Source organism: Bacteroides sp. An322 (genome assembly GCF_002161765.1).
Lineage (GTDB): Bacteria > Bacteroidota > Bacteroidia > Bacteroidales > Bacteroidaceae > Phocaeicola > Phocaeicola merdavium.
Map to the genome: position 1 here is coordinate 57,672 of NZ_NFIN01000001.1, position 57,671 is coordinate 115,342.

Sequence of the window (57,671 nt, forward strand, 5' to 3'; positions counted from 1 at the left end):
TGATATATTTTTTGAAGGGGTAGGTTGCCCTCCAAGTGCTGAAATGCCAAAATATTTAGCATTCTTATAATGATTATTAATAGTCGTAACAAAATTATTTTCTTCCCACATAGACAATGCACCTTGAATAGAAGCGCTTATACTATTAAAATCCGAAAGCAGAATAGGCGATCCGTCTAAATAATTACTGTTATTGGAAATTGACATTCCAGCAATTGAAGTATCTTCAAATTTATCTTCATTCGTTAATATCGCATCTATTTTGCTAAAAACCAAAGCCATTGGTTTCTGAAAATGAGCATCTCGAATGGTCGGATCTCCCTCTTTAAAATAAGTAAGCAAATTATCTATAATCAGATTATAACGTATTTTTATATCTTCTTTTATTCCTAATTTATCATGCACATAAGGAACTGCGAATGTATCCAATAAAAATATTATCGCATCCGACTCCTTCAAAAATTTCACATTCTCTGCTATATATTTAATATCAACAAAATTTTCTCCAGCTGTATCATAAAAAACCAAATATGCTGATTTCTTTTGAGGATTTGACAATTCATAAATTAATGGAATACGACTCTTACGATCCGTAATTCCTGTTTGACCCGGACACTTTTTCTTACGATAAAGCTCATCAAAAAAATCACGTTCATAACGCTGTTGGGTATTATTCTTAGGATCATCTGTAACATTTGCAGCTGTGATGCCCATATCACCTAAATTACATCCGTGACGCATCAATTCATTGATTAACGTAGTTATATAAATGGTCTTACCACTACCACGCGCTCCGATAATAGAAATAATAAATCCCTTTTTTTTCACCATTTCTTTAGGAATACGATTGTGACAATGGGGACAAATGGTTAAATATGATTTTTCTCCACATTTAGGGCAGATTGCAAAATCGGGACATTGCCCCATTATAGAACGAAAAAAAGAACGTTTCGGAAGAATAGGGATACCAACAGGCTTAGGATCATCTCCTCCCCAAAAACGCTCCAACACTTGATCTTTTTCAAGTGTACAACGACCAACATTCCCGCAACGGAACTCAACTTCACTACGTTCAAATTGTTCAAAGCAAAATGGACATACAACTTTACTCATTTTTCTATTTTATTTGTTGGATTTCAGAACTTATTGTCATTAAATTTGCCATCGTTCGATCAGCTGCTATCAAACGGAAAAAAAGAGGAGCCGAATTATTACGTCTTGCATAATTAAATCGAATCTTATTTTCTTTACCGACCTTTATACTGCCATTCTTAATTATAGCAACCGGAGAATAATTAACCAAATTCATAGGCGGAGTCGATTCACTCGCTAAGACGTGTAAATCGCAAGGCAATAATGAATCTGATATAAAAGTTATTTCATATTCATTTGAAGACAAAAATAACAACCGCCTCAAATTAGTCACACTAACAAATTGCACTTTAGAAGGCTTTAAATTCAAAACTTTAGTTATGGGAGGACCTAAAAGTACTTTTGAGGAAGTTTTTACCAATGACATAGCCGATAAGGATATGGACCGACTTCCTTCCGGAACTTTAATCTCATAGGTTGCACTATTTATTGCATCCCTTTCCAAATCAACTTCCTTCTTGGCTTGAGAATCGATTGAATAAGAAATACGAATTGCCGCACAATTATCCCACTTCCATTTTGCTTGCACGGTCTTGTCTATAAGACAAACGGATAAATCGGAAACAAGCTGCAGGGATACAATGCTAACCATTGTTCCTGCTACTCCAATTGTATCTTGAATCGTTACCGGCATAAAAAAACGTTCGCCGCTAAAATCCTTATTCACAGTGCAACTTGTTCCTGTTACATTTAATCGTGCAGCTTTAAGTGTATCAATGGAAAGCAAATCATTCTTGTTATATTTAAATGGCTCATCTGCATAAAATATCGCCAACCTTCCTACTTTGGGATTATCCCAACTTATCATGGCCTTATCTTCCGTCTCTTTTATGACAATATCAACAGGCTGCGGTTTGGGCATTGGAGTAAACTGCATAGAAGTTTCCTCCGAACGATGAATATTACCCGCTGAGTCCGTATAAATTGCTACAAAAATATAAGTATATGCCTGTCCGGTAACAAGCCCTTTATCAACAAATGCCCCTCCTGTAATAACATGAGTTTCACCCTTTAAACGGGTTATTTCTATCGATGAACGCTTTGATGGAGTGAAAGAGAACTCCAATTGCGTTTCACTTGGATTCACTTTAATATGCTGTGGCTCGATATTTAATGTTTTCAAAACAGGCTGGCTAATTGTTGCCCCCACGGCTGATACCCTATCACCAAACTTACTATAAACAGTATAATAATAACTTCTTTCAGGCAAGGCTGATACATCATCATAATAATTTTCCTGCGTTGTATTCAACTGTACTCCATCATTAAAAGAAGAAGATTTTGCGTTTTCTTTCCGTACCACTAAATAGGATAAAAATGAGGATTTACAACGTGTCCAAGACAATGCTACTACATTACCTTTCACCAAAGCTGTCAAACCTGTAGGTACGGGTAACGGCATCACATTCAATTTGACTAAAGCTGCCTGATAATCCGCGCAAAGGCTCAATGCTTTCAAATAATTTTCAAATTTAACATTGTCATCCGTCGCACCTTCTGCTTGTTTTACTAACTGTTCCGCATCTGCAATGGCTTTCTCTGCTTCTATGCGGAGTCTGTCATTTACAGCCAACTTAGCCCCTTCTTTCATTGCTGTACAGTATTTTCTTTCTGCACACAATTTCGTCACTGCCTGTCTGATATGCTGTTGTGTATTACTATATTCCTTAATTTTAGTACCTATCGCATTCAGATCCGGACATGTTGGCCAAAATTTTACAGCTGCATCAAATTCACGACATGCCCCTTCCACATCACCCATTTCAAGAGCCGCCTCTGCTATCTTCAGATGAAGCGGTGCCTCTTGCATATCAATTAATGAAAAGCCACATTCGCTGCAACGATAGTCATCATATTCTGCAGGATGCCCACATTTAGGACAAACAATATTTACAGGCATGCCACACGTACCGCAAGTTTTCGCTGTTTTATCATTCAATCCCCCACAATAACGACATACTGTCATTGTTGATACATTTCCCTCTTCAATCTCTAACCCTGCTTTTTTGGCCGTATCATATATCAAATATTCTGCAATGTCAAAAGGAACACCATTTTTTGTACAGATGCCAAGCATTTGCTTATATTGTTGAGGACTAATGATTTTAACCCCGGCTTTCATTTGATTGATGACAGTACGTACTGTCTCAAAACCGGCATTGCCACATGCCTTATCATAACTTTTACGAGCTTCTTCATTTGCAAATATAGCTGTACACTCTTTAGCCAATTTATCTGTTGCATTCAACTTAGGGTCTGTTTTATTACTATCATCATCTACGTCTTTTTTCACTTTGGCTAAGCGAACTTGCAAATCGGCTAATTTAGCAGAAGATGAAGTTCCAAGAAATTCGTATAGATTCTTCTTGCCTAATATAGACAAAAGCTCATTCAAAGTTTTCATCTTTTTAGAATCCAATTCTTTTACGCCATCATCTTTATATTTAAAGGTTTTAGGCTTTTTCACTTTTGCGTTCAACAAACGTAAAATCTCATCTTCTGACATTTTCAAATCTGTCACAAGCTGCCGCAAATTAGCCTCTGCAATCAAGCCGTTCACTACATAAAGACTACCTTCTTCTTGCAATCTTTTACGTACTTCTATCTCCCGCTTCTTTGCTATCTCAGCATACGCCATCGCATGCTGTTGAATAACAACAGGCGATTCGTTTATCTGTTTTTTAAGTGCTGTAAGCTGTTTTTTCTTTGCTACTCCAATAACACTATATTTAGGATTGTTGACACGCTGATTATACCACTTTATCTTATCATCAATGGCTTTTAACACCATTGAAGAGTCGGTTATTGTTACATCAAGAGCTAATTCTTCATATAAATTAAAATCATCCATAAATTCTGCTTGTTTTTAGTATTTATATACCTTTACCTTTTCCAGCTTAAATGTTTCGTTCCTCCTGAACGGCTTATCTCTTGAGCTATATTTCCAAAAGACTCCACAAGATGATCAAGGTCAGTCAACAATGCATTCTCACTGGAAGTAGATATACGCCTTAAAAACTTTTCATCGGCACCTCCGAACCCCACTGCTATAATATCCATACTTTCTTCCCGATAACGATCGGACCATTTAACGGCTCGTTGCGAATTAGACCATACCCCATCCGTAAGTACGACAAGGATTTTTTTCTTATCTGATTTATTATTAAAAACATCATTAAACTTCCGATATGCATCCTCAAGCGGGTTATTATCATTTCCACCTCCTACATTAGGATAACTTTTAGTCCAACCTGCATCTATTTTTTTTATTGTCTTGAGCAATTCTTTTACATTATTTGAATTCCGACATACCATTTCAGCCTTATCCGCAAATCCCATAAGACCGATTTCTATATTTTCAAGATTTGGATTTCCAGCAGACAACTGCATCACAAACTCTCGCGCTGCATCACGAGCTTTAGCTACAGGTGAACCAATCATACTACCAGATAAATCAATTGCAATAATAATCGACAAAGGTTTGTGCTTTCCTCGTGGTTTCTCATACAACCAATCCAAATTCTCATCCAAATCAACTTTGCCTACATGCAAACTTATTCCGGTTTCTTGTTGTATGCCTTCTACTACAACCATACCATTCAAATCATAACTGTAACGTATCTCTATCTTTGTTCCATTGGGTTGATGTTTAATGCCGCTAAGAACATATTTACCTACTACTATACAGTTTTTAATATCTGAACTTTCACCTTGTGTCAGATACACATCCAATGTATTATCACCATTCGGATTTGTATGATGAAGAAACTCCTTTCGCTCTGTTATGGGTATAGGTTTATTTTTAGAGATGATTATCGAATTTATATATTTTTGCCCATCCTCACTTACAGCTATTGTACCTAATGAATGACTCATCACATCAACAATATCCATTGATGAAGCCAATTGATATTGTTGCTTGTTCATTCCACCTAAACTATATAATTGGCGTGAAACTTCTATTCCTGCCTGTATCGCAGCACCAAGAGCCACAGCTTCGTCTACATTCACTCCACGTAATGGTTCTTTACCCGACATCTCGCGCACCCAGTTCTCTACCATAGGCATTCGTGTACTTCCTCCTACAAGCAATACCCCGTCTATATCTTTCCATTTCAATCCAGCCTCTTCAAGTACAAATTCTGCCATAAACTTAGTACTACGCAATAAATGTTCGGTAAGTTGCTCAAATAATGCACGGCTGACACTGTATTTTCCTCGTACACCTTCATATCTTACAGTAATGAAACTACTTTCCTTAGCGGATAATTGCTTTTTCAGTTTCTCGCAATTGAATGCAAGGTCATTATAAGCTTCTATGGAATCACTCAAATCAAACCCATGCTCAAGTCTAAATTGCTCACTGACATAATTGACAAGTTGGTCATCCCAGTCTTTCCCTCCAAGCTCATGATCCCCACCTGTAGACAATACATTTATACTTTTCAATGTCATTTCAAGTACGGTAACATCAAATGTGCCGCCACCTAAATCGTAAACTAACACACGTTGTCCCGGTTGAAATTTGACCCCATACGTAATGGCAGCTGCTGTAGGTTCATTAATAATACGTAACACTTGGAAGCCGGCGTTCCTGCCGGCTTTCATTGTTTCATTACGCTGAATGTCATTAAAATAAGCAGGAACGGTTATCACAGCTTTCGTCACCGGACTACCAAGACTCGCTTCTGCCTCCGCTTTTATCTTCCGCAACAAAACAGTAGATAAATCTGTAGGAGTATATGGCTTGCCTGCATAATGAAACACCATGTCTTTATTCCCCATATAGCGTTTAAAAAACACGGCCACATCTTCCACTCCTGCCTGCATCATCTCCTTTGCTTCGGTACCTGCCGTTTCATTACCGGAAGAATCAACATAAACCGCAGAAGGGATAAGTGATTCTCCATCCGTTGTTTTTACAATTACCGGCTGACCATATTCATCGATAGTAGCTATCGATGAATACGTCGTTCCGAGATCTATTCCGATAAATCGTTCCATGCTCTCTTTATCAATTATTGCATTTTCAATGCATTGACTTTCTTTATTTCTTCTTCTATTTCTTCCTGGCTCAGCATATTACCTAACTTGATATCCATGTGGCGTTTTGCATTGCTTGGCTTATGCTCTACATCAATGCTTAACAATCCATTTTGATCAATATTAAAAACGATATCAATCGGTTCATTGGCTGGAAGTCCTTGCGGAAGAGGGCCAAGTTCGCCTTCAACCAGAGGCTTGCATTTACTTTCATCTACATATTCTTCATCACTGCCATTTTCGAAAATCTCAACTAAAACGGAAGTCTGATTTGCTGCATTTGTACCTGCATGCAATTCATAACGAAGAGGGATTGCAGTATTCTTATAAATCTGATTTACGATACGTGAAACATTATCCGCACAAATAAGTCTTACCGCTATACTCTGACTTATAACATTCACAATTTTAATCGGACCTTTTTGATCACCATTCCCACCCAAGGTGAATATAGGATTCTTTTGAAGTTCAGCTTGCTCTTTCTTTGTAAGCGGTGATGTTTCTTCCCCTGTTTCCTCTGCTTGCGGAAAAGCAGCTATATTCATACCATAAATAGCTGCCCCCTTTGCTACACTTTGGTCTGGGTCACAGAATTCAATAGGTAAATTTGGAAATTCTTCATGCAATCGTGCTTCAACCTGAGGCATTCTCGTTGAACCTCCTACCATCAGAATCTTATCAATGACAGTACAACCTTTTTTTTCTGCTTTGCCAAGAGTTAAACGTGTCATATCAATGGTGCTGTCCAATAAAATCTTTGTCTGTTGTTCAAAAGCATCCCGACTAATTTCTATTTTCTTTCCATTGAGTTTAATTACAGCTTTTTCCTTGGTCGTCAATGTTTTCTTTGCCGTTTCACATCTCAATTCAAGGTCTCCCATTATTTCCAAATCATCATAAAGCTCATCACTCGACTGTCCTGTTTCCTTACAATATTCAGAAATAACATATTCACGTATGGTGTTATCCCAATCTTTTCCACCTAATTGATGATCACCTCCAGTCGCTACCACTTCAATGGCTCCATTGGCAACCTTTAAAATAGTAACATCAAATGTACCTCCACCCAAATCATATACCATTACTGTTTGAGGCGTATTTACCTGTAAGCCATAAGAAATCGCAGCGGCTGTAGGTTCATTAAGTACACCCAATACATTCAAACCTGCAATAACACCTGCTTGCTCTGTAGCCTTGCGCTCATCAAGCCCAAAATATGCAGGACAAGTTATCACTACATTTTTTACCTCTTCACCAATAATCTCGCTTGCATCATTTGCCAATTTTTTAAGGATAAATGACGAAACGGCCTCTGGAGTATACGACTTATCAAAAGCATCAAATGAGTAATCGCGTCTTCCCATTTGGCGTTTAACAACAGAACATACATGTTCCGGTTCCGTACTCAATGTATTTTTAGCAGAATCACCAACAGAATAATTACCACCTTCCTCAAACGCCACTACAGAAGGAGTCACAGGCGAACTCTCTTGATTATTAACAACTTCAGGTTTGCCATAATCATTCACATAAGCTATACAACTATAGGTCGTACCTAAATCTATACCAAAAATTTTTGCCATAAACTATAAATTAATTATTAAACTATTATCATTCTGATATGGATGTATATTTATAAACTTTTACCCCTTCGGGTCTAATGATTTTACCCTGCCACCAATATCCTTTACGCACACGCTCTGCAATGGTATTGTCTTGCGCTGTTTCTTCTGTCTTTACGACTCCTAAAGCACGTTGGGTTTTAGGATTGAAATGTTCACTTTCATCATTAAAACACTCTACGCCATTGTTTTCAAGAAGCTCTTCCAAATCATTTGGCACATTTTTGAGATAATCCAAGATTTTACTTGAAGGCGTATTTTCATCTATCCGAGAAAGGACACGTTTATAATCTTCTATAAGCAGAACGGTCTCGTTTATGAAAGGCAAAAGCAATTTTGCATAAATGTCTTTTTTATAAACAGATAATTCTGCATACATTTTATCAAACAACTCATTCTTATGAGCGTCAACAGCTATTTTTTGCTCAAATTTATCATTCAAAGCTACAAGCATCTGTTCCACATTAAGCAAATCTAACGCTTTTTGTTCTGGCTCTGCCACACTTTCTTCACCATTTTCCTCCACTTCAGATTCAACAACTGGCGGTACTGCTTGAGGTTCTATCATCGGGTCGGAATCAGTTTCAGAATCAACCCCTGAAGTCTCCGCTTCTTCCAATTTAGATTCAACCTTTGTCTCAGATTGACAGTTGTCGTCTTTCATTTCTCCAATAGGACCTTCAATTATCAAATCCTCTTGCTGGATTTCAGTTCGTTCTTTTTCTTCCATATTGTCTACATTTTTAATATCCTACTTCTTGGTCATAATCCTCCAATTCTTTTTGCGCTTCTTCCATACGCTGTTTGGCCATTTCTTTTTCATATAAAGCATCGCGCATCTCAGCTTCCTTGTCTCTGTATTTATCACGAAGTTCTGCCCTCTTTTCTTCGGTATTGCTTGGAGCGGATTGTCCCCATGCGCCAGAAGCTTCTTGCGTATGAAAATCATATTCATTTTTCGCTTCATTACAAGCAGAAGTTGCTTTTTCCGCTTTCCATGAAGTTTCATCATATTCATTACGATATTCTTCGTATTGAGCCCTTAACTTATCTCTTACATGATCTTTCATATTGATGATTAAAAATATCAGAATCAACCAAACATATAATTTTCTACATTATAGCACCCTCTCTATCTTTTCAACGCCTGGCAAACCATATTTCTCTAAATCACAACGCCATAAAGCAACATTCGGATTCTGTAAAACAGCTACTGAAGCAATAAAGAGTTCCACTAATCTTGTAAGAAAATCCGGACTTAAATCTGTTCGAAAATATTTATATCCGCCTTGCATTTCATAATACCAAAGCCCGACTGAACTTGTACGATATTTTATTTTTATATTTCGGTGAATATTTTTAATAGGGTCATCAATGAATGATTCAAGTTCATCTATCTCGCCTTCGCTCATCTTTTTTAGAATATCATTTCTTTCAAGAATAGAATTTACATCATTAAAATCCTTTGTCATGTCCATCCATAATGCTGTTTGCTTAGGAGATTGTTGATTGTCAATAATTATGCCATTGAGAATCACAAGTGCATTAAGCCACCATTCTTGATATGCATCTGGATTACCTCTGAAAATGGAGATAATATAGCGATTATCAATCGTGGCTACCGTTTCAGCAACCTGACGACCTAATTGTGAAGTTTTACCGCTTAAAGTTCTGTTCCCTTTAAGAAGCAAATTAGAAAAAAGCGCATTTAGTCCTTCACGAAGTGAGTCCCCATATTGTTTTTCCAATTCTTTAATTTTCTCAAAAGCCTTAACTTCTGGATTTTTATTGGATGTTTCTTGAAGTTGTTGGTCTGAAAATGGAATAATCTGACCTAAAGAGGCATTCGCTGCCACATATCCACCTTCACTTTTTTTATTTTTGCGCCTTTTATAAAAGTAATAAACAGCAACAATAACAATGCAAATAATTAAAATATTCATAATACCTTACCTTTAAATTAAATAAAATGTTTATTCAATCAAAATTCATTTTTGCAAATTAAAACATTTTTCAAATACCAATTTATCACCCAAAACAGTGATTTTTCAAGAAAAATGAATTTTATTTCTTTTCGGAATCTGTAAGGGAAAGCCGAAACATTTGGTGGAAATCGGGGAAAATGGTGAAAAAAATTTGGTGGAAATCCGGTATTTTGACTAAAAAAATTTGGTGGGAATCGAAAATGGGGAAATCCTTCTCTCAACAAACTCAGCTTCATCGACCTACGAAGCAGGATGCATTGGCGAACACATACGGCTTCGTCGGGCGATGAAGCCGTATGCATTTTTGGCAGAAGTCCTCTGACGTTCTGGCAGGGTTCTTATCCGGTTTTATACAAAAATGAAAGAAAAAAGCGGGCAGGTAGAACAAAATCGCAAATTTGTTATTATTTTTGCATTCAGTTAACCATAATAGACCGTTATGTACGCATATTATCGACATCTCCTCGCTCTGATTTTCGCTTTCGCGGTATTCGTGTCCGAAAGCAGGGCGGAGAATATACCTACCGACACGATTTTGTCACGCCTCTACGACCAGGCGGCTTCGCTCATGGAGGAAGGCGAATACGACTCGGCACAACTCTGTTTCGACCGGGCTTTTGCCACGGAAGGGGTCACCGAATCACCCGTTTACCCGATTCTGCTCAACGAACAGGCTACGTTGTTCTTTTATGTAGGCGAACTGAAACGCTCGCTGGAGATGAAGAAAAGCGTGCTTCCTTACCTGCCTGAAGTGGAGGATTTGGAAAAGCATGTCAGTGTGTACAACGACTTGGGGGTGCTTTATCACCGCTTCAACCAGCAAGATTCTTCCCTGTATTTTTACAACAAGGCACTGGATGCAGCCCAAGCATACGGAGACAAAAGTTGGATAGGAAACCTCAACCTGAATATGGCGGTGTTCTACTTCAACCTGCAACGGTATGAAGACGCGGAAAAGCACATCGAAAATGCCTTGCAAAATGTATTGCAGACCGATGATGTACTTACGACATTCGCAACGTGGCAAGTAAGGTCGGTCATCCAGGCGCAAATGGAGAAAATGGAGGAGTCGGGCACATCAATTAAAGAAGCGTGGCGGTTAGCTTGCGGTCCGGACGGAAACGCGGAATGGAAGGTGCGCTGCATCCCCGGCATGTACCGCTATTTCCAGCGCAAAGGGCAGACCGACTCCATTAATTATTATATAGGTATAGGGAACAAGCTATTGAAAGAGCTTCCGCCTCACAACGTATCTGCCGTGGGATTCATCCAGACACGGGGCTTGGCGAACTACGAGCAGAAACGGTATGCCGAAGCCCTGAAAGACTTTATCTACCTCTACACCAACCCCACGGGAAGCGAACGCAAATCGCTTTTCGAGAAAATGGCGGTCTGCTACCACCATTTGGGAAATCCGCAAAAAGCCTTTGCCTACATGGATAGCGCACGGATGTGGGCAGACTCGCTTGCCAAGCGGGAAGTCACTTCGCAAATGGCAGAGGTGAAAGTGAAATACGAAACACAGGAAAAGGAACTGGAAATCATCCGGCTCCGCGAAAAGGTGCTGGAGCAAGAAGCCGGATTGCTGAAAATAACCATAGCCATCATCGTAGGGCTGGCTGTACTCTGCGTACTCTTGTTCACCCAACACCAAAGGCGGAAAACAGCCGAACGGAAACTGCTCCTGATGAAGCGGGAAAAAGAATTGGAAGCGGTGAAAAGCTACATCGAAGGGCTGGAAGAAGAATGCCGGCACTTCGCCAAAGAACTCCACGACGGCATTGCCAATGACCTCCTTGCCCTGGAAATGAAAGCACGGCTGGAAAAGGATGAGGTGCTGACCGAATCTATCAAACAAGTGCGGGAAAACGTGCGGGCAATTTCGCACGAACTGATGCCGCCCGAATTTGAACGGCTCAGCCTGAACGAAATCCTGCAACATTACACCCAAAAACTAAGCGAACATACGGGCGTCCGCATTGATTATAACGACCTAGCGTCGAACCCAGCCCAACCTCAAACATTGTCCGACCGGATAGCCCGCGAAGTATATCGTATCGCACAAGAGGTTACAATGAATATCGTGAAGCATACCCATGCCTCGCACATCACGCTCTGTCTGGAAAAAGACGCCAACGGAAATTGCATTTTACAGATTACCGATAACGGGCAACCCCGACCGAAAGCATCTTCACCAACGGAAGAAAAAGGCATCGGACTCCGCACCATAAACGACCGTGCCAAAGCAATCCGGGCTACGATTGAAACGCAAAGCGATGAAACAGGAAACCGATTTATCCTTACTTTTAAACTTGACCCCCATGAGCAATAACCGTTACTCTATACTCATCATTGATGACCACCCTATCGTGAGCAACTACTTAAAAGAACTTATCCATGCCCACGAAGATGTATCGTGCACCATAGCCAATACATTAAAAGAACTGAACAGCATCCTTGCAGAAATGAAATTCGACCTGTGTATCACCGATTTAGAGATTCCAGGGATTTCCGCCCTCGACCTTATCCGAACGATACACAAATCCCTGCCCCAATGCCGCATCTTAATATACACCATGCACGAAGAGCCTTGGATAGCCATTAAGCTATGCGATGCGGATATACATCCGTTTATATTCGGCGCCTTATCCAAACAAGCCGATACGGACAACGTTTATTCAGCGATCAATGCTATCCGAAACGGGGAAAAGTATTTCAGCCAGATATTCAGCATCTTAGCCCAAAAAAGAGACGGAGAAATCCCCAAACACTCATACGAATTGTCTGAAACTGAAAAAAGAACACTCACCCTTATCAATCAAGGACTAAACACCAACCAAATAGCCGAGCGTTTGCATATCAGCCAAAATACAGTACAGACACACCGTAAAAAGCTTCTTGAGAAAATGGATGCCAAGAATGTGGCAGAACTCGTTTACAAGTGCAAGGGGCTTTTCAATGAAGAACTAAATGCATGAACAGGTAAAATATATACAAGATTTTACTAAAAAATAGTCATATATATGCATATTGTTTCAATAATATACGTATCTTTGCACCCGATTGAAGAATAAATATGCACGATGAAAAGTAAGAATAACAGACTCGACTCCATTAAGATGATTATTTCCAGCAAGGAAATCGGGAATCAGGGAGAACTTTTAGCAGAGTTGGAAAAAGAAGGTTTCCAGCTGACTCAAGCCACGCTTTCACGCGACCTGAAGCAACTAAAAGTAGCCAAAGCCGCCAGCATGAACGGCAACTATGTGTATGTCTTGCCCAACAACACGATGTACAAACGCATGACCGAGCCTCAAAAAGCATCGGAAATGCTTCGTCACAACGGCTTCGTATCCATTGAATTTTCGGGAAACATCGCCGTCATCAAGACGCGGCCCGGATATGCCAGCAGTCTGGCTTACGACATCGACAACAATCATTTCCACGAAATTATCGGAACCATTGCCGGAGATGACACCATTATGCTGGTATTGCGCGAGGGAAGCACCCGCACCAGCGTAAAGCAGGCACTGGCTCACATTATAGTAAATATCAACCAATAATAGAATATAAAACTAACCAAAAAATGGACTCGAAACAAATAGACGTAATGGTGGCAGACGCTTCGCATGAGGCATACGTAGATACAATCTTGGATACCATACGCGAAGCAGCCAAAGTGCGTGGCACGGGAATTGCCGAACGCACTCACGAATATGTCGCAACAAAGATGAAGGAAGGGAAAGCAATCATCGCCTTGTGCGGAGATGAGTTTGCAGGCTTCACTTACATCGAATCATGGGGAAATAAAGAATATGTAGCCACTTCGGGATTGATAGTCCACCCCAAATACCGTGGATGCGGACTTGCCAAACGAATCAAACACGCTTCGTTCACCCTTGCCCGCCTCCGTTGGCCCAAAGCCAAGATATTCAGCCTTACTTCGGGAGCAGCCGTCATGAAAATGAATACCGAACTGGGATATGTACCGGTGACTTTCAACGAGCTGACCGATGACGATGCCTTCTGGAAAGGATGCGAAGGATGCATCAACCACGAAATACTAATGGCAAAGAACCGGAAGTTCTGCATCTGTACCGCCATGCTCTATGACCCGGCATTGCATACGGACGATAAGGAAACGAATTTCTGACTGTGCTCATTATCGAACGCAGAGACGCAAAGACGCAAAGAAACTATTTTAGAGAGAGCAAAGGACACAAAGCCAAATGTTTCTCTCCGTGCGCTTTGCTTTCTCTAAAAATAAAAACTTTGCGCTTTTGCGTCTCTGCGTTTGACTATATACAATGAATTAAACCACATAAACATATAAGCCTTATGGAAGAAAAGAAAAAAGTAGTCGTTGCTTTCAGCGGCGGACTGGATACCTCGTTCACGGTGATGTATCTGGCAAAAGAAAAAGGATATGAAGTATATGCCGCTTGTGCCAACACAGGCGGATTCAGTGCCGAACAACTGAAAAAGAATGAAGAAAACGCTTACAAGCTGGGGGCAGTAAAATACGTCACCCTCGATGTAACACAAGAATACTATGCCAAAAGCTTGAAATACATGATATTCGGAAACGTATTGCGTAACGGAACTTATCCTATCTCGGTAAGCTCGGAACGTATTTTCCAGGCACTTGCCATTGCACGCTATGCCAATGAAATCGGAGCGCATGCCATTGCACACGGCTCTACCGGCGCGGGAAACGACCAAGTGCGTTTCGACATGACTTTCTTGGTAATGGCACCGGGCGTGGAAATCATCACCTTGACCCGTGATATGGCATTGAGCCGTGACTATGAAATCAATTACTTGAAAGAGCACGGATTCGAAGCCGACTTCACCAAACTGAAATATTCGTATAACGTAGGTATTTGGGGAACTTCTATCTGTGGAGGCGAAATCTTGGATTCCGCACAAGGCTTGCCCGAAAGCGCATACCTGAAACAAGTAACCAAAGAAGGAAGCGAACTACTGAAGTTAGAGTTCAAAAAAGGCGAACTGTATGCCGTAAACGGAGAAGTGTTCGACGATAAAATCAAAGCCATTCAGAAGGTGGAAGAAATCGGAGCACCCTACGGAATCGGCCGGGACATGCACGTAGGCGATACCATCATCGGCATCAAGGGACGTGTAGGATTTGAAGCCGCGGCTCCGATGTTGATTATCGGCGCACACCGTTTCTTGGAAAAATATACGCTGAGCAAATGGCAACAATATTGGAAAGACCAGGTAGCCAACTGGTACGGCATGTTCTTGCACGAAAGCCAATACTTGGAACCGGTGATGCGCGACATCGAAGCCATGCTGACCGAATCACAACGTAACGTAAACGGTACGGCTATCCTCGAACTCCGCCCCTATTGCTTCTCTACCGTAGGCGTAGAATCGCAAGACGACTTGGTAAAGAACAAGTTCGGCGAATACGGCGAAATGCAGAAAGGCTGGACAGCAGAAGACGCCAAAGGTTTCATCAAGGTATTGTCCACACCGCTCAGAGCGTATTATGCAAACCATAAAGACGAAATGATGTAATTGGAATAATGTATGTATTGTCATCCTGAACGTAGTGAAGGATCTCGTACACACCCACGTAGATGCATCCGAGATGCTTCACTACGTTCAGCATGACAAATGATTTTTCGTATTTCATTTCTAATCAATTATAAAATTATATGAATATCCCCATTTTACCCAATTAACTGTAGGGGCGTATCGCATACGCCCGAAAACATCCACATGGATAAGTTGGTGTATGCAGGGCGTATGCAATACGCCCCTACATTGGCAATTTGCGGAGATTCATAAATATAACAAAAAAAACAACACGACTATGGAAGGAAAAAGACTAACCCGCCCGCAAAACAACAAAATGCTGGCTGGCGTATGCGCCGGAATCGCTAATTATTTCGGACTTGACCCGACACTGATTCGGGTTGCGTATGCCTTACTTACGGTATTCACCGCCTTTGCCGGAGTAATCGTATATTTATTATTATGGATAATCATCCCCGAAGAGAAATAACACACGCCCATGATTAAAGTAGGAATAATAGGAGGAGCCGGTTATACGGCAGGCGAACTGATTCGTCTGTTGATTAACCACCCCGATGTAGAAATCCGGTTTATCAACAGTTCGAGTAATGCCGGAAATAAAATAACTGATGTCCACGAAGGATTGTATGGCGAAACCGACCTTGTGTTCACCGATGAACTTCCGCTGGACGAAATAGATGTGCTTTTCTTCTGTACGGCACACGGCGACACACGCAAATTCATGGAAAGCCATAACCTGCCCGAAGAGTTAAAGATTATCGACCTCTCCATGGACTATCGCATCGCCAGTGAAGACCACGACTTCGTATATGGCTTGCCCGAACTGAACCGGCGCACGATTTGCCATAGCAAGCATATAGCCAATCCGGGCTGCTTTGCGACCTGCATCCAGCTTGCCTTGCTCCCATTAGCCAAACACTTGATGCTGAAGGGAGACATCACGGTGAATGCTATTACGGGAAGTACAGGAGCCGGAGTAAAACCGGGAGCAACAACCCATTTCAGTTGGCGCAATAACAACCTGAGCATTTACAAACCGTTCACGCACCAACATCTGCCGGAAATACGCCAATCACTAAAACAATTGCAAAACAGTTTCGATGCGGATATTACGTTCATCCCCTACCGAGGCGATTTCGCCCGAGGCATCTTTGCTACGACCATTGTAAAGACCAAGGTGGAACTGCCCGAAATCGTAAAAATGTATGAAGAATATTATGCCGAAGACTCGTTTGTGCATATTGTAGAAAAGAGCATCGACCTGAAACAAGTAGTCAACACCAACAAGTGCCTGATTCACTTAGAGAAACACGAAGATAAATTGCTCATCGTTTCTTGCATCGACAACTTGTTGAAGGGTGCCAGCGGCCAGGCGGTCCACAACATGAACCTGATGTTCAACTTAGAAGAAACGGTAGGGCTGAGATTAAAGCCGAGTGCTTTTTAAATGAAGAATGTTTTTTATTGAACACAGAGACACAAAGACACAGAGATTTAATTTTGAACAAAGAACTCCGTGTCTCTGTGACTCTGTGTTCCAAACTTTATTATAAAAGAATTATGAAACTATTCGATGTATATCCCTTATTCGACATCAACATTGTCAAGGGAAAAGGATGCCACGTGTGGGACGATAAAGGCGAGGAATACTTAGACCTTTACGGAGGACACGCCGTTATCTCCATCGGCCATGCACACCCGCACTATGTAGAAACCATCAGCAAGCAAGTAGCTACATTGGGATTCTACTCAAACTCGGTTATCAACAAACTGCAACAGGAAGTGGCTGACCGCTTGGGAGCAATGTGCGGCTATGACGATTACCAGCTGTTCTTAATCAATTCGGGAGCCGAAGCGAATGAAAACGCTCTGAAATTAGCTTCGTTCTACAACGGACGCACCCGCGTCATTTCGTTCTGCAAAGCCTTTCACGGACGTACCTCGTTAGCAGTGGAAGTGACCGATAACCCGAAAATCATCGCGCCTATCAATGCCAACCAGCACGTCACTTACCTCCCGCTGAACGATACGGAAGCGATGAAAGCCGAATTGGCTAAGGGAGATGTATGTGCCGTGATTATCGAAGGCATTCAAGGAGTGGGCGGCATTCAAGTGCCAGACACCGCATTTATGCAAGCCTTGCGCCAAGCCTGCGATGAAACCAATACCGTACTGATATTGGACGAAATCCAATCGGGCTATGGACGGAGCGGAAAATTCTTTGCCCACCAATACAGCGGCATCCGTCCCGACATGATTACCGTAGCCAAAGGCATCGGCAACGGATTCCCGATGGGAGGTGTATTAATCAGCCCGAAATTCAAGCCCGTTTACGGACAACTCGGCACAACCTTTGGCGGCAACCACTTAGCTTGTGCAGCAGCCATTGCCGTATTGGACGTAATGAAAGAAGAGCATTTGGTAGAAAATGCAGCCAAGGTCGGCGCACATCTATTAGAAGAGCTGAAGAAATTCAAAGGCATCAAGGAAGTGCGCGGATGCGGCTTGATGATTGGTATGGAATTTGAAGAACCGATAAAGGAACTGCGCCGCAAATTGCTGTTCGAACAAAAGGTATTCACCGGTGTAAGTGGCACGAACGTTATCCGTTTGCTTCCGCCTCTCTGCCTCAGCATGGCAGAAGCCGATGAGTTCCTGACTCGCTTACAAAATGTTTTAAAGTAGCACAGCGAAAAAATATGTTCTCTTAGAGAATTACCGAACAGATTCCAAACAAATTTGAAACAGTTCCGAACGTGTGTTCCTTTTCCTGTCTTCTGGCTTATCTTTGCATTGTCAATCAAAGACAAGCACTCTATGACATATTGTAACACCATTTATCGGACTGTGCAAAATCGGCTATTTGCAGAGATACATAAAAAACGAAGAGGTTGTCTCAAAATGAAAGCCTATTTCTATTTTAAGACAGCCTCTTCTTTATTATTATAGCAAGTAGAATCTTACGAGCAACGCAATACCTGACCGATACGCAACGTAGTGGTACGCTTGATGCCATTCATCTTACACAAGCGGTCAATAGAGACGTGATAGATGCGTGAGATACGTCCCAATGTATCGCCCTTGCGTATCTTGTGGTAACGGATAGCACCGCCTTCGGAAGCCGATGCATTCGAATCCGTAGCCTTTTTCCCGCTCTTCAGGTTTGCCAAGGCACGTGTACGCTGGTACGGATAACGGTTAGCGTTGCGGATAAACAAGTAACTATCTGCCACAATATCCTGTTTCGGGAAATCGAACATAAATTCAGGATTAATCACTTCACCCAAGAAACGGGTCTCGAAATGCAGGTGCGAACCGGTAGAGCGTCCGGTGTTGCCTCCCAAGCCTATCACATCACCTGCCTTCACATATTCGTTTTCTTTCACCAATTGCTTAGAAAGATGACCGTAAATGGTCTCCAAACCGTTGTCGTGACGAATCACCACATATTTTCCATAACCACGGCGTTCATACTTCACCATACGTACTTTTCCGTCGAAAGCAGCCCGAATGGTATCACCGATATATACCTTAATATCCAACCCATTATGCATACGACGCCAGCGCGGACCGCACTTTGATGTAATCTTCGTATGCGTAGTGGGCATACAGAAACCGGTAAGATCAATTCGGAAAGTATCTGGGATTTGTACCGTATTGCCGTATGCATGCACACGGGTGTTTTGCCAATTCGGATACAGACTATAGGCAGGATAAACGGCTTGCTCAGCCTTGATTTGGCGAATCAACGCCAACGAGTCTACAGCTTTCAGCTTTCTGTCGATAGGAGCCTGACGTGCCAGCAAATCCTGCCCTGATACGTTTACGCTGACCAATGCCAATGCCGCTACCGCTACTGTTCTAATACATTTTAAAATCATTATACGCCTTTCTTAATGCTATTTTATGCACGCATTCAAACGAATGCTTACGATTTTTCAAAAAACTGTTCCAAATATAGCTTTTTTTCTTGAACCGGAAACAGGCGATTAACTATTTTTCATGTATTTTTATACCAAAAAGAAAGAAAACAGGCGAATACCTGCTTTAAAACATATATAAGCTATTCATTATTGTCTATCGGTTGAAATTTCCCGTTGTTCCATTCATAGACAAGCGGTTTTCCAAACAAATAAGGCTTCAGTTTTTCTGCCGTCTCTTTATCTACGTAATCAGGCGTCGTATAAGTAACGGTCAAGCTCCGGTCTTTATCCGACAGACGCACTTCTTTCAGATACATATCGGCATACAGACGCAAGTTGCGCAACGAATCTGCTGCCGTTTCTGCCAAAGGCTGTTTATAGAACCGGTCTTCTTGAGGCAAAACCACAAAACGGTCTGCCGGAAGTTCGTTCCAGCCGGTATCGTAAAAAGAGACCTTGCTATCGGCAACAGACCCTAAATAAGTGCGCACCACGCACACAACCTTTACCGAATCATTCAATGGCAAGAGTTTCATCTCTTCCCTACTCGATTCACTGATGCGTACCGATAAATAATCATCCGTCAGCTTCAGCATCTCCGAAACGTTGCCAAAACGGTTCTTCACTTCCGCCTTCATGTTGCTGGCAAGGAAATCACAGAAATCCGCACGGTTCACCTTCGTCAACAAAGGCGAAAGCGAATCGGGCAAAGCGATATACAATGATTTTATATCTTGTGCCTGCAAGCCCAAGCCGCAGAGCATACATACAAGTCCTATTATCCACTTCATCTTAACTGTCGTTTTTTATTTGCCGCCAAAGATAGAGATTTCTTCCGATTGAACAAAACTAAGAATACGATTCTTCATACTTCATTCATCATTTACTCCCTTCTTTCCGTTTCAGGAAATCGGTAGGGCTTTCGCCGAAGTAGTCTTTGTAGCACTTGGCGAAATACGAAGGCGCACTGAAGCCTACCTCGTAGGTGATTTCGGCAATCGTTTTATCGGTAGAAGCCAACAGGGATGCCGCACGCTTGAGCCGCGCGATGCGGAGCAACTCATTCGGCGAATAGCCCGTCAATGCCTTTGCCTTGCGGTAAAGCTGCACGCGGCTCAGCCCGAGGTTCTCGCCCAAATCGTCTACACGGAGGTCTGAATCGCCCAAATGTTTTTCTATCAACGCACGAAGTTTTTCGACAAAGCCTTTGTCCACTTCACTGACCGATTCTTTCTTTATCGTGGCATGGTCGGCAAAGAAACTCTGCAAACGGTGGCGGTTGTCTATCAGGTTGCGCAAACGGGCACGCAGCAATTGCGCACTGAACGGCTTCAAGATATACGAGTCGGCACCGCATTCGTAGCCTTTTATCTTCTGCTCATCCATCGTGTAAGCGGTCAGCATCATCACCGGAATATGCGAGGTCTGCATTTCCGACTTCAACCGCCGGCAGCACTCCATACCGTCCATCACCGGCATCATCACGTCGCAGATAATGGCGTCGGGCACGTATTTCATCGCCTGCTGCAAGCCTTCCTGCCCGTTTGAGGCTTCGATGACGGTATATTGCGAAGCGAGCAGCATCTTCACATAGTCGCGCACGTCCTGATTGTCGTCTATCACCAGAATCGTCTCCTTATCCTTATCATCCGCCACTTCCGATACTGTTTGCACCGTTTCCTGGTCGGCAGAAAGCACCGCCCCTTCTTTCAGGTTCGCCATAATGGCATTCTTCTCCACCCCTTCGGCAAGCGTACCCGCCTGTTTCATCGGCATCTCGATAGTGAAAATCGTCCCTTTGCCCTTGGCGGTATCCACGGAGACGGTGCCTTTATGCATTTCGGCAAAGGCTTTCACCAACGCCAGCCCGATGCCCGAACCGGCATAGTGCACGTCTATCTGATAGAAGCTTTCGAAGATATGTTTGACGTGTTCGGCAGAAATGCCCACACCCGTATCCGAGACCTGATAACGCAGCCACTGCGCTCCGTCCCGCTCGAATTGCGAAAGGGCAAGGTCTACCCGACCGTTTTCGGGCGTAAACTTAAAGGCGTTCGAAAGCAGGTTGTACGTGATGCGCTCCAGCTTTTCGGCATCGGCTATCATCGTATATGCCTTGTCCGACGGAGCTACAGAGACATTGAAATGCACGTGTTTCTTATATGACAAGGTGCGGAACGCTTCGGTCCACTCATTGATTTCCTTCGCGATGTCGAACTCCGAGAGATACATCTTCAGCTTCCCGCTCTCGAACTTGCGGAAGTCGAGTATCTGATTGACCAGACGAAGCAATACCGTCACGTTCTTATGGATGATGCGGAGCAGGAAACGTTCGTGCTCGTCCAGGTTCTTGGATGTTTCCAATTGCTCCACCGGGTCGGCTATCAGCGTAAGCGGCGTGCGGAAGTCGTGCGACACGTTGGTAAAGAAAGCCAGTTTCGCATGGGTCGCCTCCTCCAGTTGCTTCGAGAGGTCTATCAGCTGGTCGCGCTGTTCCTCCAATTGCCGCTTCTGTTCCGAAAGCTCCACATTCAGGCGGTTCTTCGCCCAAAATGCCCGCACCGCCACAAACAAGGCGATGCCAAACAATGCCAATATCACGATGCAGGTGTACAGCAACGTGCGTTGCGAAGCATATTGCGTCAGATAGCGGTTAATCTGCCGGTCGAGGCGGTCTATCTTGTTATCCAACTGATGTATCTGCTCGTTCTGCAACATCATCACGCGGGCATTGTTGTGATTGACCAAAGCCGACGAAAGGAACGTTTCGCGCTCGAAAGGCTTTCCCGTCAGAATCGCCATTGCCGTCTGCATCACCCGGTCGCCTCCCGTGGGATAAATAAACGTAGCGTCCAGTTGCCCGCTCGCCACTTGCGCGATGCCATAGCCTTCGCCAGCCAGCGCATCAATGCCCACAAACAGCATCTCTTTCTCGCGCCCGTATTTCACCGCCGCCTCGTAGGCACCCGCCGCCATACGGTCGTTCTGGCAATACACCATATCAATGTCCGGATGAACGGCAAGAATCGAGTCGAAACGCTCGCGAGCCTCCTTGCGCAGCCAGCCCGCGTCTACCGAAGCCACAACCTCGATACCGGGACATTTCTCCAGCACCTCCATCATCCCCCGATGCCGTTCCGCCGCCGGAGTCGAGCCGCGAAGCCCCATTACCTCTACCACCTTGCCTTCCCCTTGCAGGCGCGCAGCGATATATTCGCCCACGCTGTGCCCGATGGCATAATTGTCGGCACCGATGTAAGCCGTATAGTTGTCCGAATGAATCTTGCGGTCGGTCAGAATCACCGGGATGCCCCGCCCGTATGCCTTCTCGATAACGGGTGCCAACACCTCCGCCTCGTTGGGCGAAACCACCAGCAAGTCCACCCGGTTGCGTATCATCAGTTCGATGTCGTGTATCTGCTGCTCGTTGTTGTCCTTCGCCGTGCGGAACACCACCTCCGCTTCGGGATAAAACAACGCCTCGCGGCTGATTTCCTTGTTCATCTGCGCCCGCCACTCGTCGTCGCTGCACTGCGACACGCCGATGACGAACCGCCGTTGCTGCCCGGCGCATCCCGCCAGCAAGAGCAAGAAGAGCGATATAATCAGAAAAGAAATAGCGTTGTGTTTCATCGTAGCGTCATTTAAGCTTTTATCGGGGCGAAGATAATCATTTCTCCGCATTTTCCACCACAGATTACACAGATTTAAATCATTTGATTGATTATCTGAGACTCTCTATGGCAGATAAAAATAAATCGCTATCTTTGCGAGTGAACCAACCCAAAAAGAGAAACAGATGAACCAAAATGTCACATTAAGAATTAACAGCAGCGTCTTGGAGCAAGCCTCCGACTACGCACGCTCCAAAGGGACCGACCTGTCGGAACTGGTGGAAAACCTACTGAAACAGGTGATGAAGAAAAATCCGAAGAGCAAAATCCGCCCCGTCTCCGAGTTGGACCCAAGAGTGCAACGCTTGGTCGGCGTTGTCCGGCTGGATGAAAAAGAAGTAGGACTGGACGGCGAAATCAGCCGGATGGCATTTTGAGAAAGATGTTTTTTCTGATTCCAATAGAGCCTTGAAAAGGCTCAATTATACGTAACCACGCACCCCTGCATCGCGCCCGCCAAGCCCTCCGGAATGCTGCCGTAGCGGTACGCCGCGCCAACCGAAGCCTCCGGAATGCCGCCGTAGCGGTGCATCACGCCTCCAGAGCCCTCGGAAATGATGCCGCACCGGTACGCCACGCCTCCAAAGCCCTCGGAAGCGACGCCGCACCGGTACGCCGCATCCGGCAAACGCTTTTTCGGGAAAAACAAGGGGTACGGGAAAAACATAAAGCCGTAGGGGCGTATCGCATACGCCCCTACAACGAATCAAAATTCTTAATCTGTGTTTCGAAAAATCAGATAAAGACCGGGGAAAAGTCTATCCGCAACGCCTGGGCTATCCGCAGGAAACTGGAAAGCTGCATATCCGTTTCACCCCGCTCCACGCGGGCGATATAGCTTCTTGCAGTGCCCACCTTGTCGGCAAGCTCGCTTTGGGTCATCTTCAACTCCTTGCGCCTGTCGCGCAGAATGACACCGTAATAATACGCACGGGCCTTTGCCTCGAACTCGCTCCGGCTCTCGGTGCCTGGTGCGCCATACTTGTCGGTCAATACCGTTTCGGCATCGACCAGTTTGCTTGTATCAATCTTCCTCATAGCTGATTCTGTTTAATATGTTTTCCGCTAAACTGATTTGTTTCTTATAGTCTTTGGACGACTTCTTCATAAATGCGTTCAGCAGGGTTATCTCTGTTGCCAGTATGACATTGTCATTGTCCATCGTAAACATTACCGTCCGATATTCGTTTCCGCCTACGGAAACGCGCATTTCATATAGGTCCGTATTTTCCAGACGTTTCACGAATTTTGTTGATATGACACGTTCTGTTTTAACTATCTCAAGCACATAATCGAATTTTATCTTGACTTTATCCGACAGCCCGTTATAGAATTGCGCAAATTCTGCCGTCCAATAGACATTTCTTATACATATCCTGTTCCCTTCCATGCCGCAAAAGTAACTAATCAGATACATATTCACAAATTTTTCCCGCTTTTTCTTTACGGCTTCCAATTAAACAGTCCGAAGTAATTCACCAAATTAACTGTAGGGGCGTATCGCATACGCCCGAATGCACCCGCTTATCCGCGTGGATGTTTTCGGGCGTATGCAATACGCCCCTACAACGAATCAAATTATTTTAATCTGTGGTGTTCCTTCCCGTCAGCCGGGCGGGCAATACGGGCATTGCGCCGTTCTGCGTGCAGACGAAAGCCGAGGTAGCTACGGCTATCTTGTGGGCTTCGGGGACAGGCTTGCCTTTCAGGATAGAAGCTACGAAGGCGGCGGTGAACGAATCGCCCGCGCCTACCGTGTCCGCCACCTCTACCTTCGGGGTCTCTACAAACGAGATTTCGCCCGGAGTGAAGACGTAGCTGCCGTTTACGCCGCAAGTGAGGATGAGCATCCGCAGGTTGTACTTCGCCAGCAGAATCCAGCACTTGTCTTGCAGGTCGATGCCCGGATAGCCGAACATCCGGCTCACGGTGACCAGCTCTTCATCGTTTATCTTCAGGATGTTGCACTTGCGCATCGAGTTGCAGAGAATCTCCTTCGTATAGAATCCTTGGCGCAAGTTTATATCGAATATTTTGTATTGTCCTTCGCCGTCGGGCATCGCATCGAGGAAGCGGTTAATGGTCTCGCGCGAAACCACGCTGCGCTGTGCCAGCGAGCCGAAGCATACGGCGCGGGTCTGGCGTGCCAATCCTTCCAAGGCGGGTGTGAAGGGAATGTTGTCCCACGCCACGCCCTCGCGGATGTCGTAACAGGGCACGCCGTTGATGTCCAGTTCCACCTGTACCGTCCCGGTCGGGTAAGGCACGGTCTCTATCATGCAGTTGAGCTTCTTCTCGCGGAAGTTCTTCAGAATCTCCGCCCCCAACTCGTCTTCGCCTACGGCACTGACTACGCGGCTGTCCAGTCCGAACTGCGACACGTGATAAGCAAAGTTTGCCGGCGCACCGCCTATTTTCTTTCCTTCGGGAAGCATGTCCCACAATGCTTCGCCCATTCCTACTACGATTGTATTGTTCATGGCTTCTTATTTTTTCAGTTTAAACATATATAATATAAGGTATATCACTCCCACCGTCATCACGGCTACGGCACCGCTCTGCCCCACGGCATCGCTGGCGAATCCCATCAGCAGCGGGAAGACCGTGCCGCCGAAAAGACCCATAATCATCAAGCCGGAAATCTCGTTCTTCTTGTCGGGCACAGCCAAAAGGGCTTGCGAGAAGACAATGGAGAACACGTTCGAATTGCCGAAGCCGATAAGGGCAATGGCAATGTAAATCACCGTCAAGTCAGTCGATACGAACAGCAGTACCATAGCCACCAACATACACGCCACGCTGATACCCAAGAAAGGTTTCGAAGCCACCTTCTGCAAGATAACTGCCCCCGACAAGCATCCCAAGGTACGGAAGATGAAGTAGAGGCTGGTGGCAAAGCCGGCATCGTCGAGCGGCATTCCCAAGCGTTCCATCAGAATCTTTGGAGCGGTGGTGTTGGTGCCCACATCAATGCCCACATGGCACATAATGCCTAAGAAGCAAAGCAAGATGAACGGACGCCCTAACAGCCGGAGGCAACTGACGAAACCCGAAGCCTTGTCGGGAGCCTCTTCCTCAATCGGAGTAGCAGAGAGCCACAGGACGGCAATGACCGCCACCGCCATATAGACGGGGAACAGCACCCGCCAGCCCATGCCGAACTCCGGTATTGCCTGCGTGGCTCCCCACATGGCGATATAAGGAGCCAGAAACGAAGCGATTGCCTTGACAAACTGCCCGAACGTGAGCGAGCTTGCCAATTTGTCGCCTGTGATGATGTTGCTCAGCAGCGGATTGAGCGAAGTCTGCATCAGCGCGTTGCCGATGCCTAACAAAGAGAACGAGCAAAGCATAATGCCATAGCTGTCGCCGAATATCGGGAGCAGCAGCGACACAAAGGTCACAGCCAAGCTAAGCACCACGGTATTCTTCCGCCCGATGCGGTTCATCAGCACACCCGTCGGCACGGAGAATATCAGGAACCAGAAGAACACCAGCGAAGGGAAGATGTTGGCTTCGGCATCGCTCAGCCCCAAGTCCGCCTTCACATAATTGGAAGCGATTCCCACCAAATCGACGAAGCCCATTGCGAAGAAGCAGAGCATCACGGGAACCAGCTTGCCATATTTGATTTGTTTATCGATAGTCATGTTTTCAAGTTTATAGTTAAGAGTTAATAGTTAATAACGCTTTTGATGTAGAAACGTCACATCACTATTCATTATTCATTATTAATTATTCACTAATTAAGCCGATATACCGTCATCGACTTCACGCTGAAGCTGCCGCGTCCCGACACGAACGACATCTTGTTGTAAGGTTCGGAAGGGAAGACCTGATTGGTCATCACAAACTTGCCGCCCTCTCCAAACGCTTCGATGCTGGTACGGTCGACAAACAAGCGCAGGTTAATCTCATCGGTATCTGGAACAGGCGCTACCGTCAAGGCTGGAAATTCGGGACTGAAATCCGTCTTCCCGCTCTCGGTGCGGTCCATTACGAACTGCTTGCGGGGCACATCGTAATACATCGCCACCTTTTCGCCCTTCGTGTTCTCCAAAGTGAAGCTGATGCGCGAAGCACCGGCATTTTTGATAGTCATATTGATTTCGTATGCCCCTTCGTTGTCCGCCAACAGAATCGGGATTTCATACGAATCTTTTACCTTGAACGGAGGAATAATCGTGTTTTCCTTCCGTGCTTTCTCTATTTCGGGCGAGGGAGCACAGCGCAACAACAGTTCGCCGTCTTGGCGATACAGGGTCAAGTCGCGGGCAATGGTATTCGAACCACGGTATTGCAGCGTAGGTAACACGCCTTGATACTGCCAGTTGCTCATCCAGCCCAAAGCGATGCAACGCCCGTCTGGCGCATTGTTGAAAGTCACTGTGGCGTAGTGGTCTTTCCCCCAATCCATCCATTTGGTCTGTGTAGGAGCTTCGTTGACGAACTTCTTCCCGTCGAACGTTCCTACAAAATACTGGGCAGCATTACCTCCGAACGGTCCGCCCGGATTGATGTTGCATATCAGCACCCAACGCTTTTCCTTCGTGCCTTCCACCGGAAGTTCTACCAAGTCGGGACATTCCCAAACTCCTCCGTGCGCGCCTTGCTTGGCTCCGAAGCTGCTTTCATACTTCCAGTCTTTCAGGTTCTTCGAAGAATAGATATCCATCTCCTGACCTCCCGCCAGTATCATCACCCAATGCTTGCCAGGCGCATACCAGAATACTTTCGGGTCGCGGAAGTCGCGCTTCTCGGATGTAACAATCGGATTGTTTTCGTATTTCGTAAACGTCTTCCCGTTGTCGGTGCTGTATGCCATACTCTGCATCTGCACATCGCCCCACGGGCTGGGCTTCGCCGAAGTGTAGAAAGCAATGACAGCCCCTTCGCCGAAACCTGCCGTATTCTCATAATCGACTACCGATGAGCCACTGAATATCGAGCCCCAGGCATCGGGAGTAATGGCATCCCCTTCAAACTTCCAGTTCACCAAATCGGTCGTTGTGGAATGTCCCCACGTCATGTTTCCCCAAGTGGAACCATACGGATTGTGCTGGAAATACAAGTGATACACACCGTCTTTGTAGAACATCCCGTTCGGGTCGTTCATCCAGCCGTATGCCGGCGTATGGTGATAAAGCGGACGGAACTTCTCGCGGTTCGTCGTATCAAACGTGTCCGACAGCTTCATCTTCTTCCAACAGATAGCCGATTCGGGCATCCCCTGCACGTCGAGCGACAAATCCTTACCTACGTATGCCGACAAGTCGAGCGGCACATAGTAATCCACCTTCTCGCGGGCAAGGCGGATGTTGATGACGCTGCCCACCGTCTGGTTATTAATCACAAAATAAATCTTTCCTTCGGGCGCATTGTCCTGCACCGGAAGCAGCAGATACTTCTTCGCTTCCTTAATCTGAAGGATATTCTGTTCACTCACCAAATGGCGCACGTCGATAGACGATTCCGCCATACAAGTTATTGAAGCAAGCCCCATAAACGTTCCTAAACACAACGTTTTCACGGTATCGGCAATGCCTTGTTTCTTTAAGGTAATCATTGTTTTTAAGGTTTTAAATATGAACAACTAAAACTAAACTATCTCGGTTTGTATGTCACAAAGTTACGCTACCATTCGCTTTCAGCCTGTAAAAATCGTTTCAAATGCCAGCAAATTTGTTACGTTTGCATGAAATGAAACATTTATCTTATCATACCTATTGAGTTTTTTCTGCCACAGGAACGAATCTTTTTAACGGTGCGGACAGAAATCACTTCCTGCCCGCACCCCAACTAACCTTTCTTTATGCGAACCATTAATCAAAAACAGTCATTATTCGTACCCCTTGTTTTGTGTATACAAACCGGGGATGTAGAACATTTGATTATAAGGAATCGGGAAGAACTCATTCTTTCCGGGCGTATAGTGCGCATCCTTATAATAAGCTCCGTATGTTTGCTCTACCGTTTCGCCGGATTCATTCGTATAAGTATATACCGACTTCTGTTCACTTGCGAAATAAGCATTCAAGATTTGTGAAGCAATGCCCCAACGGCGCAAATCGAAATAACGTCCGTTCTCCATTGCCATTTCCAAACGACGTTCCCAACGCAGACACTTACGGGCAACTTCTTTATTAGCAAAGTATCCAGCCGGATAAAGAGCGATTTCACACTGGTCGGCAGCGTATGCGATATGCTTGTCGATTGAATTTGCTGCACGCTGGCGGATGGCATTAATGATGTCTTCCGCTTCACTCAAGCGGTTCAGTTCAATCAAAGCCTCAGCACGCATCAGCATCACATCCGTATAACGGAATACATAATCGTTCATCGCAAAAGCTTGCCAAGAGCCATTAAAAGTTTCACCTTGAGAACGTTGCGGAACTTCCTTCAATGATGTATAAAAACCATATTCATTCGGCGTGCGCGAATTGGCAGTAGTCATCGTATATTCCTCTTCATATTTGTAAGGGAATGAAGGCATTCCGACGGTATGGAACAAACGCGGATCCCATTTCTGAGCGGTAGGCTGACCATTAATCGGATAATCAATCTCATCGTTATAGTCATCGAACATCGGCAGACCGTCTTTCGTCTTGAACGCATTCACCAAGTTTTGAGAAGGCTTGTGGAAGTCCCATCCGCACGACCACATTTGCCAACAACCATTTAACGTATTCGACCAATTGGCACGTCCGTAAGTTGTATGGTCATCCTCATAATCGGAAGTCTGTACGGCAAATACCGACTCTTTGCTATTCTTATACTCCGGAAGGAAAATGTCACCGAAATCTTCCATATAACCGTATTGCGAGTTCATCACATCATCGGTATAGTCCACCACTTTCTGCATATACTCATTATTGATATGGTCTACTCCCGTAGTAGCTTCATAGCCGTCTCCCCAAGCCAAATTCAGATAACACTTAGCCAAATAAGCAGCAGCCGCAATCTTGTTCGCACGTCCGTCTTCACCCGGCTTTTTCACTGGCAACACATCGTATGCAGCCTGAAAGTCATCTATCACGTTTTGGAAGAGCTGTTCGTATGTCAAAGCGTCATTCCGTGTCTCTTCATACGTATTGTTCTTGTAAACCTCTTCATCAATCCAAGGCACTTGACGGAAAACGGTAAGCAACTTATAATAGAAATGACCACGCAAGAACCGTACTTCTGCCACCCGTTGACGAGTCGTTTCTTCACCCAATACGGAAACGCCATTTTGTTCCAAAGCAACCAACGCACGGTTACAACGCGACACGGCACAGAACAAACGGTACCACAATTCATCCATTTCGCCCGGAGTAGTCGGGGTCAATGTAGTCCAAATATCGAAAGCGTGATAGCCCGTATCATTCGGTCCGGAACCACCTTTCAAGCAATCGTCCGAAGTAATGTCGCCATACGGGAACAAATTAAACGGATAAGTGTACCAGCAATCGCCCAACATAGCGTATGCCGCATTGACCATCGCTTCCGGCTCAGAGAAAGCCTTGTCTTCATCCACCACAGCGGTAGGATTGTAATCCAAGAAATCGTCACAGCCTGTGAATCCCATTCCTAACGTACAGGCCAAGAATAATGTATATATCTTTTTCATAATTGTGTTGTCTTTATATGATTAGAAACCTATTTGTACACCAAATGAAACTGAGGTAGCCAGCGGATAGTTCCAATCCGGGTTTTCCGGGTCGGGACACGTAAGGCTCTTGCTCTTAATAGTCAGCAGGTTTTGTCCCGAAACATAGATACGTGCATTTGTCATCTTGAATTTCGACAAGAACGAAGACGGAACATTATAACCTAACTGCAAAGTACGTAATTTCAAATACGAACCGTTTTCTACAAAATAACTGGAAGCACGACCTTCGTCCGCTGTATTCGACGTGGTCAGCATCGGAATGGTTGAACCGGTATTGTTAGTGTTCCAAGCTCCTAACAAACGATTACCTTTGTTAGAACCAGCATCCGTCACGCTCCAAAAATCGGTCTGGAACTTCTGATTGTTGTAAACATCCTTATCGCATACGCCTTGCCAGAACATCGAAAGGTCAAAATTCTTGTAATTCAAAGCAATGTTCAATCCATACGAGAACTTCGGTACCGGATTGTAAATCCAATCTTGGTCATCCGCATTGATTACACCATTCCCGTCCAAATCTGCGTATTTAAGTCCTCCTACACGTGCATTGGGCTGTCCTGAAGCATCCACTTCCGCCTGATTCTGATAAAGTCCGGTCACTACATATCCTACGATTGAACCGTATGGCATACCGGATTCAACCAAGTTCTCCGTAGAAGTGTGAGCGTATGAACCTGTCGTTGTCGAAGGTAGATAAGTCACCTTATTGCGGAAGAAGTCGGCATTGGCATTGATGTCTAATCCTAACCCGCAAGCAAGGTTTTTACGATAACCCAAAGAGAACTCCATACCCCAGTTGCGTAAAGAAGGACCGTTCAACCAAGAGGCTCCCCCCTCTCCCAATGCTCCAAGATAAGCCGGATTAATCAACATATCATCCACATCCTTGATATATCCGTCAATCGTTCCGTACAGACTGCCATTGAAGAAAGTGAAATCTGTACCTATATTATATTGGGTAGCCGACTCCCATTTCAAATCAGGGTTGGCAAGCTGAGTGGCACGATAACCAGAAGGGAATGTACCCGAACCTTGCAAGAACAAATCGTAAGCAGTAGAAGTTACACGATCCAAGCCATAATCTACAGTGTACAAACCAAATTGCGCATTATTATCGATGGCTTGGTTACCGGTCTCACCCCAAGAAAGGCGAATCTTCCAGTCATCCATCCAATCTTTTTCCAATAATTTAGAAATACGGAAACCCAACGTTGCTGCCGGGAAAGTACCCCAGCGGTTATCTTTACCAAAACGAGAAGAACCATCACGACGGATTGTAAATGAAGCCAAAATCAAATCGTCATAATTGTAATCCACCTTTCCGAAGAAAGAAGCCAAACGGTAACCAAACTTAGCACCATTGTTTCTCATCGAACCGGTAGCGGCATTCGGCCACATATAATCGGGATCTTCCAAAGCATAGCCTTCTGAATAAGCCGTAAAATCAACCGTGCTTTCTTTCGACATTTCAGCACCGAGCAAGACTGTGATATCGTGTTTGTCTGCTACCTTGAAATTATAGTTTGCCGTATTCGACCACGTCCAGTTCACCTGATTCCGATGCGACAGGTTGGTCTTAGCAATATCATTGTTCACAATATCCGAATGGAACGTAGGAGTCATCGAGTTGATGAACGACAAATACGTGTCCAAGCCAAAATTAGAACGCAAAGTCAATCCTTTTATCGGTTTGATTTCAACGTAAGCATTACCAAACAGACGCCAGTAATCCAAATGGTTGTTGCGGTTATCGTATTGTTCACGCACCGGGTTCTGACGGTCGCTCATACCTCCCACCGGTCCGGCAAACGTAACTCCATCTTCCTCATAAACCGGTACAGTAGGAGCCATCTTCAGCGCGTTTTCCATCGGAGCACAATCCACTTGCTTCGAATAAGTCAGCGTAAAGTTCTCGCCGACAGAAATATACTTATTAATATTGTATGAAGAGTTCATACGTGCAGATATATTTTCAAAGCTGGTGTAATTCAAAATACCGTTATTCTTCTTATAGCCCAAAGAAAACATCGTAGAGTGCTTATCCGTTGCGTGTGACAAAGACAAATCGTATGTTTGCGCAAATCCGGTACGTGAAATTTCATCGAGCCAATCGGTATCCGAATACCTCATCGTTTTCTTACTATTGATATAACCATCATACAAGCCATTGACCGTATAGTTCACATAGCTGCTTGTCGCAGGATTCCAAACCGTAATCGGAGTACCCGAAGCCGCATTCAGATTTAATCCGTAATTGCTTGCGTAAGTCACAGGGTCAAGTCCGTCGTTCAATGCAGCCTGTGCCATAGCCGTGGCATATTCGGCTGAATTCGATAATTTCATCAACGATTGGGAAGTGTAGAACTGAGCTGTCAGATTTGCGGAGAAGTCCACCTTAATCTTATCTCCCTTCTTCCCTTTCTTGGTAGTAATGATGATGACACCGTTCGAAGCGCGCGAACCATAAATAGAAGCGGAAGCCGCATCTTTCAGAACCTGCATACTTTCAATATCATTCGCGTTCAAGGAATTCAAAGCCTGATTCGTAGGCACACCGTCAATCACATACAACGGGTCTTGCGATGAATTAAAAGAACCGATACCACGAATGCGCACCGTACCTGTACCGATAGGCGAACCTGTTGTAGTGATAGTCATACCCGGAACTTTACCTTGCAAAGCCCGCATCGGGTCCATATCCGAATTGGTTTTCAATTCATCTGTAGAAACGACCGCAACCGAACCGGTCAAGTCCGCCTTACGTTGGCTTTGATAACCAGTTACAACGACCTCATCCAGTAACTCGGAATCTTCTTCCAACGTAACACTCATTACACTCTGCGCTTTCAAGGTCTGAGTCTTACACCCTACATAAGAGATGGAAATTTCCGCCCCTTCTTTCACCGTTAGAGAAAACTTACCATCCAAATCTGTAATGGTACCGTTCCGGTCGTTGCCAACCTCAATTACCGATGCTCCGATAACGGGAAATCCGTCTGCCTTGGAGACCACCGTTCCGCTCACTTGCAGGTTTTGTGCCTGCACCGCTGCACTGAATCCGACAAGAAAGAGTGCAAATAGGAATAATTTTTTCATGCCTTCCATAATGCATTAAATTTAATTGTTGAACAAATATATGAATTTACTCGTTAAATCTCAAAAGCCTCTTGCTCCTGAGAACACTGCAAAAGTAGAGGGAAGCAGAAAAAGCATCGGAAAAAAATGTTTCAACCTCAATCAATTATGTTTCATGTAACATTTTTGATAGAAGTTGAAACATTTTTAGTAACGGACGAATCCATATCTTCATCAGACTTCCCCAAGAAAGGCATCTGCATCTCCAGTACTGGGCTTCTCAGTCCTCTATAAATCCTACTAGGGTAGGACTGCAGTCCTACCCTATATAAAACTGCAGTACTGACTCGGAAAAACAGCAGTCCTACCCTAATAGGATTGGAAACGCAATAAATTGACTTGTCTGATTCATCCATTTCCGATACGCACATCAACGTGATGCATCGGACACGGAAGGCTCATAGTTGAAAAAATCGAAGTAAGCCTGTGCATCACCTTCGGCAAAAAGCCCCAAGTAAATACCCGTAAATCCGCCATTGGTTTCCGAACTAAGGAAACGGGTGTTCATCCGTCCGGCTTCTTTATAATGCGTACCGTCAATGGAATAAAAGAACGTATAAAATTCGGCATTCCCTTTTACCCGTACATAAACAAAGTCATCGGGCACTTTTCCAACCGTACTCTCATGACAAAGTTCACCCAACCGATAACGGAGCTTCAGTTGATTATCCGAAATAAACAAATCGTAATGAGCAAAAGGACACATGTAGACGGTAAGCCCCGCATTGCCTTTCCCTTGTGCATGAAAAGCTGTCGTTACTTGGAAATCAATGTCCTGCTGGCGTCTTCCGACAAACGAAGGCGAACCGGAATCGTCCAGTTGCTTCTCACTTCCTTTGATGCGCAAGAAACCTTTCCGCTCGGTCAACGAATAATTTTCCCATACAGGCACGCCCTGCCAATTCCATTCCACTCCTAATTTCGAGTTATTAAAATCCTCATCGGACGTATTCGAAAGAGGGACTTGAGGAAGTGTCTTTACTTGGCTCATATCCAAATCTATGGTTCCGTCATTGTTTACCACAGGCCAGCCTGCGGCATTCCATTCAACTGGAGCCAAAAAGGTTTCGCGCCCCAACAAATGATGTTGGCCTCCTTGTGTCCGGAAACCAAGGCAAACCAACCACCACGAACCGTCGTGCGCCTGAACCATATCGGCATGGCCTACCCCTTGTATCGGATTGTCTTGCGCATTCATATTGATATGAGTCAGAATCGGATTGGCAGGGTTACTCTCGTAAGGACCTGCAATGTCCCGGCTCCGGGCAATAGTCACCTTGTGGCCGTATTCCGTACCTCCTTCGCTTATCAGCAAGTAATACCAGCCTTCGCGTTTATAGATATGAGGACCTTCGGGATAACGTCCTCCCGTACCCGCCCAAATACAGCGTGACTCCGTAAGCTGCTTTCCGCTTTTCGGGTCTATCTCACATAGCCAGATAGCATTATCCGGATTGCTCACCATATAGCAATGCCCGTCTTCGAAATAGAGCGAAGGGTCTATTCCTTTCTGGCTTAACCATACAGGCTCCGACCATTCCCCGCGCGGGTCATCGGTATATACCAGGAAATTGCCACGGTCGGAATTGTTGGTCGTAATCATGTAATAAATTCCGTCATTGTACCGGATAGTAGGGGCATAAATTCCTCCCCACATATTTCCGCCTACCAACTTGAGTTGCGATTCACGGTCGAGCACATGCCCAATCTGTTCCCAATGCACCAAATCGCGGCTATGGAAGAGAGGCACACCCGGAAAATATTCGAATGAACTGTTCACCAGATAATAATCCTCGCCTACGCAGCAAACACTCGGATCGGGATGAAACCCCTGAATAACGGGGTTCTGATAGCCTTGCGCAAAAAGGCTTACTGCGCAAAAGCACGAAACGATGAAACTAATAAAGGTCTTTTTCATAAAATACAAACGTGTTTTAAATGGTTGAATAGATAACGCTAAATGCAACAACAAATGTACGCAATTAAGCAAAACATGCAAGACTCAAATGTTACCGCATAAGGTATGAAATGTTATCTGCCCTCCCATTAAAGGCACGGCACCACCTCCAGCCGGGTATCGGGATACTCCTTCCGCAACAAATGCCGGATATATTCCTCGGTGTCCTGCCGGATTAAGGCATCATCTTCTTCGGGGAAGAGATTATAAACCAATGTATGCAGGCGGATGCCTCGCCGCCCGATTGCCTCTAAGCTCAGCAACAGATGATTGATGCTGCCCAACCTGCCCGAAGTGACGAATACCAACGGATAGCGGTGAAGGGCAACGTAATCAATGGTCAGCAAATCGCGGGTCAAGGGCACCATCAGTCCCCCAGCCCCTTCTAACAAAACGGCATCATAGCGTTCGCTGAGCGTTTCCGTCGCCCGCTCTATCTTGCCGAAATCAATCGGACGGCGGTCTATCTCGGCTGCCAAGTGCGGCGAACAGGGATAGCTGAATATTTCGGGCATGGTCAGTTTCTCCCAGTCTTCGGGAAGCCAGCCCGTCCCCATCAGGCGGCGATGCAGTTCGATGTCTTCCGAAACATCCTCATTGCCCGTCTGCACGAGCTTCTGCGTAATGGTGCGGATGCCCGCCTCGTTCCATTTCCGCGCCAGATAACCCGTGGCATAGCTTTTGCCGATATTGGTGTCGATGCCACTCACAAAATATACATTGTCTTTCATTTCTTTTCTATTTTTTATTGAAACGCAGATTGCCGCAGATTAACGCGGATAAAAAATATCAATAATAAGATTTGCGAAAATCTGCGTTAATCTGCGTTTTCGACTAATACTTTCTACAAATCACATACATCGGATGATACGTCAGCGGAACCGTTCCGTCGGGTGCCGCGTAACGCTCTGTATAGCTACGGCAGAAAGAAGCCAGCTGAGCCTTGGTCCACGTACAACTGCGGATGCCCGTCACGCCCGTGGCTTTCAGGTGGCGCAAGACTTCCAACGGAGACGGAAACGAAAGCCTCACCTCTTCCTCGGAAGCATAGACCACCCGATACGTATCCGAAAGCGCACCCGCCAGCTCCTCCAGCGAACGGTAGGGAAGCGCATCCGATGTCAACGCCCGTATCTCTTGCGCGTTCTGCCTGCCGAAGGTGCTGAAAGCCAAATAGCCGCCTTCCTCCAACAAGCCTTTGCATCCGCACAAGAAACGTTCGGGCGCATCGAACCATTGCAATGCCGAGCACGACACTATCAGATTCTGACCGCCGGGGAACTCCAGCCGCTCGGCATCGCTTGCCGAAAAAGAAATCTCCGGGCGCAACACATCGCGCAAGAAAGGCTCCATTTCGGGGCAAAGGTCGTTCAGCAACATCCGTTCGGGATGCCAGCGGTGCAGGTAGGCACGGGTGAACAAACCCGTCCCGCACCCGATTTCGAGCACCCGCCGATGCGACTCCGCCGGCACATACAGCCCAATCAAGTCCGCCATCCGAAGGGCAATGCCGCGCTGCACCGTTGCCTGACCCAAGTAACTGCCCGAAGCCTTGGCGAAGCGGCTGCGGATTAAGGCTTTGTCCATACCGCCTCCTCTCCCGAAAGCAGACGGTCGAACAGCCCGCCGTCGTAATGCTCCACGTCCCGTTCGATGACCTCCACATCCCGCCACGCCTCGCGCTGATTGGCAGGCGGGAATATCTTGTCGCGCGTCCCGATGATAGCCTTGTCCCAGACAAAAGAAGCGGACGGACGGCACGCACAGGCTGCTAACGCCTGCAATTCTTCGCGCAACTCTTCCACGGGGCGATAAGGGCGGTGCGAGAGGAATTCCTTCACCTGCTCCGCCGTCCCGCAAATGCGCCGGCGGAAGCGCGCCAAAGCCGCATCGGAGAAATGCGCCAACGTGCCCCGGAAAACCGCTTCGGGAATCCCCCGCCTGTCGTCTATCGGAAACGGCGTACCTCCCACGGCAAGCCTCATCTGCCACGGATAGTCACGCCCTGCCAACGTCTGCCCCGCCGCCCATACGCCCATCGACCAAGCCAACAGCCGAATCTCGCGATAACCGTCCAGCAAAGCGTAATCGAAATCCGGCGAGCGGTAATCAAAACACAATAAACAGTCGTACCCGTCCGCCACCGGACGGTCGAACAACCGTTCGTCACTGCCCCAGCCCGCAAAGAAAAGCAGCAGGCGAGGGTTATTTTCTTTCTTGATAAATCGTTGTTTCATATAAAAAATCAGTTTATTTCATCAGCCGAGCACTCGAAAATGCTGCCAACGATCGTTGGCACACCAACCGAGCACTCGGAAACCGTGCCAACGATCGTTGGGAACATTCCCAAGCCCTCGGAAACTGTGCCGACGATCGTCGGGAGCATTCCTGAGCCCTCGGAAACCGTGCCGACGATTGTCGGGAGCATTCCTGAGCCCTCGGAAACTGTGCCGATGATTGTCGGGAGCATTCCCAAGCCCTCGGAAACCGTGCCGACGATTGTCGGGAGCATTCCCAAGCTCTACGGAGGCGTGAAGAAACGCTTCGGCACATAAACCGAGCCCTCCGGAGGCGCGAAGAAACGTTTCTTCATTATATGAATGTCCGCATTTCACCCAATTAATTGTAGGGGCGTATTGCGGACAGTCACTATTCATTCCTCACTATCAACTCCCCCATCCGCACGACTTCCGCTTCGGGCAAAGACGCCGTGAGCGAGAGGCGCAGGCGCGACGTGCCTTCGGGCACCGTGGGCGGACGGACGGGAAGGACATAGAAGCCGTGGCGTTGCATCCCTGCCGCCTTCAGCATCGCCTTCCCGCTTTCGCCCACCACGAGCGGGACGATATGGCTTTCGGAAGGACACGGAGAACCCGCCTGCCGGACTGCCTCGCGCACCCGTCCGGCTATCGAAGCCAAACGGACGCGGCGGTCTGCCCAATCGTCCAGCCGCTCGAACACGAACCGCGTCCAAGCCACATTGAGCGGCGGAAGTGCCGTGGTAAAGATAAGGGTTCGCATCCGATTGACCAAATAATCGCGCATCAAGCGGCTGCACACCACGTATGCGCCGACCGAAGCCAACGCCTTGCCGAACGTGCCGCACAGGAAATCAATCTCCCGCAAACAGCCCTGCTCTTCGGCGATGCCCAACCCGTGCCTGCCCCGCACACCTATGGCGTGCGCCTCGTCGACGTAGAGCATCACGTTGGGGTACATCCGTTTCAGTTCCGCCAACGCTGCCAACGGAGCCACATCGCCGTCCATGCTGAACACGCTTTCGGTCACGATGATGATGCGCCCGAAGGCAGCGTGATGTTTCTCCACCAGGCTTCGCAACTGCCGGTAGTCCTGATGCCGGTAGCGGATGGATTGCGCCGCCGAGAGACGGATGCCGTCTATCAGGCTGGCGTGCACCAATTTGTCGGCGAGTATCAGCGTATGCGCATCCGCCACCGCCGGCAAGATGCCCGTGTTCGCATGATAACCGCTGCTGAACGTCAAGGCACTTTCGCGCCCGAACCGTCCGGCAAGCAAAGCCTCCAGCTCGCGGTGCGCCGTGAAGTTGCCCGTCAGCAGTCGCGAGGAGGAAGCCGAAAGCAACCGGTCGCGCTCCGGCACGCTCCGCCAGAACTCGTCTTGCAAGGCGGCATCGGAAGCCAGCCCCAAGTAATCGTTCGACGAGAGGTTCAGCATCCGCTGCCCGTCTTGCCAAATCCATATTCCGTCGTGCCGTGCTTCGGGCAGCGTGCGCAGGTTGCCTTCCTGCTCCAATGCGTGTAATGTTTGTTCTTCTTTCATACTATTTTTTGAAACGCAGATTTTCGCAGATTAACGCAGATTTTCGCAGATTAATATTTATCCTTTATATAAAAATCTGCGTTAATCTGCAAAAATCTGCGTTGAATAATCCATCACTTCATTTCGCTTACTATTTTCACTAAGCCCGATGTCAGCTTCGCCAGCTCTTCGGGACGGATGACGAAAGGCGGCATGATGTAAACCAGCCTGCCGAACGGACGCACCCAGATGCCTTCCTCTACGAAGCGGCGTTGCATTCGTGCCATATCGACTTCCCGCCGGGTCTCGATGACACCGATGGCACCCAAGACCCGCACGTCCTTTACCTGCGGAAGCGTACGGGCTGGCTCCAACTCCCTGCGCAACTGTGCTTCGATGCGGCTCACCTTCTCTTGCCAGCCATAAGACAGCAGCAAGTCAATCGAAGCGCACGCCACCGAACACGCCAACGGATTGCCCATAAACGTGGGTCCGTGCATGAACACACGAGGCTCGCACGACGAAATCCCCTCTGCCACTTTCGCATTGGCGAGCACTGCCGAGAACGTCATATATCCTCCGGTCAGTGCCTTGCCGATGCACATAATGTCCGGATTCACCTCGGCGTGTTCCCACGCAAAGAGCTTTCCGGTGCGTCCGAATCCGGTGGCTATCTCGTCGAAGAGCAGCAGAACGCCGTACTCGCGGCACAGCTTTTCGGCTTCGCGCAAGTATTGCGGATGATAGAAACGCATCCCGCCCGCTCCCTGCACAATCGGTTCGAGTATCAATCCAGCCAGTTCTTCGTGATGCTGTTCCATAATGGCGCGCAGCGGAAGGATATCACGTTCGTCCCATTCGCCTCCGAATCGGCTTTCTGGAGCCGGAGCAAACCAGCGTACGGGCAATGCCGAGCCGAACAGGCTGTGCATACCTGTCACAGGGTCGCACACCGACATGGCATTCCACGTATCTCCGTGATAGCCCGAACGGATGGTCACGAAATTGGTCTTCTCGGGATGTCCTGCCGCATACTGGTATTGCACCGCCATTTTCAACGCCACTTCTACTGCCACCGAACCGCTATCGGCATAAAAGATGTGCCGCATCGAGGGAGGAGCTATCCGCAACAGCCGTTTGCCCAAAGCTATGGCTGGCTCGTGCGTCAGTCCGCCGAACATCACGTGCGCCATATCTTTCAGTTGGTTTTCTATCGCCCGATTCAGTTCGGAACGATTGTAACCATGCACGGCACACCACCACGAAGACATTCCGTCTACCAGTTCCGTACCGTCCGCCAACGTAATCATGCATCCTTCCGCCCGCTTCACCTTGTAGGTAGGCAACGGTTCGACCGCCGAAGTATAAGGATGCCACAGATGTTTGCGGTCGAAATCATCGAAAAGCAATTCAACATTCATAGCCTGCTTCTTTTATCCGTTCTACATCTTCTTCCACTTTCGACCCCAGCGTGGTAAGCAAATCGCCTACGATTGCCGAGTTAACTCCCGTGTACAATGCACGGCGCACACAAGCATCGCTCAACTGCGAACGTCCTCCCGCAAAGCGGAGACTGGCTTCGGGATTGACCAAGCGGAACATCGCAATGGTACGCAAGACTTCTTCTTCCGACAAAGATACGGCATCCGCCAACGGCGTTCCTTTTATCGGCTGCAATAAATTGAGCGGAATCGACCGCACCTCCAATTCGCGTAACGCAAAAGCCAATTCCACCCGATGCCCCATTGTTTCGCCCATGCCAATGATGCCTCCGCTACATACGTCCAGTCCTGCCCGCCGTGCTGCCCGAAGCGTTTCTATCTTCTCTTCCTGCGTATGGGTCGTACATAAATGTCCGAAATAAGAAGGCGCCGTCTCTAAGTTGCAATGGTATCGGGTGACTCCCGCCTCGCGTAAGTCGCGCAACTGTGCCTCATCGGCAAGCCCCAACGAAGCGCATAACTGCATACCGCTATGTTGCCGCAAATAAGCGAAACGTCCGCACAAGTCTTTCACTTCCTTATCCGAAGGACGCTTTCCGCTGGTCACCAACGAAAAACGGTTCACGCCTTGTGCCTCATTCAGCCGGGCATGACGAAGGCATTCTTCTTCCGACACCAAACCATATACCTGTACACCCGTATCGTAATGTGCGGATTGGGCGCACCATTTGCAATTCTCCGGACACCGTCCCGACTTCGCGTTGATAATGGAACACATATCAAACTTCCGCGACGCGCATCGCACCGTAATCCGATGTGCCGCCTCGCACAATTCATCCAACGGAGTTTCTTCCACCGCCCGCAATACCTCTTCCGGCTGAAGCGAAGTCCTCTCGTAATCAGCTTTCTCTATTCTTTCTATCATTTGAATTAGTAAGTTTTTAGATTGAAACGCAGATTAACGCAGATTTTCGCAGATATAATAATTAAAAATAAATCTGCGTTAATCTGCGAAAATCTGCGTTTCAACAAACATTCATCTACAAAACAAAAAAGCGGAACGGGAGAAACCCGCTTCCGAGTCTTTCCCATTCCGCTTACCTTATTATATATAGGTATATAACGCTCCGGACAAGAAACCACTTTGCCCGATGCAAATACCATTCTCTGAATCAAGAACGGAAGCAATACGGCATTCCACACCTGAGATACGGACGCAAAGATTCCTCCGCCTCCCGCATCCTGTGCCTCTTCCGTTTCTCCCGCATCGGCAAATGCGGTTACCTGCTTCCGGTTCCCGGTAGAAAAAGATTTGTTCTTGCTCAATGCCGCATCGGCAATGCTCCGGCATACGTGTCCGATAGTCACCGCTTTATGCAGGCTCATAAATGCAGCATAGCCTTTCCGGCTCCAACGGCGGAACCGAATACTGTACGCTTTATATGAACAAACCTTCTTCATTTCATTATTTTATTTAAAACGCAGATTAACGCAGATTTTCGCAAATATAATAATTAAAAATAAATCCGCGTTAATCTGCGAAAATCTGCGTTTCAAAAAACATCAATACGCTACGTTAATATTCCGTTTCATTTCGTCTTCCACTACAGCCATCATGCCTTCCACTTGTGCCAAAGCCAGCATACGGCCATGGAACGAATAACCGGCATTGTAACCTTTGTCTTCATCGCCCAACATCGTACGTCCGTGGTCTACACGCATCGGAAGTCCCGGCTTGATTTGTTCGAAGATACGGATTAAGTCGATGACATGGCCGCGTCCTTCCAGATGCGAACTTTCGATGAAGTTGCCGCCCGGCATAGCCGCCGTACTGCGCAAATGTACGAAATGCGTGCGTGAAGCGAACTTCTTCGCCAATTCGCGTGTATCGTTATGCTCGCCTGCACTCAACGAACCGGCACAGAAAGTCAAGCCGTTGTGCGGATTGTCTACAGCATTCAAGAACCAGGCGATATCTTCTTCATTGGTCACGATACGCGGCAAACCCAAGATTTGGAACGGAGGATCATCGGGATGCACACACATGTTCACACCATACTCTTCGCACACCGGCATAATGGCAGACAAGAAATAACGCATATTCTCACGCAAAGCGGCGCGGTCGATTCCGTCGTACAAAGCCAACAGGTTGCGGAAGATAGCCACCGGATTCTCGTCGCCTTCCTTGATGTTTCCGTTTACGAATCCTTGCGTCTTCACGATAATCGAGTCAATCAGTTCGTCCTTTTCGGCTTCGGTAATCACCTTGTCCAGCTCTGCCACTTTACGCAGTTCTTCTTCCGTATAATTGGCTTCAGCGCCCTTGCGCTTCAGAATCATCGTATCGAAATAAGCGAAACGCACCCGGTCGAAATACAACGAACTGGAACCGTCTGCCCATGGATGTTGCAGGTCGGTACGCACCCAGTCGATAACCGGCATGAAGTTATAGCAAATGGTCTTGATGCCGCATTTACCCAAATTGGCAAGGCTCACCTTGTAATTTTCAATCAATTGGTCACGCTCCGGACCTGCATATTTGATAGCCTCGCATACCGGAAGACTCTCTACTACCGACCAGCGCAAACCGTACGATTCGATGTACGACTTCAGGTCATTGATGGCTTCTACGGTCCATATTTCACCGTTCGGCACATCGTGAAGTGCAGTTACAATACCTTCTACTCCAATTTGTCTCAGCATAGGAAGTGTAATTTTATCTTTCTTCCCAAACCATCTCCAAGTTTTTTCCATCATAGTATTTGAGTATTTTGAATTCCTTTAAAAGACGGCGCAAGTTATCAAGAATCTTCGAAACACGCAAATGTACGTCCCATTTATTTGCCTCCGAAAAGTAATATATACTGCATACGCAGTTTCAATGCACTGAAACCGTCGTAGAAGATAGCTTACTTTGCCAACGCAGTATATATTCGTTTTCGAAGGCATATCTATTTGCCAAGTGCTCTTAGCAAAACGAGAGGTTCTCTTTTAAAAATAGTGAAATATTTCCGTAATTAAGCTGAAAACCCCTTATTCTTAACCATATTTCCTGACACAAAGACTCGGATATACAAAGAACTTTTCTATCTTTGCATCGGAAGAAAAAAAGAATACTTTATAACTCAATTAAAATAATAGAATTATGGAATTTGTAACTAACGAAAAGCTTACCATTGTTGGTGCTGCCGGTATGATCGGTTCTAACATGGCTCAAACTGCCATTATGATGGGTTTGACTCCTAACATCTGTTTGTATGACCCGTATGCTCCGGGCTTGGAAGGCGTAGCTGAAGAATTATACCACTGCGGTTTCGAAGGCGTAAACGTAACTTTCACTTCAGACATCAAAGAAGCGCTGACTGGTGCTAAATATATCGTCAACTCAGGAGGTGCCGCACGTAAGGCAGGCATGACTCGTGAAGACTTGCTGAAAGGCAACGCTGCTATCGCTGAAGAATTCGGTAAGAACGTAAAAGAATATTGCCCGGACGTAAAACACATCGTAGTTATCTTCAACCCGGCTGACATCACTGGTTTGATTACGTTGTTGTACTCTGGCTTGAAACCTTCACAAGTTACTACATTGGCTGCTTTGGACTCTACTCGTCTGCGTAGCGAATTGGCTAAATACTTCAACGTTCCTATGGACGCTGTTGAAAACTGCCGTACTTACGGTGGTCACGGCGAACAAATGGCTGTGTTCGCTTCTACAGCAAAAGTAAACGGCAAACCGTTGACTGACATCATCGGCACTGACGCATTGAGCAAAGAACAATGGGCAGAAATCCAACAGAAAGTAACTAAAGGTGGTGCAAACATCATTGCATTGCGCGGACGTTCTTCATTCCAAAGCCCGGCTTACGTTTCTATCGAAATGATTGGTGCTGCTATGGGTGGTAAAGCATTCCGTTGGCCTGCTGGTACATACATCTCAAACGACAAGTATGACCACATCATGATGGCATGGGAAACTTCAATCACTGCTGACGGTTGCCACTGCGCTGCGCTGAACGGAACTGCAGAAGAACAAGCTGCTTTGGACAAGAGCTATGCTCACCTCTGCGAATTGCGTGACGAAGTTATCGCTATGGGCGTTCTTCCTGCAATCTCTGAATGGAACAAGCTGAACCCGAACATTAAATAATAATAACGTCGACTTTGTTCTCTGAAAAGAGAAGTGTCCCGCTGACGGAAGTTGGCGGGACATTTTTTTATTCATCAGTGTTCATTCCCTAATTCCAAAGACAAACGTAACAATCCGGCTACAAAATTATGTTTGTTATGATGAATGATATGCAAGGCAGGCTGTAACGAAAGCCACGAAGTAATATGGCAATGAATAGTACATTCAATATCCGTTTCATCCCCATCGGCAAACAGCAACCGATTGAACACAATGCCCGCAGTCATATCATTTCGGGCAATACGATTCATCACCAAACCTCCTCCCCAATATCCGTTACATGGAATATCGCGGCTGGTCATAGCAGCACCCTGCCCCAACAAGACCAATTGAGACTTACCCAACAACACTAAAGGTTGTTCCAGCAATCCCCAAAAACCGGTTTCCTTTTCATGGACACTTCCATCCTCGGAAGGCGTTTTCCCATACACATAACCTAGAGTATAACTTGCAGCCTGTTCGCCTTTCGAAGGAAGTTCGTATGAAATACATCCCAGTGTAAACACGCCATCGCTCGAAGGGCAAAAACGAAACTGACGATTGAAAGCATCACTTGCCACACCGTTATAAACACTTGCCTTTAAAGTAAGCCCATTCATCGGAAGACATTCTACGTGAATTCCCATTGCCGAAAGCGGGAAAGTTGCCAATGGATAATTCAAAGAAAGAATCGGATAATCAGCATCGGCTGCACCCGTAAAAAGCCCTGTAGCCGGTGTGGTGAAATAATCGGCATCCACATTACGCAATCCCAACGATACCGAAAAGTATTTGCCAAAAAACTGACGTAAAGAAACCTGCATCAGACGAAGTGGTTTGTTTTCATCGGTATAAATGTTTGACAAGCCTAAATTATCATTATCTACCGCACCTCCTGCCTGATATGTCGCAATTGCCATTCCTTCGAATGCTGCACCTTTCCATAAACCGACATCTACACCTGCCTCTAAATAATTTATCCACGATGTCTTGCCATTTGTCATGCTCCATTCACCTTCGGTTATTGCTGTTAAATTCCATCCTACACGAGAAGATGTTTCTTGCGCCCACACTACCATTCCGCATAAACAAGCAGCAAGCCCTACTAAAATTCGATACATATTCAATCTTTGTTTTCGGTTGCGGCGCAAAGGTAATGAATTTCTTTGTAACTTTGCAACGTTATGATTGACCAAGCTACCATAGACAGAATCATGGATGCCGCACAGATTGTAGATGTGGTATCCGAGTTCGTCACCCTTCGGAAAAGAGGAGTGAACTACATCGGGCTATGTCCTTTCCACAACGAAAAAACTCCTTCATTCAGCGTATCGCCCAGCAAAGGAGTATGCAAATGTTTCAGTTGCGGGAAAGGAGGGAACGTAGTGCATTTCATCATGGAGCATGAACAACTCTCCTACTACGAAGCCTTGAAATGGCTGGCAAAGAAATATAACATCGAAATCAAAGAGCGGGAATTGACAGATGAAGAAAAGCAGGCGCATAGTTTGCGCGAAAGCCTGTTCGTGGTCAACCAGTTCGCTTCGGAATATTTTCAAGACATCCTATATAACAACATCGACGGACAACGTATCGGCATGACTTATCTGCGCGGACGTGGTTTCCGTGACGACATTATCAAAAAGTTCCAATTAGGGTACAGCACTGATAACCACAATGCATTGGCACGTGCTGCTATTCAAAAAGGATACAAAGAAGAATTTCTTGTAAAGACAGGCTTATGCTACCGCAAAGAAGACGGAACATTGCGCGACCGCTTTTGGGGACGTGTCATTTTCCCGGTACATACCATTTCAGGAAAAGTCGTGGCATTTGGCGGACGTGTATTAAGTGCTGCTACGAAAAATGTGCAGATGAAATACGTCAACTCGCCCGAATCGGAGATTTACCACAAGAGCCGGGAACTGTATGGCATCTTTTTCGCCAAACAAGCCATCGTTCGGCAAGACCGTTGTTTTTTAGTAGAAGGTTATACCGATGTCATTTCCATGCACCAAAGCGGCATCGAGAACGTAGTAGCCTCATCTGGAACTGCACTTACTTCCGACCAAATCCGACTGATTCATCGGTTTACCAACAACATCACGGTGCTCTATGACGGAGATGGAGCCGGTATCAAAGCCAGTATCCGAGGCATTGACATGCTATTGGAAGAAGGGATGAACGTAAAAGTATGTTTGCTCCCCGATGGCGATGACCCCGACAGTTTCGCCCGCAAACACAATGCTACAGATTATCAGGCATATATCAACGACCACGAAGTAGACTTTATCCGTTTCAAGACTAATTTATTAATGGAAGAAGCGGGGAAAGACCCTATCAAACGGGCTTCGCTGATATCAAGCATCGTGAAAAGCATTTCGGTAATACCTGATGCCATTGTACGTTCTGTCTATATCCGTGAATGCAGCCAATTGCTTCAAATGGAGGAGAAAGTGCTGATAGAAGCCACAGCAAAGCTCATCGAACAAGCACGTGAAACAAAATTCAAGGAACAGCAGCGCAAGAAGGAACGCGAACAACGTGCCGCAGCCTCCGTTGCCGGACCAATGCAATCTTCTCAACCCATACCCCAAGAGGACGTTCCGATGCCTCAAGTGCCACCCGAACAAGCTGGAAATCAAGAAGTATTGCCCGAACAAGTCGCACCTCCTTTCCAACCGGAAGACATTCCTGTACCTGCAGATACCTATCAAACGTTTATCCCTGCCAACGGTAACGAACAAAAGGTATTCTATGCCAAAGAAGAAGATTTAGTACGGATGCTCATCCGCTACGGAGAGAAAGTGATGTGCTATGTAGAAAATGAAGAAGGCGAACAAATACCACTCACGGTTACAGAATGCATTGCAACGGGATTGAAAGAAGACGACTTACAGTTCCACGCCCCGTTGCATCGTTTGATTCTACAAGAATGTGAAGCACACCTGAACAACCCGAACTTTAATCCCGAACGGTATTTTATTGCACATCCCGATCCTGCCGTCAGCAAACTGGCTGTAGACCTTGTAAGCGACCGTTATCAATTGAGCAAATATCATTCAAAAGGGCAAAAAATTGTAACCGACGAGGAACGGCTCTACGAACTAATTCCCCGTTTACTACTTGACTTTAAGCTTTCGATTGTAGAGGAAGAAATGAAAAATACCCTTCAGGCACTGACTAATCCAGAAATAGCCAACGACCCACAACGCTGTATGGAGATAATGAAACGCTACAAAGAATTGCAAGAAACACAAAGCGTCATGGCACAACATGCCGGTGACCGTGTAGTACTAAAACTATAACCCATCACGAAATCACAGACCAATTCACGTTCTTTTTCCTCAATTCCTTCAGCTGTTGCCAGATAACGGCATTCTCCGGAAGTATGCCTTGCGGGTCCGTTTCAAGCAAACGCTCTGCCACTTCGCGAACATACTGGAGGAGCTGACCATCACGGGCAATATCAGCAATTTTCAAATCAAATGCCACACCACTTTGTTGCGTACCTTCCAAATCACCCGGTCCACGAAGTTTCAGGTCAGCTTCGGCTATCTCGAAACCATCGTTTGTATCTACCATGATTTGAATGCGTTTACGGGTGTCTTCAGTCAGCTTATAGCCTGTAACGAGGATGCAATACGACTGGTCGGCTCCACGTCCTACCCTTCCTCTTAGCTGGTGAAGTTGCGACAAACCGAAGCGTTCAGCGTTCTCGATAACCATAACCGAAGCATTGGGCACATTCACTCCAACCTCGATAACGGTAGTCGCTACAAGTATTTGGGTCTCCTTCTCAATGAAACGTTGCATCTCCGCATCTTTCTCCGCCGCCTTCATCTTGCCGTGTACCTTACTCACCTTGTATTCGGGAAAAGCTTCGCACACGTGCAGATAACCATCTTCCAAGTTCTTAATATCCATCTTTTCGCTTTCCTGAATCAGCGGGTAGACAATATATGCCTGCCTGCCTTCTTGAAGTTGTTTGCGGATAAAGGTGTACAGCACAGCCCTACGGTTATCAAACTGGTGAATAGTCTGTATCGGCTTACGTCCTGGAGGAAGTTCGTCAATCACCGATACATCCAAATCACCGTATAACGTCATGGCAAGTGTACGGGGAATAGGCGTAGCTGTCATCACCAACACATGAGGCGGGCATGTATTCTTCTTCCAAAGCTTGGCACGCTGGGCTACCCCGAAACGATGTTGCTCGTCAATGACCACCAAGCCGAGTGAAGCAAAATTGACAGTATCTTCTATTACGGCATGTGTACCGATAAGTATCTTCACCTCTCCTGCCACTAAATCTTGCAGAATGGTTTCGCGCCGTTTGCCTTTTACGTTTCCCGTTAGCAATTCTACTCGAACCGGCATTTCCGCAAGAAAACGGGTAATGGTTTCGTAATGTTGGTTGGCAAGAATTTCAGTCGGTGCCATCATACACGCCTGATAGCCGTTGTCGAGTGCTATCAGCATCGTCATCAATGCCACAAGTGTTTTCCCGCTTCCTACATCTCCTTGAAGCAAACGATTCATCTGTCTGCCGCTCTTCATGTCACGGCGCATTTCCTTGATAACCCGCTTCTGTGCTCCGGTTAATTGAAAAGGAAGATTCTGCGCATAAAAGGTATTGAATATTTCACCGACCTTACCGAATATTAATCCACGGAACTTATTACGACGCTCCAATGTATAACGCAGGATATTCAACTGTACATAAAAAAGCTCCTCAAACTTCAGACGATATTGGGCACGCCGAAGCAAATCGGGATTCTGAGGAAAATGAATATTATACAATGCATCGTTTAACGGCATCAAATGATGCTGTTCTATCAATAGCGGACTAAGTGTCTCTTCAATTTCCTCCCGCTGGAGGGCAACAAAAAGATTCTTCATCAACTTCTCTATCGCATGCGAGTTGAGGTTGCTCCGCTTCATTTTTTCGGTTGTATTATAATAAGGTTGAAGCCCCATATTCGAAAGCACCAATTCATCTGCCGGGTCAATATCAGGATGAGCGATGTTGATACGCCCGTTAAATACGGTCGGCTTGCCAAAAACAATGTAAGGCTCGCGTGCCTTGTATTTGCCTTCGATGAATTTCAAGCCTTGAAACCAAACCAAATCGACCACCCCGGTACCATCCGAGAAATGTCCAACCAACCTTCGTTGCCTTCCTTCGCCGAACGTCTCAAAACTCAACACCTGCCCACGCAACTGGATATAAGGCATATTCCCGTCTATCTCGTGGATGTAATACAGCCGGCTACGGTCTACGTATTTATAAGGGAAATAATACAGCAAGTCCTTGAAAGAACGGATATTCAGTTCCTTCTCCAAAATAGCAGCCCGCTGGGGACCTACACCTTGCAAATACTTTATATCACGCAATGACAAGTCGGACATATATTATATCAACATTTCTGCCAGTTTTAAGTCGAACGGTGTAGTCAATTTGATGTTCTCACGATTTCCTTTGACCAATTCCACCCGATGCCCAAACGCTTCCACTACCGAAGCATCATCGGTAAAGGCGGATGTATAAGGCTGGGCATACGCTTGCTTCAACAACGACGCACGAAAAACTTGAGGAGTCTGTACTAATTTATAACGGTCGCGCGGAACGGTTTCGCTTTCTCCGTCTTCCAATATCCAACGGACTGTTTCCACCACATCTATTACAGGAATTGCCGCACCCTTCCGCTCTGCCATCCGATAACATTCCGCTATCACGTCAAGTGACACAAAAGGACGTACTCCGTCGTGCACCCCCACCAAAGCATCTTCTTCCTCCACTAAAGCCAGCCCGTTCTTTACCGAATGGAAACGAGTCTCGCCCCCATCGGCTATCTGATGCGGGAGTGTAAAGGCATACTCTTGACATAAATGTTTCCAATAATCTTGCTGGTCTACCGGAAGCACCACAATCAAATGAATAGCCTTATCGTATGCATAAAAGGCTTCTAAGGTACGCATCAAGACGGGTTTCCCTTTTATCGGAAGAAACTGTTTAGGTATGTCTCCTCCCATACGCAAGCCTTTGCCTCCGGCTACAGCTATCAGATAAGTATTCATAATTTATTCTTATTGACATTGTTTGATGGATGTCCGCATTTTACCAAATTACCTGTAGGGGCAGGGTTTGCCTGCCCAAATGCGCCCACAGATACATACGTTGATGTATTCGGGCGGGCAAACCCCGCTCCTACATTGGCAATTTGCAGATATCCATATATTATATCAATGTATTCTTATTCGGCAAAAAGCATTCCGCCTTTCACTTCTGCCACCTTAGCGGCTCCGGCAAATTTCTCAAGGATAGCGAAGCCGAACATATATGCGGCAGCCGGCCCTTTGCCCAAAATGAAGTTATCGGCAATTTCCACCATATTGCCGGTGTATTCCGCTCCTTCCAAGAACTTGTCGAATCCTGGATAGCAAGTAGCCTTCTTTCCTTTCAGCAAACCACGCTTTCCATAGACCATCGGAGCCGCGCAAATGGCTGCAAGCGGTTTTCCGGCTGCGGCAAAGCTACGCACCAAAGCATCCAACCCTGCATGCGCATCCAAATTGGTCGCACCGGGAAGTCCGCCCGGCAATACAATCATTTCAATGTCTGCTTCGTTCAAGTCTTCTATCAGGCAATCTGCCACAACAGGTACACCGTGTGCACCGGTTACGGTGGGTTCACCCATTACAGATACAGTCTTCACACTCAAACCTCCCCGACGCAAGATGTCAAGCGGGAAAAGGGCTTCCACTTCTTCAAAGCCCGTAGCTAAAAAAATGCAAATCGATTTCATACGCTTATTTCAGTTTAAAATAATAAGTAATTGTTCCTGACTGGTTATTCACACCGTCCACTTGATTGAACCTTGCACGGCGTGCCGCTTCTTCTGCCGCACGTCTCAATGCCGGATTCACCGTATTGGTCCGTTTATTTATCTGCGTACTGATTACCCTGCCCGACGGGTCTACCACAATAGTAACCACCACACGTCCTTCGTCTTGCACATTATATACCGGCAAAGGCAAACCTCCAGGACCCAACGAACGTCCGTTCAAGTCGAATACGCCCGATGCTCCGACTCCCGATGTCTTCCCTTCGTTTCCGTTTCCGGTAGGACTTCCTTGATTTCCTTCGCCTTCACTCTTTCCGGTACTGCCCATCTTGGCTCCTTTCCCGAATGCGCCGGCAATCTTACTTGATGCCGCTTGTGCCGCGGCGCGTTCTGCTTCGGCACGCTTTTCAGCTTCGGTCTTTTCCTTCGGTTTCGGACGCTCTTCCGTTACTTCCTCCTTCACGACCGGCTTTTCTTTTCGTTGCTGTTCTTGCCGGGGCTCTTCTTTTTTCACTTGCAAAGAAGGTTCGTCGGTTTGAGTTATCAACGGCTGTTCGTCTCCACCGTCAGGCAAAGACGCTTCCGATTCCGATGCCGCAGGCTGAGGAAGCAAGTCCACTTCAGTCAAGGTATAAGGGTCAGCATCGCCTTGTCCCATATCGCTGTCTCCCAACATAACGGGCACACCACCCTCTTCCTGCTTTTCGGGAAGGACAAGCACATACAAGAACAAAAACACGAGGACTGCAACATGCAGCACCACGGTTCCGATTATTCCGATTATCTTGCTTCGTTTCACAATTCTTGTTTTATTTGGAAGTTAAAAAGGAGTTATGCTTCGCAGGAGTTATGCTTCGCAGGAGTTAAAAGCCAAGACTCATCCTGTCGTAGTAAAACTATTGGTCTCTAACTCCTTGAAATAACTCCTTTTTACTCCCTGAAATAACTCCTAAAATTTAATTTACTCTTTATCAGGTCTTCGCGTAGCAAGCACCATTTTATAATGGTTTTCGTTAGCTATGTTCAACACCCGTATGATTTCCCGATACGGAATTGACTCATCGGCATACAATGCTACATACATTTCCGGTTCTCTTGCGGCACATTCCTGTAAGAAGGAAGGCACTTCATCCAGCGATAAGGGCATCTCATCATCGTTGCCGAAAGCACCGTAATAATTCAAATCCTTATCTATAATCACCCGTACCATCGGCTTTGCCGAAGTCTGCTCCGAACCTTGAGGCAACAAGACCTTAATGGCATTGGGCGAGACTACCGTAGAAGTAATCATAAAAAATATCAGCAACAGGAAAATGAGGTCGGTCATCGACGACATACTGAAGCTGGGCGATATTTTCTGTCTTCGTTTCAACGCCATAGCTTATCAGTTTTCGTTGGGTTCATTTATCAAGTCCATAAATGCCATCGTGCGGGCTTCCATTTGGCTAACCACTTTATCTACTCGATAGACCAGATGGTTATAGGCGAACATTGCCGCGATGCCGACCACCAAACCACCTACCGTAGTAATCATCGCTTCGTAAATACCACTTGAAAGCAACGTAATGTCAATGTTATTACCGGCATTCGCCATATTCCAAAAGGCACGCACCATACCGGTTACCGTTCCCAAGAAACCCAACATCGGTGCGCCACTCGATACTGTTGCGATAATAGCCAAACCATTCTCTAGTTTGGCAACCTCGATATTACCCGTATTCTCAATAGCCGCTTGCACATCCGATACCGGACGTCCCATGCGGGTAATACCTTTCTCAATCATGCGTGCCGACGGAGTATTCACCATCCGGCAATAATTGATAGCGGACTTGATTTCACCCGTCTTGATGTAATCCCGGATACGGTCCATAAACAAAGGGTCTTCCTTTGCCGCCTTGCGGATAGCAAAAGCGCGTTCAAAGAAAACATAAAAGGCAATGACCGACATGATTGCCAATACAATCATAATCCAGCCACCTTTGCATGCCATATCCCACAAATTCATTTCCGGTTCTCCCGAAGCTACAGGAGTCAGTACCGGATTCGTTCCTGCCAATGTGTCGGCAACGGTCTGTGCCGCTGCCAGCAATGTCATAGTCATCATACTCTTTCCAGTTTGTTATTTCTTCGTTGTATTTAATTTTATTATCTTTGCGTCCAACAAAGTGCAAAGTTAGCAGAATTTACGAACAACCTGCTCTCTTTACCGAATAAAGATTGATAAAAAGCTACAAGATATGCAACGGATTCTCAAATTCGCCCTTTTCGGGAACACATACCAGGAACATAAGTCGGCACACGTGACGCACCTGCTCGACATTCTGCGAAGCAAACATGCCGAAATATGCATCAGCAACGACTTCTACGATTTCCTGAAGCAACATACCAAAGCCAACCTGAAAGGATTGAAGATTTTTCAAGGGAATGATTTCAATGCCGATATGGTACTCAGCATCGGAGGAGACGGAACCTTCCTGCGTGCGGCAAGCCGGGTAGGCAAAAAGGAAATCCCTATCTTAGGCATCAATACCGGACGGTTGGGATTCCTTGCCGATGTTTCTCCCAATCAAATGGAAGAAGCTTTCGAAGAAATCTACGAAGGAAAGTACCTTGCCGAACCGCGGCGGGTGTTGCATCTCTCCACCGAAAACCATGTATTGAAAGGTTATCCTTTTGCACTGAATGAGATAGCAGTCTTAAAGCAAGATTCTTCGTCAATGATTACTATCCGTGCCTATATTAATAATGAGTTGCTCTGCACTTATCAGGCAGACGGCCTGATTGTAGCCACACCTACCGGCTCCACCGGTTATTCATTAAGTGTGGGCGGCCCGATTCTTGTCCCTCAAAGCGGTACGATCAGCCTTACCGCCGTAGCTCCGCACAGCCTCAACATACGCCCTATCGTGATACGTGACGAATGGGAAATCATGCTTGACATCGAAAGCCGGAACCATAACTTCCTGATTTCGGTAGACGGGCGAAGCGAGACATGCCGCGAAGGCACCCGCTTGCGCATTACCCGTGCTGACTATTTCGTGCGCATCGTGAAGCGGTGCAACCATACGTTCTTCAATACGCTTCGCGAAAAGATGATGTGGGGAGTAGACGGACGAATGGAACGATTGTGATTACCTCTAAACAAACTGAATATGAACAAACTGAAATCAGCACTTTGTGTATTCTTGCTTGCCTTAGGGCTGCCGATAACGGCAAAGGAATACACCTATCAGGCAGTAGAAGGCGACCTGATGAATACCCGCATCTATACCCTCGACAACGGATTAAAGGTGTACCTGTCGGTCAATGATGAAACCCCACGCATACAGACATATATCGCCGTACGCACGGGAAGCCGGAACGACCCGCCCGAAACGACCGGACTTGCACACTATCTGGAACATTTGATGTTCAAAGGGACAGAACAATTCGGCACCTCAAATGCAACAGAAGAAGCACCGCTCCTTGATGCGATTGAACAGCATTTCGAAGTGTATCGCACCTTAAAAGATTCGCTCGCCCGCCGGGCTTATTACCACGAGATAGATAGCATCTCGCAACTTGCAGCCCGTTACTTCATCCCGAACGAATATGACAAACTGATGTCATCTATCGGTGCGGAAGGCACCAATGCCTACACCAGCAACGATGTGACCTGCTATGTGGAAAACATCCCTGCCAATGAAGTGGATAACTGGGCACGGATTCAGGCAGACCGATTCCAGAATATGGTTATCCGCGGATTCCATACCGAACTGGAAGCAGTGTATGAAGAATACAACATGGGGCTTGCAAGCGATACAAACAAACTGTTTGACGCCTTAATGGCACTGCTTTTCCCTAACCATCCGTATGGCACGCAAACAACTATCGGTACGCAAGAACATTTGAAAAATCCGTCGATTGTCAATATCAAAAATTACTTTAAGCAATATTACGTGCCCAATAACGTAGCTATCTGTATGGCAGGTGATTTCGACCCCGACCAAGTGATTGCCGTTATCGACAAGTATTTCGGAACTTGGGAACCGAATCCCAATCTCTCACAACCCCAATATGCCCCTATTCCCGAACGCACTACACCGAAAGACACTACGGTAGTAGGACAAGAAGCGGAACGCCTCTACATGGCATGGAAATTCGATAAGGCAGCATCGTTTCAGACTGATACGTTGGATGTAATAGCCGATATGCTTAGCAACGGCAAGGCAGGACTCATGGACCTTGACCTCGACCAACAGATGAAATGGTTAGGCGGAGGAGCATTTACCCTTCCGTTTGCCGAATATTCTGGCTTCGTCATTGCCGGATTCCCGAAAGAAGGACAATCACTCGATGATGTAAAGACCTTGCTTCTCGAAGAAATAGACAAACTGAAGAAAGGAGACTTCAACGAAGATTTGCTCAAAGCGGTAATCAACAACAAGAAACTGGCTTATTACACCACCCTTGAAAGCAACGAAGGACGTGCCGACATATTTGTCAATGCCTTCATCAACCGTCAGGAATGGAGCGATGTGGCAAACCGCATGGACCGCATCTCGAAGATAACCAAACAACAGATAGTAGACTTTGCCAACCGTCATTTCCGCAACAACTACGTAACCGTGTACAAACGCATCGGAAACGACACTTCTATCAAGAAGATAGACAAGCCGCAAATTACCGCTATCCCGACTAACCGCGACATGCAAAGCGCATTTGTAACCGAAATAATCAATTCGAAAACAACCCCTATCCAACCGCGTTTCGTCAATTTTGATAAAGACCTGACCCAAGGAACGACCCAAAACGGCTTGCCAGTGCTTTATGTGAAGAATACCGAAAACGGACGGTTCTCGTTGAATTACTATTTCGACTTCGGTGAGGAAAGCGACAAATGGCTTCCGTATGCAGCCGATTATTGCGAATATCTCGGTACCGACCAAATGAGTGCCGAAGAATTAAAACAAAAATTCTATGAATTGGCATGTGATTTCGACATCAATGTAGGCACCAAGAGCAGCAGCATTGCCCTGCGGGGACTGTCTGAGAATATGTTGCAAGCAATGGCATTAATGGAAAACTTTATTGCTCATGCAAAAGCCGATGCCGAAGCATACGCCCAATATATTGCACTTGAAACCAAATTCCGCAACGATAATAAGCTCAGCCAAGAAAGCAATTTCAATGCATTACGCGCGTATGGCACCTACGGTCCCTATAATCAGGTGCGCAACATTCCTTCCAGCCAAGAGCTGAAAGAAATGAATCCCCAAATGCTGGTTGACAAAATTAAAGCCTTCGGAGGCTACAAACATACCGTATTATATTACGGTCCGATGGAACTGAACGAGCTTATCGCTTCGGTAGATAGCAACCATCCGATAGCCACAAGCCTTGCCGATGCTCCTGCTGGCAAGCCTTATACTTTACAACCCACTCCGAAAAACGAAGTGTTCATCGCTCCGTATGACGCGAAGAATATTTATATGATACAATACCACAACGAGAACCGTGCGTGGGACGCTACACGCCAGCCGGTTATCGACTTGTTTAATGAATATTTCGGAGGAGGCATGAATACGGTTGTGTTCCAAGAATTGCGCGAAGCCAGAGGATTGGCATACAGTGCCGGAGCCAATTATGCCACTCCAGCCTACAAAGGTATGCCCGAATATGCTATGACGTTCATTATTTCGCAAAATGACAAGATGACCGATTGTATCCGTACATTCAACGAAATCATC

The 57,671-nt window shown here is 46.2% G+C and carries 48 protein-coding genes (2 of these 48 cut by a window edge); 15 read left to right on the top strand and 33 right to left on the bottom strand.

Annotation, left to right across the window (positions count from 1 at the left end; genetic code table 11):
- The 7 genes in view from B5F91_RS00200 to B5F91_RS00230 are tightly spaced (at most 48 nt apart) and all read right to left on the bottom strand, a layout consistent with a single transcriptional unit that may run on beyond the window.
- Positions 1–1,113: the 5' portion of a hypothetical protein gene (locus tag B5F91_RS00200; protein WP_144025033.1), read on the bottom strand. Its footprint begins 84 nt before the window's first position; 1,113 of the gene's 1,197 nt are visible here — the first part of the coding sequence; its start codon is at positions 1,111–1,113; the stop codon falls past the left edge of the window.
- Positions 1,114–1,117: 4 nt separating this feature from the next.
- Positions 1,118–4,003 (bottom strand): zinc ribbon domain-containing protein, encoded by a 2,886-nt coding sequence (locus B5F91_RS00205; RefSeq protein WP_087427120.1) that lies wholly within the window; start codon positions 4,001–4,003, stop codon positions 1,118–1,120.
- 32 nt (positions 4,004–4,035) lie between these two features.
- Positions 4,036–6,156 (bottom strand): Hsp70 family protein, encoded by a 2,121-nt coding sequence (locus tag B5F91_RS00210; protein ID WP_087427121.1) that lies wholly within the window; start codon positions 6,154–6,156, stop codon positions 4,036–4,038.
- 14 nt (positions 6,157–6,170) lie between these two features.
- A complete protein-coding gene (locus B5F91_RS00215) occupies positions 6,171–7,778 on the bottom strand; it encodes an Hsp70 family protein (protein ID WP_087427122.1) in 1,608 nt (535 codons plus the stop codon).
- 28 nt (positions 7,779–7,806) lie between these two features.
- The gene (gene grpE, locus B5F91_RS00220) at positions 7,807–8,547 is read right to left on the bottom strand and encodes a nucleotide exchange factor GrpE (RefSeq protein ID WP_087427123.1); all 741 of its coding nucleotides are present in this window, start codon (positions 8,545–8,547) and stop codon (positions 7,807–7,809) included.
- 13 nt (positions 8,548–8,560) lie between these two features.
- Entirely contained in the window at positions 8,561–8,887 is a 327-nt protein-coding gene (locus B5F91_RS00225; RefSeq protein ID WP_087427124.1) for a hypothetical protein, read from the bottom strand.
- 48 nt (positions 8,888–8,935) lie between these two features.
- On the bottom strand, positions 8,936–9,760 hold the full coding sequence (locus B5F91_RS00230; protein WP_087427125.1) for a hypothetical protein: 825 nt from the start codon (positions 9,758–9,760) through the stop codon (positions 8,936–8,938).
- A gap of 226 nt (positions 9,761–9,986) precedes the next feature.
- Here B5F91_RS00230 and B5F91_RS15080 point away from each other — a divergent pair, with 226 nt between their 5' ends.
- The 9 genes from B5F91_RS15080 (at position 9,987) to B5F91_RS00270 (ending at position 18,052) form a co-directional block, all read left to right on the top strand.
- Complete coding sequence (locus B5F91_RS15080; protein WP_158099869.1) at positions 9,987–10,124, top strand: hypothetical protein; 138 nt, start codon at positions 9,987–9,989, stop codon at positions 10,122–10,124.
- A gap of 117 nt (positions 10,125–10,241) precedes the next feature.
- Positions 10,242–12,134 carry an ATP-binding protein gene (locus B5F91_RS00235; protein ID WP_087427126.1) on the top strand — a complete coding sequence of 631 codons (1,893 nt, stop codon included), beginning with the start codon at positions 10,242–10,244 and terminating at the stop codon, positions 12,132–12,134.
- Entirely contained in the window at positions 12,124–12,780 is a 657-nt protein-coding gene (locus tag B5F91_RS00240; protein WP_158099870.1) for a response regulator transcription factor, read from the top strand. Before B5F91_RS00235 ends, B5F91_RS00240 begins: the two co-directional genes overlap by 11 nt.
- Before the next feature lie 105 nt (positions 12,781–12,885).
- Positions 12,886–13,365, top strand: a complete 480-nt coding sequence (argR, locus tag B5F91_RS00245) for an arginine repressor (protein ID WP_087427128.1) — start codon at positions 12,886–12,888, stop codon at positions 13,363–13,365.
- Positions 13,366–13,388: 23 nt separating this feature from the next.
- Positions 13,389–13,955 (top strand): GNAT family N-acetyltransferase, encoded by a 567-nt coding sequence (locus B5F91_RS00250; protein WP_087427129.1) that lies wholly within the window; start codon positions 13,389–13,391, stop codon positions 13,953–13,955.
- Positions 13,956–14,140: 185 nt separating this feature from the next.
- The gene (locus B5F91_RS00255) at positions 14,141–15,346 is read left to right on the top strand and encodes an argininosuccinate synthase domain-containing protein (protein WP_087427130.1); all 1,206 of its coding nucleotides are present in this window, start codon (positions 14,141–14,143) and stop codon (positions 15,344–15,346) included.
- A gap of 298 nt (positions 15,347–15,644) precedes the next feature.
- A complete protein-coding gene (locus tag B5F91_RS00260) occupies positions 15,645–15,836 on the top strand; it encodes a PspC domain-containing protein (RefSeq protein ID WP_087427268.1) in 192 nt (63 codons plus the stop codon).
- 9 nt (positions 15,837–15,845) lie between these two features.
- Entirely contained in the window at positions 15,846–16,814 is a 969-nt protein-coding gene (argC, locus tag B5F91_RS00265; RefSeq protein ID WP_087427131.1) for an N-acetyl-gamma-glutamyl-phosphate reductase, read from the top strand.
- Between the two features lie 113 nt (positions 16,815–16,927).
- Positions 16,928–18,052 (top strand): aminotransferase class III-fold pyridoxal phosphate-dependent enzyme, encoded by a 1,125-nt coding sequence (locus B5F91_RS00270; protein ID WP_087427132.1) that lies wholly within the window; start codon positions 16,928–16,930, stop codon positions 18,050–18,052.
- A 275-nt stretch (positions 18,053–18,327) separates the two neighbouring features.
- On the opposite strand, the gene B5F91_RS00275 is transcribed toward B5F91_RS00270, so the two are convergent.
- From B5F91_RS00275 to B5F91_RS00285, 3 genes are all read right to left on the bottom strand, one after another.
- A complete protein-coding gene (locus B5F91_RS00275) occupies positions 18,328–19,248 on the bottom strand; it encodes a peptidoglycan DD-metalloendopeptidase family protein (protein WP_087427133.1) in 921 nt (306 codons plus the stop codon).
- Between the two features lie 182 nt (positions 19,249–19,430).
- Entirely contained in the window at positions 19,431–20,081 is a 651-nt protein-coding gene (locus tag B5F91_RS00280) for a DUF3256 family protein (RefSeq protein ID WP_087427134.1), read from the bottom strand.
- Positions 20,082–20,169: 88 nt separating this feature from the next.
- On the bottom strand, positions 20,170–22,923 hold the full coding sequence (locus tag B5F91_RS00285) for a substrate-binding domain-containing protein (RefSeq protein WP_087427135.1): 2,754 nt from the start codon (positions 22,921–22,923) through the stop codon (positions 20,170–20,172).
- Positions 22,924–23,089: 166 nt separating this feature from the next.
- Between B5F91_RS00285 and B5F91_RS00290 the strand changes: the two genes are divergently transcribed.
- A complete protein-coding gene (locus tag B5F91_RS00290) occupies positions 23,090–23,341 on the top strand; it encodes a DUF6364 family protein (protein WP_087427136.1) in 252 nt (83 codons plus the stop codon).
- Between the two features lie 358 nt (positions 23,342–23,699).
- Here B5F91_RS00290 and B5F91_RS00300 read toward each other — a convergent pair whose 3' ends face one another.
- The 11 genes from B5F91_RS00300 to B5F91_RS00350 form a co-directional block, all read right to left on the bottom strand.
- On the bottom strand, positions 23,700–24,002 hold the full coding sequence (locus tag B5F91_RS00300) for a helix-turn-helix transcriptional regulator (RefSeq protein WP_087427138.1): 303 nt from the start codon (positions 24,000–24,002) through the stop codon (positions 23,700–23,702).
- On the bottom strand, positions 23,989–24,381 hold the full coding sequence (locus tag B5F91_RS00305) for a type II toxin-antitoxin system RelE/ParE family toxin (RefSeq protein WP_239416102.1): 393 nt from the start codon (positions 24,379–24,381) through the stop codon (positions 23,989–23,991). Before B5F91_RS00305 ends, B5F91_RS00300 begins: the two co-directional genes overlap by 14 nt.
- A 166-nt stretch (positions 24,382–24,547) precedes the next feature.
- Positions 24,548–25,444 carry a carbohydrate kinase gene (locus tag B5F91_RS00310; protein WP_087427140.1) on the bottom strand — a complete coding sequence of 299 codons (897 nt, stop codon included), beginning with the start codon at positions 25,442–25,444 and terminating at the stop codon, positions 24,548–24,550.
- A gap of 6 nt (positions 25,445–25,450) precedes the next feature.
- Positions 25,451–26,614: an MFS transporter gene (locus tag B5F91_RS00315; RefSeq protein ID WP_087427141.1), complete on the bottom strand. Its 1,164-nt coding sequence runs from the start codon at positions 26,612–26,614 to the stop codon at positions 25,451–25,453.
- A 92-nt stretch (positions 26,615–26,706) separates the two neighbouring features.
- Positions 26,707–28,443 (bottom strand): DUF4980 domain-containing protein, encoded by a 1,737-nt coding sequence (locus B5F91_RS00320; protein ID WP_239414040.1) that lies wholly within the window; start codon positions 28,441–28,443, stop codon positions 26,707–26,709.
- Between the two features lie 360 nt (positions 28,444–28,803).
- Positions 28,804–30,573, bottom strand: coding sequence for a RagB/SusD family nutrient uptake outer membrane protein (locus B5F91_RS00325; RefSeq protein ID WP_087427142.1), 1,770 nt, complete (start codon positions 30,571–30,573; stop codon positions 28,804–28,806).
- 21 nt (positions 30,574–30,594) lie between these two features.
- Complete coding sequence (locus B5F91_RS00330) at positions 30,595–33,720, bottom strand: TonB-dependent receptor (RefSeq protein WP_087427143.1); 3,126 nt, start codon at positions 33,718–33,720, stop codon at positions 30,595–30,597.
- Positions 33,721–34,120: 400 nt separating this feature from the next.
- On the bottom strand, positions 34,121–35,668 hold the full coding sequence (locus tag B5F91_RS00335; protein WP_087427144.1) for a glycoside hydrolase family 43 protein: 1,548 nt from the start codon (positions 35,666–35,668) through the stop codon (positions 34,121–34,123).
- Between the two features lie 128 nt (positions 35,669–35,796).
- Entirely contained in the window at positions 35,797–36,438 is a 642-nt protein-coding gene (gene bioD / locus B5F91_RS00340) for a dethiobiotin synthase (RefSeq protein ID WP_087427145.1), read from the bottom strand.
- A 103-nt stretch (positions 36,439–36,541) separates the two neighbouring features.
- Positions 36,542–37,294 carry a malonyl-ACP O-methyltransferase BioC gene (bioC, locus tag B5F91_RS00345; protein ID WP_087427146.1) on the bottom strand — a complete coding sequence of 251 codons (753 nt, stop codon included), beginning with the start codon at positions 37,292–37,294 and terminating at the stop codon, positions 36,542–36,544.
- Positions 37,279–37,944: a pimeloyl-ACP methyl esterase BioG family protein gene (locus B5F91_RS00350; protein ID WP_087427147.1), complete on the bottom strand. Its 666-nt coding sequence runs from the start codon at positions 37,942–37,944 to the stop codon at positions 37,279–37,281. Before B5F91_RS00350 ends, bioC begins: the two co-directional genes overlap by 16 nt.
- 39 nt (positions 37,945–37,983) lie before the next feature.
- Here B5F91_RS00350 and B5F91_RS00355 point away from each other — a divergent pair, with 39 nt between their 5' ends.
- Complete coding sequence (locus B5F91_RS00355; RefSeq protein ID WP_087427148.1) at positions 37,984–38,262, top strand: hypothetical protein; 279 nt, start codon at positions 37,984–37,986, stop codon at positions 38,260–38,262.
- Between the two features lie 94 nt (positions 38,263–38,356).
- Here B5F91_RS00355 and B5F91_RS00360 read toward each other — a convergent pair whose 3' ends face one another.
- From B5F91_RS00360 to uxuA, 5 genes are all read right to left on the bottom strand, one after another.
- On the bottom strand, positions 38,357–39,508 hold the full coding sequence (locus B5F91_RS00360) for an 8-amino-7-oxononanoate synthase (protein ID WP_087427149.1): 1,152 nt from the start codon (positions 39,506–39,508) through the stop codon (positions 38,357–38,359).
- 113 nt (positions 39,509–39,621) lie between these two features.
- Positions 39,622–40,908: an adenosylmethionine--8-amino-7-oxononanoate transaminase gene (gene bioA / locus B5F91_RS00365; RefSeq protein WP_087427150.1), complete on the bottom strand. Its 1,287-nt coding sequence runs from the start codon at positions 40,906–40,908 to the stop codon at positions 39,622–39,624.
- Positions 40,898–41,854: a biotin synthase BioB gene (gene bioB, locus B5F91_RS00370; RefSeq protein WP_087427151.1), complete on the bottom strand. Its 957-nt coding sequence runs from the start codon at positions 41,852–41,854 to the stop codon at positions 40,898–40,900. The genes bioA and bioB overlap by 11 nt, the downstream gene beginning before the upstream one ends.
- Positions 41,855–41,859: 5 nt before the next feature.
- Positions 41,860–42,390 carry a hypothetical protein gene (locus tag B5F91_RS00375; RefSeq protein ID WP_087427152.1) on the bottom strand — a complete coding sequence of 177 codons (531 nt, stop codon included), beginning with the start codon at positions 42,388–42,390 and terminating at the stop codon, positions 41,860–41,862.
- A 102-nt stretch (positions 42,391–42,492) separates the two neighbouring features.
- Positions 42,493–43,686 carry a mannonate dehydratase gene (uxuA, locus tag B5F91_RS00380; RefSeq protein WP_204244642.1) on the bottom strand — a complete coding sequence of 398 codons (1,194 nt, stop codon included), beginning with the start codon at positions 43,684–43,686 and terminating at the stop codon, positions 42,493–42,495.
- 388 nt (positions 43,687–44,074) lie between these two features.
- On the opposite strand from uxuA, the gene B5F91_RS00385 reads away from it, so the two are divergent.
- Positions 44,075–45,076, top strand: coding sequence for a malate dehydrogenase (locus B5F91_RS00385; RefSeq protein WP_022039409.1), 1,002 nt, complete (start codon positions 44,075–44,077; stop codon positions 45,074–45,076).
- Positions 45,077–45,150: 74 nt separating this feature from the next.
- Here B5F91_RS00385 and B5F91_RS00390 read toward each other — a convergent pair whose 3' ends face one another.
- Complete coding sequence (locus tag B5F91_RS00390) at positions 45,151–46,215, bottom strand: carbohydrate porin (protein ID WP_087427153.1); 1,065 nt, start codon at positions 46,213–46,215, stop codon at positions 45,151–45,153.
- A 63-nt stretch (positions 46,216–46,278) separates the two neighbouring features.
- Here B5F91_RS00390 and dnaG point away from each other — a divergent pair, with 63 nt between their 5' ends.
- Positions 46,279–48,402: a DNA primase gene (gene dnaG, locus B5F91_RS00395; RefSeq protein ID WP_087427154.1), complete on the top strand. Its 2,124-nt coding sequence runs from the start codon at positions 46,279–46,281 to the stop codon at positions 48,400–48,402.
- Between the two features lie 4 nt (positions 48,403–48,406).
- Here the strand turns inward: dnaG and recG are convergent, their stop codons facing one another.
- The 6 genes from recG to B5F91_RS00425 form a co-directional block, all read right to left on the bottom strand.
- The gene (gene recG, locus B5F91_RS00400) at positions 48,407–50,506 is read right to left on the bottom strand and encodes an ATP-dependent DNA helicase RecG (protein ID WP_087427155.1); all 2,100 of its coding nucleotides are present in this window, start codon (positions 50,504–50,506) and stop codon (positions 48,407–48,409) included.
- Between the two features lie 3 nt (positions 50,507–50,509).
- Positions 50,510–51,175 (bottom strand): 2-C-methyl-D-erythritol 4-phosphate cytidylyltransferase, encoded by a 666-nt coding sequence (locus B5F91_RS00405; protein WP_087427156.1) that lies wholly within the window; start codon positions 51,173–51,175, stop codon positions 50,510–50,512.
- A gap of 176 nt (positions 51,176–51,351) precedes the next feature.
- Entirely contained in the window at positions 51,352–51,903 is a 552-nt protein-coding gene (locus tag B5F91_RS00410; protein ID WP_087427157.1) for a DJ-1 family glyoxalase III, read from the bottom strand.
- Between the two features lie 4 nt (positions 51,904–51,907).
- Positions 51,908–52,741, bottom strand: a complete 834-nt coding sequence (locus tag B5F91_RS00415) for a TonB family protein (RefSeq protein ID WP_087427158.1) — start codon at positions 52,739–52,741, stop codon at positions 51,908–51,910.
- A 162-nt stretch (positions 52,742–52,903) separates the two neighbouring features.
- Positions 52,904–53,320, bottom strand: coding sequence for a biopolymer transporter ExbD (locus B5F91_RS00420; protein ID WP_087427159.1), 417 nt, complete (start codon positions 53,318–53,320; stop codon positions 52,904–52,906).
- Between the two features lie 6 nt (positions 53,321–53,326).
- On the bottom strand, positions 53,327–54,046 hold the full coding sequence (locus B5F91_RS00425; RefSeq protein WP_087427160.1) for a MotA/TolQ/ExbB proton channel family protein: 720 nt from the start codon (positions 54,044–54,046) through the stop codon (positions 53,327–53,329).
- Between the two features lie 133 nt (positions 54,047–54,179).
- Here B5F91_RS00425 and B5F91_RS00430 point away from each other — a divergent pair, with 133 nt between their 5' ends.
- Both B5F91_RS00430 and B5F91_RS00435 read left to right on the top strand, forming a co-directional pair.
- Positions 54,180–55,073 (top strand): NAD kinase, encoded by an 894-nt coding sequence (locus B5F91_RS00430; protein WP_087427161.1) that lies wholly within the window; start codon positions 54,180–54,182, stop codon positions 55,071–55,073.
- 21 nt (positions 55,074–55,094) lie between these two features.
- On the top strand, positions 55,095–57,671 hold the 5' portion of the coding sequence (locus B5F91_RS00435; protein WP_087427162.1) for a M16 family metallopeptidase. It continues 330 nt past the right edge of the window; 2,577 of the gene's 2,907 nt are visible here — the first part of the coding sequence; it begins with the start codon at positions 55,095–55,097; the stop codon falls past the right edge of the window.

Bases quoted from the DNA above. Each gene is read 5' to 3' on its own strand.
- B5F91_RS00430 (WP_087427161.1), top strand. From the start codon at position 54,180: ATGCAACGGATTCTCAAATTCGCCCTTTTCGGGAACACATACCAGGAA.
- dnaG (WP_087427154.1), top strand. From the start codon at position 46,279: ATGATTGACCAAGCTACCATAGACAGAATCATGGATGCCGCACAGATT.
- B5F91_RS00205 (WP_087427120.1), bottom strand. From the start codon at position 4,003: ATGGATGATTTTAATTTATATGAAGAATTAGCTCTTGATGTAACAATA.
- argR (WP_087427128.1), top strand. From the start codon at position 12,886: ATGAAAAGTAAGAATAACAGACTCGACTCCATTAAGATGATTATTTCC.
- B5F91_RS00385 (WP_022039409.1), top strand. From the start codon at position 44,075: ATGGAATTTGTAACTAACGAAAAGCTTACCATTGTTGGTGCTGCCGGT.
- B5F91_RS00390 (WP_087427153.1), bottom strand. From the start codon at position 46,215: ATGTATCGAATTTTAGTAGGGCTTGCTGCTTGTTTATGCGGAATGGTA.
- argC (WP_087427131.1), top strand. From the start codon at position 15,846: ATGATTAAAGTAGGAATAATAGGAGGAGCCGGTTATACGGCAGGCGAA.
- bioB (WP_087427151.1), bottom strand. From the start codon at position 41,854: ATGATAGAAAGAATAGAGAAAGCTGATTACGAGAGGACTTCGCTTCAG.
- uxuA (WP_204244642.1), bottom strand. From the start codon at position 43,686: ATGATGGAAAAAACTTGGAGATGGTTTGGGAAGAAAGATAAAATTACA.
- B5F91_RS00275 (WP_087427133.1), bottom strand. From the start codon at position 19,248: ATGATTTTAAAATGTATTAGAACAGTAGCGGTAGCGGCATTGGCATTG.
- B5F91_RS00235 (WP_087427126.1), top strand. From the start codon at position 10,242: ATGTACGCATATTATCGACATCTCCTCGCTCTGATTTTCGCTTTCGCG.
- B5F91_RS00375 (WP_087427152.1), bottom strand. From the start codon at position 42,390: ATGAAGAAGGTTTGTTCATATAAAGCGTACAGTATTCGGTTCCGCCGT.
- B5F91_RS00210 (WP_087427121.1), bottom strand. From the start codon at position 6,156: ATGGAACGATTTATCGGAATAGATCTCGGAACGACGTATTCATCGATA.
- B5F91_RS00225 (WP_087427124.1), bottom strand. From the start codon at position 8,887: ATGAAAGATCATGTAAGAGATAAGTTAAGGGCTCAATACGAAGAATAT.
- B5F91_RS00300 (WP_087427138.1), bottom strand. From the start codon at position 24,002: ATGAGGAAGATTGATACAAGCAAACTGGTCGATGCCGAAACGGTATTG.
- B5F91_RS00215 (WP_087427122.1), bottom strand. From the start codon at position 7,778: ATGGCAAAAATTTTTGGTATAGATTTAGGTACGACCTATAGTTGTATA.
- B5F91_RS00335 (WP_087427144.1), bottom strand. From the start codon at position 35,668: ATGAAAAAGACCTTTATTAGTTTCATCGTTTCGTGCTTTTGCGCAGTA.
- B5F91_RS00310 (WP_087427140.1), bottom strand. From the start codon at position 25,444: ATGAACAATACAATCGTAGTAGGAATGGGCGAAGCATTGTGGGACATG.
- B5F91_RS00320 (WP_239414040.1), bottom strand. From the start codon at position 28,443: ATGGCGGAATCGTCTATCGACGTGCGCCATTTGGTGAGTGAACAGAAT.
- B5F91_RS00315 (WP_087427141.1), bottom strand. From the start codon at position 26,614: ATGACTATCGATAAACAAATCAAATATGGCAAGCTGGTTCCCGTGATG.
- B5F91_RS00425 (WP_087427160.1), bottom strand. From the start codon at position 54,046: ATGATGACTATGACATTGCTGGCAGCGGCACAGACCGTTGCCGACACA.
- B5F91_RS00290 (WP_087427136.1), top strand. From the start codon at position 23,090: ATGAACCAAAATGTCACATTAAGAATTAACAGCAGCGTCTTGGAGCAA.
- bioD (WP_087427145.1), bottom strand. From the start codon at position 36,438: ATGAAAGACAATGTATATTTTGTGAGTGGCATCGACACCAATATCGGC.
- B5F91_RS00405 (WP_087427156.1), bottom strand. From the start codon at position 51,175: ATGAATACTTATCTGATAGCTGTAGCCGGAGGCAAAGGCTTGCGTATG.
- B5F91_RS00260 (WP_087427268.1), top strand. From the start codon at position 15,645: ATGGAAGGAAAAAGACTAACCCGCCCGCAAAACAACAAAATGCTGGCT.
- recG (WP_087427155.1), bottom strand. From the start codon at position 50,506: ATGTCCGACTTGTCATTGCGTGATATAAAGTATTTGCAAGGTGTAGGT.
- B5F91_RS00410 (WP_087427157.1), bottom strand. From the start codon at position 51,903: ATGAAATCGATTTGCATTTTTTTAGCTACGGGCTTTGAAGAAGTGGAA.
- B5F91_RS00305 (WP_239416102.1), bottom strand. From the start codon at position 24,381: ATGTATCTGATTAGTTACTTTTGCGGCATGGAAGGGAACAGGATATGT.
- B5F91_RS00350 (WP_087427147.1), bottom strand. From the start codon at position 37,944: ATGAAACAACGATTTATCAAGAAAGAAAATAACCCTCGCCTGCTGCTT.
- B5F91_RS00285 (WP_087427135.1), bottom strand. From the start codon at position 22,923: ATGAAACACAACGCTATTTCTTTTCTGATTATATCGCTCTTCTTGCTC.
- B5F91_RS00250 (WP_087427129.1), top strand. From the start codon at position 13,389: ATGGACTCGAAACAAATAGACGTAATGGTGGCAGACGCTTCGCATGAG.
- B5F91_RS00240 (WP_158099870.1), top strand. From the start codon at position 12,124: ATGAGCAATAACCGTTACTCTATACTCATCATTGATGACCACCCTATC.
- grpE (WP_087427123.1), bottom strand. From the start codon at position 8,547: ATGGAAGAAAAAGAACGAACTGAAATCCAGCAAGAGGATTTGATAATT.
- B5F91_RS00270 (WP_087427132.1), top strand. From the start codon at position 16,928: ATGAAACTATTCGATGTATATCCCTTATTCGACATCAACATTGTCAAG.
- B5F91_RS00255 (WP_087427130.1), top strand. From the start codon at position 14,141: ATGGAAGAAAAGAAAAAAGTAGTCGTTGCTTTCAGCGGCGGACTGGAT.
- bioA (WP_087427150.1), bottom strand. From the start codon at position 40,908: ATGAATGTTGAATTGCTTTTCGATGATTTCGACCGCAAACATCTGTGG.
- B5F91_RS00360 (WP_087427149.1), bottom strand. From the start codon at position 39,508: ATGAAAGAAGAACAAACATTACACGCATTGGAGCAGGAAGGCAACCTG.
- B5F91_RS00230 (WP_087427125.1), bottom strand. From the start codon at position 9,760: ATGAATATTTTAATTATTTGCATTGTTATTGTTGCTGTTTATTACTTT.
- B5F91_RS00355 (WP_087427148.1), top strand. From the start codon at position 37,984: ATGCTGCCAACGATCGTTGGCACACCAACCGAGCACTCGGAAACCGTG.
- bioC (WP_087427146.1), bottom strand. From the start codon at position 37,294: ATGGACAAAGCCTTAATCCGCAGCCGCTTCGCCAAGGCTTCGGGCAGT.
- B5F91_RS00420 (WP_087427159.1), bottom strand. From the start codon at position 53,320: ATGGCGTTGAAACGAAGACAGAAAATATCGCCCAGCTTCAGTATGTCG.
- B5F91_RS00325 (WP_087427142.1), bottom strand. From the start codon at position 30,573: ATGAAAAAGATATATACATTATTCTTGGCCTGTACGTTAGGAATGGGA.
- B5F91_RS00280 (WP_087427134.1), bottom strand. From the start codon at position 20,081: ATGAAGTGGATAATAGGACTTGTATGTATGCTCTGCGGCTTGGGCTTG.
- B5F91_RS00330 (WP_087427143.1), bottom strand. From the start codon at position 33,720: ATGGAAGGCATGAAAAAATTATTCCTATTTGCACTCTTTCTTGTCGGA.